The following is a 57671-nucleotide window of genomic DNA, read 5'->3' on the forward strand; positions in this document are numbered from 1 at the left end:
ACCCGGTCCCATTCCGAACCCGGTAGTTAAGCCTTCCAGCGCCGATGGTACTGCACTCGTGAGGGTGTGGGAGAGTAGGACGCCGCCGAACATTCCTTCCCTCAGGGGGCACACGGATCCGTGTGCCCCCTGAGGGCTTTTTGCGTTGGTGGTGCTGCCTCCGGCTCGTGCACGGACTATTTTCTTGCCATGCACCGCGAGCACGACGACCCCAGAACGCTCCGCAGGTCCGGCGGGGACAGCGCCACGCCCGTCCCGGCCGACCTGGCGGCCAGCCCGTTCCGCGTGGACCGGGATCGGGTGGCGAGTTCACCGTTCTTCGCCCGGCTCGGCGGTGTCACGCAGGTGGTGAGTTCCGCCGGCTCCGGGCTCCTGGTGCACAACCGGCTGACGCACAGCCTGAAAGTCGCGCAAGCCGCGCGGGCCATCGCCGAGCGCCTCGGGTCTCGGCCGGAACTCGTCGGGGTGCTCGACAAGCTCGGCGGGTGCGATCCCGACGTGGTCGAAGCGGCGTCCCTGGCGCACGACCTGGGCCACCCGCCGTTCGGGCACCTCGGCGAACAGGTGCTCGACCGCCTGGCCCGACACCGCTTCGGCCTGTCCGACGGGTTCGAGGGCAACGCCCAGTCGTTCCGCATCGTCACCACCACGGACGTGCGTGGCCCGGCGGCGCTGGGCCTCGACCTCACCGTGGCGGTCCGTGCGGCGATGCTCAAGTACCCGTGGACTCGGCTGTCCTACCCGCAGCCGCACCCGAGGGAGCTGGCCGCACCGCCGCGAGGAGCCGCCGAACCACCGGACGCGCCGGGCACGGGTTCGGCGAAGTTCTCCGCCTACGTGACCGAACTGGACGACCTGACTCAGGCCCGCGAGTTCTACGCCGGCCGGCTGGAGCCGTGGCAGCAGACGGTGGAGGCGTCGGTCATGGATACCGCCGACGACATCGCCTACGCCATCCACGACCTGGAGGACTTCCACCGCGTCGGTGTGTTGCAGCACGCGACGGTGTCGGCCGAGTTGAACACCTGGCTCGACCACGCGATCGAGCTGGCCTCGTTGAGCGCCGTCGACCTGGCCGCGCAGGCACGCCGACCCGGCCGTTCGCTGGAGGCGTTGCGTCGGAGGCTGCACGCGAAGGACTCGTGGGCGGTGGACGACGATGCGTTCGCCCAAGCCGTCGCGAAGGTGCGCGCGGAGCTGGTCGACGGGCTGCTGTCCGTGCCGTTCGACGGTTCGGTGGAAGCCGAGCAGGCGGTCGCGGCGTTCTCCGCCCGCTGGACGCGTCGGTTGGTGGACTCCGTCGGCGTGGTCGAGGAACCCACCACCCGGTCCGGGCACGTGGTGTTGGCCGTTCGGCAGTGGCACGAGGTGCAGGTGCTGAAGTTCGTGCATCGCAGGTTCGTGCTGCTGCGTCCCGACCTGGCGTTGCACCAGCGGGGCCAAGCCCGGCTGTTGACCGCGTTGGTGGAGGCGTTGGAGCAGTGGGTGACCGACCGGCACGAGGCTGATCGGCTGCCGCGTCGGCTGCACGACCTGGTTGAGCTCGCCGGCGCCGAGTACGCGTCGTTGGCCCGCACCGATCCGGCGGCACTGGTCGGAGCGACGGGGGAGACCCCGTCCGGACCGGACGCGGTGCAAGGTCTGGCGCGTGGCCGGGCGGTGGTGGACTTCATCGCTTCGCTGACCGACAACCAGGCCGCCGCGCTGCTCGACGCACTGTCCGGACGCACCGGTCAGCTGTGGACAGATGCTTTTGTACTGTGAATTGTGATGGTTCCTACCGTCTGGGAAGTAGGCCGAACGGTGGCAGACGGTATCCGTCCGTGCGCAATACGTTGACCCCCCGATCGGAGACATCCGATCGTTGACACGCGTGCGTCGGGGGCACGCTCAACGTTGGGGGACGCCTGTGCGCTCACCGATTCGCCGATCCCGAAGAAACTCCGTGCTCGCGGCCGGCGCCGCCGTTCTGCTCACCCTGCTCGGCTCCGTCACGCCCGCTTCCGCCGACCCCACGAAGACCTCGAAGGGTGTCCAGGACAGGACTGCCGCCCAGATCGCGGCGTTGCAGGACATCAAGAAGTCCGTCACCCCCGCCGAGTCCAAGCTGGACAGCGCGCTGGTCGTGGAAGAGCGCCGGCGCTCCAACGCGACCACGTTCAACAAGCTCCCGGCGCTCCAGACCGGGGTGAAGGTCCAAAACGGAAACACCGTCGTGGTGGACATCCGCGCTCACCACGTCACCGACGAACTCGTCACCGCGGTCCGCAACGCCGGTGGTGCGATCCGGTCGGTCTCCACCGAAGGCAAGACCGTGCGCGCGCAGGTGCCGCTCTGGACGTTGAGCAGGCTCGCCGCCCGGCGTGACGTCCGTCGCGTGGAGACGGCCGTCGAGTACAAGTCGTTCCACCAGCAGGACCGGGCGGGTCGGGATGCCAAGGCGCCGTCGAAGGAGGACAAGGCCAAGGAGGTCGAGGCCCGCACCCTCGCGGCGCTGACCGGTACCAAGGCCGCCGCCCCGAAGGTCGGCGAAGGCGACCGGGCGCACGCGGCCGACACCGCACGGCAGACGCATCGGGTCACCGGCACCGGAGTGAAGCTGTGCGCGCTGTCCAACGGCGTGGCCTCGCTGGGCGCGTCGCAGGCGGCGGGCGAGCTGCCGGCCGTGGAGATCCTGCCCAGTCAGGAGGGCTCGGGCGACGAGGGCACCGCGCTGCTGGAGATCCTCCACGACATCGCGCCCAACGCCGGCCTCGGCTTCGCGACCGCCGTCAACGGTGACGCCGGCTTCGCGGACAACATCCGGGGACTGCGCTTCCAGCTCGGCTGCGACGTGATCGTGGACGACATCCTCTACCTCAACGAGTCGCCGTTCCAGGACGGTGTCATCGCCCGCGCCGTGGACGCGGTCGTCGCCGACGGCGCGGTGTTCTTCTCGTCCGCCGGCAATGAGGGCAACGTCGCCGAAGGCACGTCCGGGCACTGGGAGGGTGACTTCGTCGACTCCGGCGTGGGCATCGGCAAGTTCGCCGGCACCGCGCACGACTTCGACCCCGACCCCGGCGCGAAGCAGGTGTTCAATCCGCTGTCGGACAGCTCGGGCAACGTGCCGGTGACGCTGTTCTGGTTTGACCCGCTGGCGTCGTCGTTCAACGACTACGACCTGTACGCGGCCAACGCGCAGGGCAACGTGGTGGCGTTCAGCCAGAACAACCAGGACGGCACCCAGGACCCGTACGAGCGGCTGAACACGCCCGCCGGCGGCCTCGGCCTGCGGTTGGCCGTGGTGAAGTTCCGCGGTGAGGACAAGTACATCTCGCTGTCGGCGCTCGGCGGCCGGTTCAAGGACTCGTCCGACGGGCTGAAGAAGTTCTCGACGCCCGGCGTGACCCGTGGTCACTCGGCGGCCAAGGGCGCGATCAGCGTGGCAGCGGCACCGGCGAACAACCCGCTGCCCTACGACCTTGAGCCCGGCGACCCGGCGAACCCGCGTGGGCCGTACCCCAATGCGTTCGACCGCACGCAGAAGCCCGAACGGTTCACCTCGGACGGTCCGCGCCGGGTGTTCTTCGCTCCCGACGGCACCCCGAGCCCCGAGGTGCGGCAGAAGCCGGACCTGACCGCCGCCGACGGCGTGCAGACCAGCGTGACCGGCTTCAACCCGTTCTTCGGGACCTCGGCGTCCGCGCCGAACGCGGCGGCCATCGCGGGCCTGATCCTGTCCGGCAACCCCACTCTCACCCCGGCAGAGGTGCGGGAGGCGCTCACCACGACCGCTCTGGACATCGCGGAGACGGGCGTGGACAACCGGACCGGCGCGGGCATCGTGCGCGCCGACCTGGTGCTGGCCCACACGGGTGCGTCACCGCAGCCACTCGCCCGCGCGCAGAAGCCTTCGGTGGTCAACGACAGCGACGGCAGCCAGTACCTCAAGCCGGGCACCACCGCGACCGTGACCGTGCCGGTGCTCAACACCGGTGACGGCCTGGCGGCGTCGACCAGCCTCGTGCTGACCTCGGCGACGGCGGGCGTGACCATCGCGCCCCGGTCGAAGTACTACGGCAACGTGGAGGTCGGCCAGACGGTGACCAATACGTTCAAGGTGACCGTGCCCGCGTCCGCGCCGGTCGGTCAGCCGGTGCGGTTGGACGCGCGGGTGACCTACGCGGGCACGCTGTCGCCGACGACCAGCACGTTCCAGATCCCCGTGGGTGAGCCGTCCCGTGAGGCCAAGCACTTCGCCTATGGCGGGCCGGTCGTGGCCATCCCGGACAACGACACGGTCGGTATCGCGGTGCCGATCGAGGTCAGCGGGGTCGGGCGCGGATCGAAGATCACGTTCTCGATCGACGGCGCGACGTGCAGCGCGGCCGACGGCGCCACGACGGTCGGCATCGACCACACCTTCGTCGGTGACCTGGTCGGCACGCTGACCTCGCCTTCGGGCGCGACGGCGACCCTGTTCCAGCGCGTCGGCGGTACCGGCGCCAACCTGTGCCAGGTCGTGTTCGACGACTCCGCCGACCGCCCGTTCTCGTCGGTGACGTCGGCCAAGGCGCCGTTCACCGGCGGCTGGCGACCCATCGGGTCGCTGAACGCACTGCTCACCGAACCGGTCGACGGCACGTGGACGTTCAAGGTCGTCGACTCCGTCGTCTCCGACCGCGGTTCGATCCGCGCCGTGTCGCTGCACATCAACGGCTACATCTGATCGAGGGGTTCCGGCCGGGTCACGACCCGGCCGGAACCGACCGTTCCCAAGCGGCAGGCCTGATCCGGTCGCGATCCGTCCGAAATGACAACGGCCCTCGAATGACAACGGCCCTCGGGGAGGAATCCCCAAGGGCCGTCACTTCGGTCTGCTACCCGGAATCGCGCTGGTCACCGGGCCGTCATGGGCTGACGGCTACTTCGGCCACTCCCAGCGGATGCCGAACACACCCGGTCCGAACCCCAGCGCCACCGCGTGCACGCCGCCGGCGTTGTCCAGCGCCAGGTTGCGCCGTCGCGACGGCGTGTCGTCCCCGGCGGGCACGCTGAACTGCTGGCAGCGCGACGGCAGGTAGGACGGGTCGAACCGCACCTCGATCACGTACTCCCGCACCGGAAGTCGGAACTTGCGGGCGAACGTGTTGTTGCCGGCCGGGTAGTGCCCCTCGGCGAACAGCAGTTCGTACTCCATGATGATGGTCTCGCCCCTGGCCAGGGGCCGGTCGAACATCAGTTCCGCGGCCATGATGTTCGCGTCGGTGTCCTCGACGACCCGGCCCAGGTGGCAGTTGCGCAGGTTGACGACCTCCGGGAGGACGTCGGACTCCTCGGTCTCGAACACCAGCGCCCAGCGGTCCGGGCCGTCCTGCTCGGCACGGAGGATCTGCCGCACCCACGCCGAGCGCTGGCCGCCATCGGCCGCGATCTCGATGCGGTCGTGCTGGCTGATCCGGCCGAGCTTGACGTCGGACGACGTGTCGACCTTCGTGAGCAGGTTCGCGACCCGCTCGCGGCGCGCCCACAGCGCGTCGATCGGCATCATCGTCGTGGGACGCGAACGCCTGCCGCGCGGCCTCGGTGGGCCGAGCAGCGCGGACAGACCCGCCTGCGGCACGCCGAGCACGGTTTCCAAATGGCGCAACGCCTCCAGCGACTCCGGTCGCTCCGGTCGGCGTCGGCCGGACTGCCAGTAGCTCAGCGTCGCGACGCTGATGGTGACCCCGCGCAGAGCGAGCCGGTGTTGGATGCGGTCGAGACTGAGCCTGCTGGCTTTGATCGCGGCTCTCAGCGCCTCGGGGAATGGTCCCGTGGTCAGGAGCTGCGCAAGACTGCCGTGTCCCGCCGAGTCGAGTTCGTCGACGGACAGGTTGGGTCGACCGGCAGCGTTGGTCATTGTGACTCCCCGCTGTCATTAGATCACGCCCCAGTGACCCTACCCGCCAACGCAGTGCGGTGGTGCCGTCCAGGTGGAGTCAATGGTTGGGCCGTATGGGTTACGAGTTCACTGGGATGGCGCTAGTTCTGTCAAGTGGTGATTGCCCTTGCTTCGGTTCCTGTAAACCCGCCGGTAACATTGTGCACGAGGTGTCGGAGGAGGGGTAGTAACCCCTTCGGTATCCGCGCGGGGTTATGGGGCTGCCCAACGGCCGTGCGATGACCGCCATCAAGGCCACTGCGGACCAATGGCGTCATGTGATCGATTGGCCCTACTGTGTGCCGGTGACCGCCGCCCAGGACCTCGTACCCATGCCGGAGGACCCGCTGACCGAGGTGGCCGCGGCGGTGCTGGGAGCCGGCAGGCACCAGGTGCTGGACCTCCTCGACGTGATCACGAATCCCACACCTCACCCGGTCGACGTAGTGCGGGCGGGTGACGACCTGCTGCCGAGACTGGCCCACGAGGACGCCCTGCCCCACGCCCTGCGCCTTGCCCGAGCGGCCTTGCGCCCCGGCGGGCTCCTCGTGGCGGCCGTCCCCGAGTTGGACAAGCTCAGCCTCCTACGCCCCACCGCACCGCCACCGAAGGTCTCCGGCCGGGGCAAAGACCGCCAGGTGACGGTCCAGTTGTGGGACTGGTCGCCAGACGGCGAGTCGTACGCCCTGGAGGTCGTCCAGCTGGTCCGAGGCGAGACGACCTGGGAGGTGGCGAACACCGTCGCCACCCGCCACCGGGTGCTCTCCCCGGAACGGATCTCCGACGAACTGGCGGTAGCCGGCTTCAGCGCGATCCAACGCCTCTCACCCGCCGAGTGCGGCCACCCCTTCCCGGTGTGGGTAGCCGTGGCCCCGGCATGACACCCCGGCCATGACCAAGATCCGCCCCGTAGCCGGCGGCGGCAGGGCGGTGGAGGTAGCGCCCGAACGCCTGTCCGGCTGGTTCACCCGCTTCGCCACCCGCCACAACGGCATAGCGACAACCCGAACCACCCCCTCCCAAGTCGTAGTCACAGCCAGTGACGGTGCCACCGCAGAGGTGACAGCAGCCTTCGGAGAATTCACCCCCACGGGTGAGGTCGTTGGCCTTGCCATCGAGCCGCTGCTGGCCAACGCCACAGCATCCCGCCGCCTCGGCCTGCTCCTGGTCCGCCTGGGCGGGCACAGCATCGGCATAGCCCAAGACGGCACAGTGCTGGTCTCCACCACGGACAGCCGCCAAGTCCACGGCCGCAACAAAGCCGGCGGCTGGTCCCAACAACGCTTCGCCCGCCGCCGTGAAGGCCAGGCGAGAGTCGCCCTGCAGGCTGCCGCCGACGACGCGGCCAGGGTCCTGCTCCCACACCTGTCAGAGCTGGACGCAATAGTGGTGGGCGGCGACAAACAGGCCCTGGACACCCTCAAAGTCGACCGCCGCCTGGCTCCGATCTTCGCCCAAGCCTCCCGCCGCGTCCTCGACGTCCCCGAACCCAGACGAGCAGTACTGGACGAAGCCGCCCAACGCGCCCGAGCCGTAGAGATAGTCGTGCGCGACTAGCGCACACACCCGACCACGGCTGTCGTCACTCCCCCCTGGCTACAACTCCCGCACCCCCGGAAGCCGACTCCTCCGGGCTGCTGTTCCACCGCCTACACCCACAGCACGGTCACGCCCGCCTCATCAACGCCCGTCCGTTGACCTCCGTCCGTCGACCGGCGTCAGCAAATCTCCTTTCTGTCACCCCCGTCCTTCTGTCAACCGCTCGTTCACCAATCGCCCGTTCGTTAGCCGCCGCCGCAGCCCAGCCGCCGTCGCCGATCCAGTTGGCTGCTTCACCCCCCCGGCTGGCTGCTCCACCCCTGGCGGGCCCCGCACCCGGCTGTTCAGAAGGTCTTCGCGGCCTCCCGGGCGGCAGCCAGCGCGGTCTGGCGCGAGTCTTCGACGTCTCCGGTCAGCGTCGGGTGGTGGCGAATCCGAGTCACGTCTGTGACGCCTGTCCAGCGCAGCCAGTCGTCGAAGTAGGTGGACTGGAAGTCCGTGCCGAACGCCGGCCCGACGTCCGGCCCCCACACCGAACTCGTGTACACCACCGCCGCCCGCTTCCCCTGCCCCGCCAGCAGTGGCTGGTACCCCGTCTCGGCGTCGAGCCCGAACACCAGGCCCGGCTGGGACACCACATCCACGAACTGCTTCAACACGTACGGGATGCCCGAGTTCCACATCGGCACGCTGAACAGCAACCGGTCCGCGCCCACGAACCGCTGGACCGCCGCCAGCACACCGCGCCAGGCCTCGGCCTCCTCGCCCACCGGCTCGAGACCCCGGATCACCGCCATCTTCGCCCCGGTCGCGGCCGGTCCGAAGGCGGGCAGCGAGCCGTCCCACAGGTCCCAGTGTTCGACCTCGTCCTCGGGATGGCTCTCCCGGTACGCCTCGACGAACGCCGACGCGATGGCCAGCGACTCGGACGCCTCGGCTCGGGGCGAGGCGGACACGTGCAAGAGCTTCGACACGGCGAGTTCCTTCCTGAGTCGAATCGGACTAGAGTCCGCTTCATGGATTCAGACAGTAGCGGACCGCAGTCCGGTTCGTCAAAGATCCCGATCGACATTTCTTTCCCGACCGTGCCGGTCGAGGTCTCGCTGCCCCTGCGGGCCGATGCCGTGCGGAACCGGGCGAAGGTGTTGGAGGCCGCCGGCCGGCTGTTCGCCGAGCGCGGGGTCGAGAGCGTGACGATGGACGACGTGGCCGCCGCCGCGGGCGTGGGCAAGGGGACGCTCTACCGCCACTTCGGGGACAAGTCCGGCCTGGCCACGGCTCTGCTGGACCAGCGCGAGACCGAGCTCCAGAAGGGGATCCTGAGCGGAAGGCCGCCACTGGGCCCGGGCATGGGACCGGCCGACCGGCTGGTCGCTTTCACCACCGCCTACCTGGGGTTCCTCCGCGAATCGCTGGACATCGTGCTGCTGTCCCAGACCTCCACCACGGGCGCGCGCTTCCGGCCGGGGGCGCACGCCTTCTGGCGCAGGCACTGCTCGTACCTGCTGGAGCAGTGCCGCGCGCCGGAGCCGGACATCGCGGCGGACGTGCTGCTGGCCGCGCTGTCCGCCGAGCAGGTGCAGCACTGGCTGGTCGACCAAGGCCTGCCGTTCGACCGGCTGTCCGCAGCGTTGGTGCAGGTCACAAGGTCCCTGACAGCCTGAGAAAACTCGTGACAACCCCCGAGCCCGCCAACCGCATGGATAAGGGCGAGGGGGTCACCGATCGGAGGTGGTCCACAAGGCACCTGAGGAGAAAGACATGCGCACACGACTCGTACTCGCGGCCGGAGTCATCGTGGTCGGCGGGATCGCCGCTGCGGTGCCCGCCCTGGCCGGCGGCGGTCAGACCGAACCCACATCGACCGTGCCGACCACGCCACCGCCATCGACGTCCCCGACGTACCCGGCCACCTCACCCGCGCCATCCGAGTACCCGACCACCACGCACCCGGCGCCGTCCTCCACCGCCACGCCCACGGCCGGTCATCCGACGACCGGCTATCCCACGACACCCCGGCCCTCCGGCGAACCGCAGCCGACGAGTGCCAGGCCCGAGCCGTCCCCGACCGCCTCGCCGACGTCTCCGCCGTACCCGACGCCCGCCTACCCGACCAACACCACGTGGCCGGGTCCAGAACCAACCGCGTACCCGACCACCGGCCACCCCGAGCCGACGGCGGTGCCCAGCACGACGAGGCGCTGACGGCGTGGGTTGGGACGCGGAATTCACCGAACACTTCGACCGGTGCGCCGACTCGATGCGCTTCACCGCGTACTTGCTGTGCGGCAACCACCACGAGGCCGAAGACGTCGTGCAGGCCGCGTTCCTCAAGCTGTACCTGGCCGGGCCGAAGATGGCCCGGCGCGAGGGCCTGGACGCGTACCTCCGGCAGATCGTGGTGCGCACGTTCCTCGCGGAGCGACGCCGGGCACGGTGGCGGCGGGAGAAGTTGGCGGAGACGCTGCCCGAGGTGCCGGCCACCGCCGGGTTGAGCGAGGACAAGTTGGTGGTGTGGCAGGCGCTGGGCAGGGTTCCGGCACGGCAGCGGGCGGTGCTGGTGCTCAGGTTCTGGCACGACCTGGGCGTGGAGGAGACGGCGGTGGCACTGCGCTGCTCGGTGGGCACGGTGAAGAGCAACACCAGCCGTGGCCTCAAGGCGTTGCGGCAGAGGTTGGGCCCGGAGTTCGGCGCGCTGTGGCAGGAGGTGTCGCGCAATGCTTGAGGACCGGCTGAAGGAGTTGTTCGAGGAACTCGACATCAAGCCCAGGCCGCGCACGTTCGGTGCGATGGACGTCATCCACCACGGCCACGCGGTCCGAAGCCGCCGCCGAGCCCTGAAGGTGGCCGGGAGCGCACTGGGCACGACAGCGCTCGTGGTGGCGGTGGGCTTTGCGCTGAGCGGGCGACCTGTCTCCACCGAGGACCCGGCGACCCCGCCCGCCCCGGCCGGCACCAGCCACCAGCCGCCGACCACCCAGCCATCGGGTGCACCCCGCTCGGACACGCCCTACCCGAACGCACCCCAAGCCACCACAGCGCCGACGAACGCGCCTCTTACAGACACCAGTCCGCCCTCGCCCCACCGCTCCGGTGATGGCGCCCCGACATCGACTGGCGAACCGCAGACAGACGGAGCTTTCCCGAGCGGATCTTCTCCGAGCGCCACTCCGAGCCCCACCTTGATCCAAGGTTCCGCCACAGCTCTGCACCCTACCGGCACCACCGTGCCCGCGGCCTGGCCGACCGCCACCGACCCGCCCACGGCCCATCCACGGCCACAGGCGCGCACCGCCACGAACACTTCACCTACTCACGAAGCGGAGGCACCGACAACGACCCGACAACGAACAGCCATCGCGGCCGGCTGACCCGCGCGCGGCAACGCCGATGCCCTGGAACCGGATGCGAGGTGTCAAGGTTCCGCACAGGTCCGCGCCCGGTCTCCGGGCTCCGCGACCACCCGCCTCGTCACTCGCCGGCTACGGGAGCGGGAACCGGTGCTCGGCACGTGCGCTGGACACGGCGGATCGGCGGGTCGGCTGCTAGGCCAGCGACCCGGTGGCGAGGATGCCGCCGTCGACGCGGACGGTCTCGCCGGTGATCCAGGGGGCTGCGTCGGAGGCCAGGAACGCCACCAGGCGGGCGACGTCCTCCGGAGTGCCCAAGCGCTTCATGGGGTAGCGGTCGGCGGCTTCGTCCTCGCGGTCCAGGTACAGGGCTTCGGCGAACTTGGTCTTCACCACCGCAGGGGCGACTGCGTTCACACGTACCTTCGGGCCGAGTTGCCAGGCCAGTTCCTCGGTCAGGCGGATGAGCGCGGCCTTGCTCGCCCCGTACGCGGCGATCACGCCGGTCGAGCGCAGGCCGCCGATCGAGGCGATGTTGACTACCGCTCCGCCGTGTTCGGCCTGCCATGCCTGCCACGCCAGTTGTACGAAACCCAGGGCGGCGACGACGTTGACGTCGAAGATCTTGCGCACGGCGTCCAGGTCCGCTTCGACCAAGGGGCCGAAGACGGGGTTGATACCGGCGTTGTTCACGAGCACGTCGAGGCTGCCGAAGCGCTCCATGGTCCGGGTGACGGCCTCCTCGCGGTCCTCGGCGCGGCCTGCGTTGCCGGGTACCGCCAGCACGCGGTCGGTCGGGACGCCTGCCGCGGCGGCCAGGTTCGACGCGGCTTCGGCGACCGCATCGGGCTTGCGGGCGGTGATGGTCACCGATGCTCCGCGCGTGAGGAATTCCAGGGCGATCCCGTGGCCGATGCCGCGGCTCGCGCCTGTGACCAGTGCCGTCTTGCCGATGAAGTCTTCGGTAGCCATCACCGGACGGTATTCCCGAAGGCGCGCCGGGTATGCCGGTGGACACAGGTGGCAAATTCGGTGGCGCACTACCCGTAGACTGGTGTCGTGGTCATCTTGATCGAGTAGGTCCGGCGCGAGTTGCGCCGTCGACCCCGCACGACCACACCACCCCGGAGTTGTCTTGATCACCGCGACCGACCTCGAGTTGCGCGCCGGTTCGCGCATCCTGCTGTCCGACGCCACCTTGCGCATCCAGCCCGGTGACCGCATCGGCCTCGTCGGCCGCAACGGCGCCGGCAAGACCACGTCACTGCGTGTCCTCGCGGGCGAAGGGCAGCCCTATGCGGGTGAGGTCCGGCGCACCGGCGAACTCGGCTACCTCCCGCAGGATCCCCGGGAGGGCGACCTGTCGGTCGTCGCGAAGGACCGGGTCCTGTCCGCGCGCGGGCTGGACCAGCTGCTGCGCGACATGGAGAAGGCCCAGTCCGCGATGGCCGAACTGGTGGACGACGTCGAGCTTCAGGACGCCGTGCGCAAGTACGGCCGGCTGGAGGAGCGGTTCTCCGCCCTGGGCGGTTACGCCGCCGAGAGCGAAGCCGCCCGCATCTGCGCCAACCTGGGTCTCGCCGACCGCGTGCTCGCCCAGCCGCTGCGCACGCTGTCCGGCGGTCAGCGTCGTCGGGTCGAGTTGGCGCGCATCCTGTTCGCCGCCTCCGAGGCCGGTGTCGGGGCGAAGTCGAGCACGATCCTGCTCATCGACGAGCCGACCAACCACCTGGACGCCGACTCGATCGCGTGGCTGCGCGGGTTCCTCAAGTCCCACGACGGCGGACTGGTCGTGATCAGCCACGACGTGGAGCTGCTCGACGAGGTGGTCAACAAGGTGTGGTTCCTCGACGCGACGCGCGGCGAGGTGGACATCTACAACATGGGCTGGAAGAAGTACCTCGAAGCCCGTGCCGCCGACGAGAAGCGCCGCCGCCGTGAGCGCGCCAACGCGGAGAAGAAGGCCGGCGCGCTGATGGCGCAGGCGGACAAGATGCGGGCCAAGGCGACCAAGGCGGTGGCCGCGCAGAACATGGCGCGCCGCGCCGAGAAGTTGCTGTCCAGCCTGGAGGACACCCGCCAGGCGGACAAGGTGGCGAAGATCCGCTTCCCGCAGCCCGCTCCGTGCGGAAAAACGCCGCTGACCGCCGAAGGGCTGAGCAAGTCCTACGGTTCGCTGGAGGTGTTCACCGGCGTCGACCTCGCCATCGACCGGGGTTCGCGGGTGGTGATCCTCGGGCTGAACGGTGCGGGCAAGACGACGTTGCTCCGGCTGATCGGGTCCATGGAACGTCCGGACAGCGGCGAGGTGATCGCGGGGCACGGGCTCAAGCTCGGCTACTTCGCGCAGGAGCACGAGACGCTCGACCACGAGGCCTCGGTGTGGCAGAACATCCGCCACGCCGCGCCGGACGTGCAGGAGCAGCAGTTGCGTTCGCTGCTCGGCACCTTCCTGTTCAGCGGCGAGCAGCTCGACCAGCCGGCCGGCACCCTGTCGGGTGGTGAAAAGACCCGGTTGGCGCTTGCGGGATTGGTGTCGAGCGCGGCGAACGTGCTGCTGCTGGACGAGCCGACCAACAACCTGGACCCGGCCAGCCGTGAGCAGGTGCTCGACGCGTTGCGCCGCTACGAGGGCGCGGTCGTGCTGGTCACGCACGACCCCGGTGCGGTGGAGGCGCTTGAGCCCGAGCGGGTGATCCTGCTGCCCGACGGCACCGAGGACCACTGGTCGGACGAGTACCTGGAACTCGTGCAGTTGGCCTGAGCCAAGGGTTTCCGTTCCGTCACCTCTGATCCACCCTCAGTGATCAACCGACCGCTCACCGATCTTTTCGCATGATCGGCTGGCCTTCTCGCTCGTCGTGTTCGATCATTGCGACGACAGGGGCTTTCACGGCCCGACCTGCTGTCTACGGAAGGCGGGACAAGGTGGCTGACCTGAAGAAGGGCGCCCGGATCACCGGCGCCACGCGGGACAAGCTGGCCGCTGACCTGAAGAAGAAGTACGAAAAGGGCGCGAGCATCCGGGCGTTGGCGGAGTCCACCGGACGTTCCTACGGCTTTGTACACCGGGTGCTGAGCGAATCCGGTGTCCAGCTGCGCGGTCGCGGTGGCGCCACCCGCACGAAGAAGAAGTAAGCTACCCTCCGGTAACACCGGGCGTCGAGGAGAGACGGCGCCCTCTCGGACCCGGAGGTTTCGCGCATGTCGGCACCGACCACCATCGACGCCGACCTGCTGGAGCGAGGTGGCGTGCGGCTCGTCGTCGACGGACCGCGCGCGACGATCACGCTCGACCGTCCCGATGTGCTCAACGCACAGACGCCGTCGACCTGGGTGGCGTTGCGGACGATCGGCGCGCAGTTGGACCCGGGCGTCCGCGTTGTGGTCGTCCGGGGCTCCGGTCGTGCCTTCTCCGCCGGCCTCGATCGGCGCATGTTCAGCGGTGCACCGGTCGAGGGCGAGCCTGGTCTGCCCGAGATCACGCGGCGTGGCCCCGAGGCCGGCGCGGCGCTGATCGCGGAGTTCCAGGAGGGCTTCCGCTGGCTGCGCGATCCGAACCGGGTGACGATCGCCGCGGTGCGCGGGCACGCCATCGGCGCGGGCTTCCAGCTCGCGTTGGCGTGCGACTTCCGCGTGGCCGCCGACGACGTGAGCTTCTGCATGGCCGAGACGTCCCTCGGCCTGGTGCCCGACCTGGGCGGCACGCTGCCGCTGGTACGGCTGGTCGGGTACTCTCGCGCGGCCGAAATCTGCCTGACCGGCCGCCGGGTGGGCGGCGAGGAAGCCCTGCGCATCGGCCTCGCGAACGCGGTCGTGCCCGGCGACGGACTCGACGCCGCCGTGGACGACCTGGTCGCCCGGGTGCTCCGGCCGATGCCCGGTGCGGTGCGCGAGACGTTGGCACTTCTGGCGCATGCCGCCGATGGTGCTTCCGCCGAGGAACAGCTGCACGCCGAGCGCACGGCTCAGCTGCGGCGGCTCGCCGAACTGTCGGCGCTGGCGGCGGGATCGACTTCGGCCTGAGCCGCGATCACTGCTTCGGCGTGGTCCCGGACCTCCGCGTACGAACCCCTGCGTGCGAACCCTGCTTACAGACTTGCGTGGCCTCCGGCCCCCGATTCCATTGTCCCACGGGGTACCGACAATCTCGGCGGCTCGGCGGCTCGGCGGCTCGGCGGCTTGGCGGCCGGCGTCAGGCGCGGGTGGGTGGGGCGTTATGCGGAAATAGGTGGGGTCTTCGGATGTCGGGTGGTGTCGAGGGCTGCGGGGCTGTAGGGGCTGCGGGACTCTAGGGCTTCGGGGGTTCGCTGAAGGCGTAGTCGGGAAGGTTGCACGTCTCGTGCGCGTTCCAGTCTGGCGTGGACGGTTCTCGGGGCTTGATGCGTAGTGCCATGGCGGCGTCCGGCGCGCCCAAAGGGGTGCGGAGGGGGACGTTCCGGCGGGTTGTGGCGTTCGCTCGGCCCCATCGGGCGAAGTTGGTCGTCTTCCTGCTGTTGACCGTGGTCTCCTCGGTCCTCGCGGTGAGCACCCCGGTGCTCGCCGGGCGGGTGGTCGACGCCATCGTCGGTGGGCAGGGCGTGTCCGTCGTGGTGTGGCTGGCCGTGGTGATCGCCGGGATCGCCGTCGTCGACGCCGGGTTGGGGCTGGTGGAGCGGTGGCAGTCCTCTCAGATCGGTGAGGGGCTCATCTACGACCTCCGGCGTGCCGTCTTCGAGCACGTGCAGCGGATGCCGATCGCGTTCTTCACCCGTACGCGGACCGGGGCCCTGGTCAGTCGGCTGAACAACGACGTCATCGGGGCGCAGCGGGCGTTCACCTCCACGTTGTCCGGGGTGGTCACCAACGTGATCCAGCTCGGGCTCTCGCTCGCCGTCATGTTCACGCTGTCGTGGCAGGTCACGGCCCTGGCGCTGGTCCTGCTGCCGGTGTTCGTGCTGCCCGCCCGCCGCATGGGCACCCGGATGGCCGACCTCCAGCGGGAGGCGGCCACGCTCAACGCGGGCATGACCACGCAGATGACCGAACGGTTCTCGGCGCCCGGCGCGACCCTGGTGAAGCTGTTCGGACGGCCGCGCGCCGAGGTCGCCGAGTTCGGCGAACGGGCCGCGCGGGTCCGTGACATCGGCATCCGCACCGCGATGGCCACCCGGTGGTTCATGACCGGGCTGACGCTGGTGTCCGCGTTGGCGCAGGCCCTCGTCTACGGGTTGGGCGGCTACCTCGCCCTCACCGGGCACCTGGCCGCCGGCACCGTCGTGTCGCTGGCATTGCTGCTGAGCAGGCTCTACACACCGTTGACCGCGCTGGCCAACGCGCGGGTCGACATCATGACGGCGCTGGTGTCGTTCGAGCGGGTCTTCGAGGTGCTCGACGTCAAGCCGATGATCGACGAGTCGCCGCGTGCGGTGAAGGTGCCCGACGGGCCGGTGTCGGTGGAGTTCGACGGCGTGCGGTTCGCGTACCCGTCGGCCGACAAGGTCTCGGTGGCCTCGCTCGAATCAGTGACCACACTGGACACCCGGGGTGGCGAGGAAGTGCTGCACGGCGTCAGTTTCCGGGTCGAACCGGGTCAGCTCGTGGCGTTGGTCGGGTCCTCGGGGGCGGGGAAGTCCACCATCGCCTCGCTCGTGCCACGGCTCTACGACACCGACGAGGGCTCGATCAGGCTGTCCGATGTGGATGTCCGCGATCTGGAGTTCGACTCGCTGCGCGGCGCGGTCGGTGTCGTCACGCAGGACGGGCACCTGTTCCACGACTCGATCCGGGCGAACCTGAGCTACCCACGCCCGGAAGCGACCGAGGACGAACTGTGGGACGCGTTGGACCGCGCGCGGCTCAAGCCGTTGATCCAGTCGCTGCCCGATGGGCTGGACACGGTGGTGGGGGAGCGGGGGTACCGGCTGTCCGGCGGTGAACGGCAGCGGTTGACCATCGCCCGGCTGCTGCTGGCCAAGCCGCGCGTGGTCATCCTGGACGAGGCGACCGCCCACCTGGACTCCGAGTCCGAAGCCGCGGTGCAGGCCGCGTTGGCCGAGGCCTTGAACGGGCGCACGGCGCTGGTGATCGCGCACCGGCTGTCCACGGTGCGGGCGGCCGACCAGATCCTGGTGGTGGAAGCCGGTCGGATCGTCGAACGAGGCACGCACGCCGAACTCCTGGCCGCGGAAGGGCGCTACGCCGGGCTGTACCACACCCAGTTCGACGAAGCGCCCACCGCGGCCTAGAAACGCTTACAGGGCGCCGAGGAAGGCCGCTGTCGCGCCCACCGCGACCTTCGACGTGCCCGCGTTCACCACCATCACCGCGAACGCGAGATCGCCCCGGTAGCCGATGAACCAGCCGTGCGACTGGGTGCCGTCGCCGTGCTGCGCGGTCCCGGTCTTGCCCCGCACGCCACCGAGTCCGGCGAGTTCCCGTGCCGTGCCACCGGTCACCACCTCGCTCATCATCGAACGCAGCGCGGACGCCACCCCGCCCGGCAGCGGCGTGCTCCCGCCGCCGGTGGTGGGGATCTCGCGGATCAGCTGCGGCGTCGGGGTGCTGCCCTTCGCGACGGTGGCCGCCGCCAGAGCCATGCCGAACGGCGTCGCCTGCATGGTGCCCTGGCCGATGCCCGCCTCGACGCGCTGCGTGATCGTCTCCGAGGGCGGGACCTTGCCGGTGTTCGTGGTGAGGCCCGCGACCGTGTAGTCCGCGCCCAGGCCGAACATCGCGGCGGCCTTCGGCAGCGCGTTGGCGGGCAGGTCGGCCGCGAGCTGGCTGAAGCTGGTGTTGCACGACGCGGCGAACGCGGTGTGCAGCGGCACGGTGCCGAGGTCGAACCGGCCGTCGTTGGTGATCTGCCGAGGCCCGATGGTCTTCCTGCCGGGGCACTCGACCGGCGTGTCCGAGGTGGCGATGCCGCCGGTCAGCGCGGCCGCCGCGGTGACGATCTTGAACGTGGAGCCGGGCTCGTAGAGGTTCTGCAACGCGATCGGCCCGCTCTGGTCGGCCGCCGGGTTCTGCGCCACGGCCAGGATCTCGCCGTTCGACGGAGCCAGCGCCACGATCACGGCGGGCAGCCCCACCTGGTCGACGGCGGCCTGCGCGGCGCTCTGCGTGGCCGGGTCCAGGGTGAGGGTCAGCTTCTGCTTCGCCGCGGACTTCTTCTCCTCCAGCACGGTCACCGGCGTGCCCGCCGCGTCGACCGCGGCCACCTGCCAGCCGGGCGTCCCGGCGAGGCTGCCGACCTCCTTGTTCACCGACTGCACCACGACCGGCGCGAAACCCGGAGTCACCGGGGCGCCGTTGCGGTCCAGCAGTGCGCCGTCACCGGACGTGGTGCTGTAGGCCAACGTCTGGCCTTCTGCCAGCTTCGGGTGCAGCAGCGCGGGCGTCCAGTGCACCTGCCACTTGTCGCCGGCGCGGTGCACTTCGACGCTGGTGGCGTACTTGAACGGCGTACCGCCGGGCAGCGTCCAGGTGACGTCGGCGTTGAGCGTCACCGCGTTCATGCCGTCGTCGACCGGCGGTGCGGCGCCCAGCCGGGCGGTGAAGTACACACCCTTCATGCCCTGCAACGTCTTGGTGAGGGCGGGTCCGGCGGCGGCCGCCGCGTCGGTGGCAGCGGCGGCCCTGGCCGGGTCGCCGGCTGTCAACGCGCTGACGAACTCCTGTGCGACCGGGCCCGGAGCGGGTCTGGTGGTGGGCTTGGGCGACGCCGACGTGCCGCCTGCCGACGTGCCGCCCGCCGGCATCAACACGACCACGCCCGCGACGATGGCCGCGACCGCCCCCAAGCCCCCACCTGCGAGTACCCAGCGTCTGGTTGTCTTGTTCACGATGTTTCCCCCTCTTCGGTCGGAGACTAACCAGACCTTGTGGAGGAATCGTGAGCGGAGCCGCTCAGCCGAGCTGTGGGATGCGCGACTGGTACTTGCGCAGCAGGTCGGAGTTCGCGGCGTCGCCGCCTTCCACGTTGGCGCTGCGCCACAGCGGGAGGCTCACGCCCGCCTCGGCCGCCTTGTCCAGCAGGCGCACCAGCAGCAGGTTCCACAGGAACGCCGTCGCCACCGTCGACACGGCGGCGGTGATCGGGTTGTCCACGGGGTAGGTGGCGTCGCCGGGCGGCACCAGGTTGTCCAGCACCACGGTCGCGTTCTCGGCGAGCGTGGTGCCCGCGCGGCGCGGTGCGGCGGCGCTGGCGGCCAACGAGGTCACCGCGACCACCGGGCAGCCGGCGTCGGCGGCGAGCACGGCCAGCTCCACCGGGTACGGGTTGACCCCCGAGGTGGAGAAAACGAACAGCACGTCGTGCGGGGCGAGGCCCGACTCGCGCAGCACCTCGGCGGCCAGGCCGGAGCGGCGCTCGGCGGAGGTGCTGCTCACCGCGCCGTGCATGGGCAGCAGCTCGGGGTGGTAGACCGGGCGCACGCAGGCCAGGCCGCCCGCCCGGTAGAACGTCTCGGCGACGGCGGCCAGCGAGTGGCCCGCGCCGGCCGCCAGCACCGTGCCGTCGGCCCGGACGCTCGCCAGGACGAGTTCCGCGACGTCGTCCAGCGCGCCCGCGTTCTGCTGCTCCACCCTGGTCAGGTGGTTGCGCACGACGTCGCCGTAATCGGATCCGGGCACGGTCTCGGTCATCCGGTCACCCTCCAGTGGTCTACACCAAGTAGTGATCGCAAGTCCTACCCGATCCGGGCACCGGCCGCCAGGATGGTTTGACGATCGAACACGACTCGTGTTCAGATGAACATCATGGATGTTGCGAAACGGCACGAGCTGATCCTGCTGAGCCTGCGCCGGGGGCAACGGGTCGGCGTCGGCGCCCTGGCCGAACTCGTGGGCGCGTCGGAGATGACCGTGCGGCGCGATCTCGACGTGCTGGAGCGCGACGGCCTGCTGCGCCGGGTGCGCGGCGCGGCGGTCAGCATGCTGACCGGTGAGGAGACGCCCTTCGCGGCCCGCTCGCGGCAGCGGCTGGAGGCCAAGCGGCGCATCGGCGTCGCGGTCGCCGAACTGCTCGACGACGGCGAGACCGTGGTGCTCGACGGCGGCAGCACCACGTTGGAGGTCGCGCGGCGGCTGACCGACCGGCGGCTGACCGTGCTGCCGCTGTCCCTGCACTCCGCCGACGCCCTGCGCACCGCGGACCAGGTGCGGCTGGTGCTGCCCGGCGGCGACATCCGACCCGGCGAGCTGGCGTTCTTCGGACCGCTCACCGAGTACGCGTTCCAGGTGATGCGGTTCGACACCATGGTGCTCGGCAGCTGCGGGCTCAGCGCGCGCAACGGCGTCTCCGCCCACGACCTGGCCGAGGGCGCGGTGAAGAAGGCCGCCGTGGACGCGTCCGCGCGGGTCATCGCCGCCGTCGACAGCTCCAAGTTCGGGCGCACGGCGTTCGGCAGGGTGTGCGGGGCGCAGGACATCGACGTGCTCGTGACCGACGAGGACGCACCCGAGGACGAGGTGTCCCGCCTGCGCGACGCGGGCGTCGAGGTGCGCCTTGTCTGACGCGACGCTGGGAGCGCCGCCGCGCAAGGCCCGCGTCGCCACGGCGATCGTGTTCGCCGTGCACGCCTCCGTGTTCGGTGCCTGGACGCCGCACATCCCGGCCGTCAAGGAACACCTCGGCCTCAACGACGGCACGCTCGGCCTGACCCTGCTCGGCGCACCGGTCGGATCGGTGGTCGCGATGCTGCTGGCCGGCAACGCGGTCGCGCGCTGGGGAAGCCGACGGGTCGTGCTGCTGATGCTGCTCGGCTACGGCCTGGTGTCGCCCGCCCTGGGCTTGGCCTGGTCGGCGGGCGCGCTGTTCGCCGCGCTGGCGTTGTGGGGCGCGTTCCAGGGCGCGTTGGACGTGGCGATGAACTCGCAGGGCATCGCGGTCGAGCAGGGCTACCGGAGGCCGATCCTGTCGGGTTTCCACGCGTGGTGGAGCTTCGGCGGGTTCGTCGGCGTCGGTCTGGGCGCGCTGCTGATCGGGTCCGGGGTGGACCTCACGACGCAGATGCTCGTGTCGACCGGGGTCGTGTTCCTCGCGGCGTGGCCGTTGACCAGGGCGATGCTCGGCGACGACCACGCCGTGGACGACCACAGGCTCGGCCTGCCGTGGCGTGACAAGCACGTGCTGGTGCTCGGCGCGATCATGTTCGCGGGCCTGCTGTGCGAGGGTGCGGTCGGCGACTGGGCCGCGCTGTACCTGAAGGAAACCGTGGGCGTGACGGCGGAATCGGCGGGCTGGGGTTACGCCGTGTTCGCCGTGCTGATGTTCGTCGGCCGGGTCATGGGCGACCGGTGGGTGCTGCGGTTCGGCGCGTCACGGGTGGTGGCGACGTTGGCGGCGGCGGGCGCGCTCGGACTGGGCGTGGCGCTGGTGGTCGGCGGGTTCTGGTCGGCGCTGGTGGGTTTCGGGCTGTTCGGCCTCGGGCTGGCGTGCATCGTGCCGGTGGCGTTCAGTTCCGCCGCCGCGCAGTCCGACGCCCACGCCGGGCAGGCCATCGCGGGCGTCGCCACGGCCGGCTGGGCGGGCTTCCTGCTCGGCCCACCGCTGATCGGGCTGCTCGCGCACGGCACGTCGCAGACCCTGGCACTGGGCATTCTGCCCCTGCTGTGCCTCGCCGTGGTGTTCGGCGCGCGTGCCCTGAACACCAGGTGATCAGTGCGAGTCGGGCTCGACGCACGACCCCTCGCCGGTGGTGCCGTCGACACCGATGTCCACTTGGGGAGGCACCCCTTCCCGTGAAGGGTAGAGCGCGCCCAGCACGCACCCGGTGCCCTGTGGGCCGGCCATGGTGAGGTTGAAGACGACACCGGCCGGCGGGGTCTGGCCGTACGGCGCCCTCAACCCGGTGATCCACACGGTGGGCTGACCTGCGTCGGCGAACACCGCGCGGGTCGCCTCGGGCGCGAAGTCCCCGGCGTCGCACAGCGCCCGCAGGCCCGGACCGACCTTCTCCAACACCGCGACGGCCGCTCCGTGGACGTCCGGCCGCAGCGCCTTGCGGACCCGCCACGAGCGGTTGTCCACGTGGTTGGGCGGCATGTCGCCGGGCAGCGCCCGGGACGTCGTCGTGGCCGGTGGCGACACGGGAACCCCGGCGGGCTCCGGGATGTGCGGCCGGTACTCGCACGCGCCGGTCGGCCGGACGTCGGTCGGCGCGGCCCAGGTCGTCGTGACCGGTGTCGAAAGCGGTGTGGTCGGGACCGACGTCAGGTCCCCGCCGCCGTCCGATCCCGCCTCGACCTTCTGCGCACATCCCGCCGCCAGCACCGCCACCGCGACCAGCAGCCCACCCCTGAGACGTGACATGTCCTCGACTCTGGCACAACCGATCCATGCGCGTGCACGGATCACGGAAGATCCTCCGGCCGGTCCACGTCCGCGCCGACCGCCACGTCCTCGCAGGGCACGGCCACCGCCCCGTGCGTGCGCAGGTAGTCCCGCGCGCCCGCGTCCCCGGTCGCCGAAGCCGTCACCCCGGCCCAGTGGTCCCGTCCGATCAGCACCGGGTGACCCGGCGCGCCGTCGTACGAGGCCCGCGCCAAAGCGGCGGGTGACGCGAGGTCCACGAACCGCCGAACGGCCTCGGCCCGCACGCCCGGTGTGTCCACGGGCAGCACGACGACGGCCTCCGCCGAGGCCTCCAGCGCCGCCAACCCCGTTCGCAGGGACGAACCCATGCCGGTTGCCCAAGCCGGGTTCTCCACGACCACGGCGTCGTTCAGCACCGCACGCGCACGGACCTCGTCCGCACCCGCGCCCAGCACCACGACCACCGGCACGCACCCGGCGTCCCGCAGCACCGCACAGGCCGATTCCACCCACAGCGCGCCACCGTGCGACACCAGCGCCTTGGGACGGCCGAACCGCCGCCCGCCGCCCGCGGCGAGCAGCAACCCCGCGACCCGCATGGGGTCACACTAAGGCCTGGTGTCCCTTCAACTCGGTCCGGTTGGCCACCGCCAGCTTGCGGTACACCCTGGTCAGGTGCTGCTCCACGGTGCTCACGGTGATGTGCAACCGCATCGCGATCGCCCGGTTGCTGTGGCCACACGCGGCGAGGGTCGCGACCCTGCGCTCCGAGTAGGTCAACTCCGTCATACGCCTGAACACGTGCAACGCCGTGGGCACGGTTCAATTGTCACGAAAAAATCACAACCCGAGATGCTCCAGCAGCAACGACGTCAGCACCTCGGGCACCTGCTCCGGCACCCAGTGCGACACGTCCTCCAGCATCTCGAACCGGTACGGCCCGCTGACCCACTTCGCGGTGTCGAACGCCGCCGTGGACCCGAACGCCACGTCCTCGGTGCTCCACACGTACATCGTCGGCACGGTCACGTGCTCGATCCGCCCACCCGGACGTCCCGCCCGGTACCAGTTCAAGGCAGCGGTCAACGCACCCGGCTCGGACAGCCGCTGCACGTACTCGTCGACCTTCGACGGCGGCACCCGCCACTCGAACATCTGCCGCAGCGCCGTCGCGTTGTCCGCGAGCATCCGCTTCTCCGTCGAACTGGCCCGCCACTCGGTCATGTACCCGGACCGCAGGTGCTGGTCCTCGTCGGTCTGCAAGGCGTCGGACAGCGCACGCGGGTGCGGCGTCGACACGGCAGTCAGCGTCCGCACGCGCTCGGGGTGCTCGTAGGCCGTCCACCACGCCACCGCACCGCCCCAGTCGTGCCCGACCAGATCGAACCGCGTCCACTCCAACGCGTCCGCGACCGCCAGCACGTCGCCCACCAGCGAGGTGATCCCGTACTCCTGGACGCGCTCGGGCCGCACGCCGGGGGAGTAGCCGCGCTGGTCGAACGCCAACGCCCGGTACCCCTCGCGCCCCAGCACCGCGACCTGGTGCTCCCACTCCACGGCGGCCTCCGGGAAGCCGTGCAGCAACAGCACCGGCCTGCCGTCCACCGGCCCCGCCGCGATCGCGTCGAAAACGCCGTCGGCCGTCTCCACCCCGAGCTGTTCGATCACTGTGATCCGAGTCCCATCCCTGAACCGGTAGTGCCGCGCGAGCGACCATTGTCCCGTGGAACCCGCCATCGACGTCCTCGCGCCCACCGGACCGGTCCGCGCGGTGGTCCTGGTCCTGCACGGCGGAAGCGCCGACGGCTACCGACCGGTGCACCGCTTCCGGCTGCCGTACCTGCGGATGGTGCCGTTCGCGCGAGCGGTCCGACGTCGTGGCGACGGCGTCGCGGTCTGGCTGCTGAGGCACCGCTACGGGGGCTGGAACGCGCCGCACCTGCACCCCGTGGAGGACGCGCGCTGGGCGTTGGACCGGATCCGCCGCACGCACCCGGACGTGCCCGTGGTGCTCGTCGGCCACTCGATGGGCGGCCGGACGGCGCTGCGCGTCGCCGACGACCCCCAGGTGGTCGCCGTGTGCGCGTTGGCCCCGTGGATCGAGGACGGCGAGCCGTACGAGCAGCTCGCGGGCCGGGCCGTGCTGATCGCCCACGGCGACCGTGAACGCACCACCGACCCCGCGCAGTCCTATCGGTACGCCGAGCAGGCCAAGCGGGTCACCGACCGCGTCGCGCGGTTCTCGGTGCACGGCGACGGGCACGCGATGCTGCTCCGAGCCCGTGACTGGACCCGCTTGGTCGCCGACTTCGTGCTCGGCGAGCTCGAGGTCGAACCGCTCGCGCCCTACCTCGCGAACGCCATGCGCGAGCCCTCACCGAGGGGCTTGGACGTCCCCCTGCGAGGAACGCGTGGTGGAAAGCGTTGAACCGCAACGCCTAGCGGTGATCGGCAGCGGCGTTCCGACGTGGTGCTGTTCGAACAGGCCGATCGGCTCGGCGGCAACACCCACGGACAAGGGGCCGCGCTCGGGTTCGACGGGACGTTCTGCCGATGTGGGAGTTCTGACGGGCCTAGTCGGAAGTGGGATTCCGACTAAGCCATCCGGGGGTGTGCCGGTGCGTCATGATGAAGTAGCGGGCGTTGTGACTGGGCCGATCGGCTCATGTGCCGCCTCGGTCGGGTGCAGTTCCCACCGCGTGGACTCCGTTCGTGGTCAGCTTTGGCGAATCCGGTATCAGAGGCCGTCGTGCCGCCTCCCTATCAATGAGCCGGGATGTGCCGGAAGGGTTGACGAGCGTGAGGAGGTCGCCGGATGGTGCAGCACGCATCCGTGCGAGCCGGCGTCGAGATCGGGATCGGCGTGGTCGGCGACGCAGGCACGCCCCGCCCCGAGGTCAGGCTGGTCGCCGGGGGCGTGTCCCGGAGGGTGACGACCCGCTGGCTGGCCGAGGCCGAGCTGTCCGACCTGGTGGACGAGTCCCTGGCGGGCGAGCCCCGCGCGATCGAGCAGCTGCTGGCCCGCATCCAGCCGTTGGTCCTGCGCTACTGCCGGGCCCGGGTGGGCTCGCGGGAGCGCACCCTCGTCTCGGCGGAGGACATCGCGCAGGAGGTCTGCCTGGCCGTGGTGTCGGCGCTGGGCAAGTACAAGTACGAGCCCGGCTCCTTCCTGGCGTTCGTGTACGGCATCGCCGCGCACAAGGTGGCCGACGCGCGCAGGCGAGCCGTGCGCAGTCGTTCCGAGGTCGTCCCGGAACTGCCCGACACCCCGGCGCTGGAGGACGGGCCGGAACAGCGCGCCATGAACGGCGAGATGATCGAGGCCGTCACGCAGCTGCTGCGGCGCCTGCCCGAACGGCAGCGGGAGATCCTCGTGCTTCGGGTCGCCGTAGGACTGTCCGCCGAGGAGACCGCCGCGGCCGTGGGTTCCACGCCCGGTGCGGTGCGGGTCGCGCAGCACCGCGCCCTCGCCAGGATGCGGGAGATGTTCGCCGCCGTGGAAGGCTGATCCTGGCATCGTAGGGGGATGACGACCGCCGACGAGCCCGCGTTCGACGTGTTGTTGTCCGGCACCGTGTTCCTGGACATCATCTTCACCGGCCTGCCCAGGCCGCCCGCGCCGGGCACCGAGGTGTGGGCCGAGGGCCTGGGCTCGTGTCCGGGTGGGATCGCGAACCTCGCCGTCGCGTTGAGCAGGCTCCAGCTCCGCACCGCGCTGTCCGCCGCGTTCGGAGAGGACGCCTACGGGGACTTCTGCTGGGAGGTCCTGGCGGAACAGGAAGGCGTCGACCTCTCCTACTGCCGCCGGTTCTACGGCTGGCACTCGCCGGTCACCGTGTCCATGGCGATGGACCGCGACCGCTCCATGGTCACCCACGGGCACCGGCCGCCCGTCTCGGCCGACGAGATGCTCGACCCGCCTCCCCGCACACGGGCGTGCTTCGTGCACATCCAGCCGGAGCAGGAGCGGTGGGTGCGGACCGCGAAGTCCGACGGGGCGTTGCTGTTCGCCGACATCGGGTGGGACCGGACCGAGCTGTGGGCCCCCGAGTTGCTGCGTCAGCTCGACGGGTACGACGTGTTCCTGCCCAACGACGTGGAGGCGATGCGTTACACGCGGTCCGACTCGCCCGAGCGCGCTGCGGTCGCGCTGGCGGAACACGTACCCGTGGTGGTCGTCACGCGCGGTGGTGGGGGAGCGGTCGCCGTGGACTCGTCCACCGGGGAGACGGTGGACGTGCGCGGGCCCAACGTGGCGCCGTTGGACTCGACCGGTGCCGGGGACGTGTTCGGTGCCGGGTTCGTGCTCGGGACGTTGGCCGGGTGGCCGCTGGCGGACCGCGTGCGGTTCGCGAACCTCTGCGCGGCGCTGTCGGTGCAGCACTTCGGCGGGTCGCTGTCCGCGCCGGGGTGGGTGGACATCGCCACCTGGTGGCGGACCGTGAGCCGCCGGTCGAGCGACTCCGAGCTGAGCGGGTACGGGTTCCTGGAGGACGTCCTGCCGCACCGCGCGGGCGTGGAGGTCCGGCGGGCGAGCGCGACGATCCGCCTGCGCACCCCCGGATGATCACCCGATGGTGATCTTGTGTTACGTCGAACTCCTGTTCGACAATCTACCCGTACGGCCGCGCCCGCTCGGAGCAGGGGGTTTGACGGCCGGCCGGATCGGGCAGGAGTAATTTCGGGTGCGCAAGCAACCTGGAGTGGTCGCCGCGCGACTTAGGAACCAGGGGGCTTTTCCCCGGAGGGGCCATCCCCCGACCAGGGGATCCAAGCAGGGGAATCGGAAGGGGTTGTTCAGTGTTCGCCGCGCGCGCGACGGGTCTGGTCAAGTTGGTGGGGCTGTGCCTCATGGCGGGTGTGCTGCTGGCCGCCCTGCTGTTCCCGGTCGTGGGCGGGCTGGGCCTGGCGTCCAACCGCGCCGCCGACACCGTCGACCAGACCTCGGGTGAGTTGACCAAGGCCGAGCTGCCGCTGGTCACCACCGTGCAGGACATGAACGGCGAGCCGATCGCGTACCTGTACGACCAGTACCGCATCCCGGTGCCGTCCGAGGGCATCGCGGACACCATGAAGGCCGCGATCATCGCGATCGAGGACAAGCGGTTCTACCTGCACAAGGGCGTGGACTGGCAGGGCATCGCGCGGGCCGCGGCCAAGGCGGGCGTGGACGGCGGGGCGTCGCAGGGCGCGTCGACGCTCACCCAGCAGTACGTGAAGAACTACCTGGCGTTCGTGGTGGGCAAGGGTTCCGAGGACGCCTACAAGAAGGCCACCGAGGCGACCCTGGGCCGCAAGATCAGCGAGGCGCGGATCGCGACCCAGCTCGAGCAGAAGATGAGCAAGGACGAGATCCTCACCGGCTACCTGAACATCGTCCCGTTCGGCAACGGCACCTACGGCGTGGGCGCGGCGGCCAAGACGTACTTCGGCACCACGGCGGACAAGCTGACCGTGCCGCAGGCGGCGATGCTCGCGGGTCTGGTCAACGAGCCGAGCCGGCTCAACCCCGGCGCGGCGGTGGAGCCCGCGATCAAGCGGCGCAACACGGTGATCGACAAGATGCGGGAGAACGGTGCGTTCGGGCCGGACGCGAAGGTCGCCGAGGAGAAGGCCGCCGAGTACAAGGCGGCGGACATCGGCGTGGTGCCGAACCTCCGGCTGCTGCCCAACGGCTGCGTCGGCGCGGGCGACGGCCCGGTGTACGGCTTCTTCTGCCGGTACCTGATCGACTACCTGGACAAGGCCGGCCTGTCGCCCGACGACCTGAAGCGGGGCGGCTACACCATCACCACGACCATGGACCCGGTCGCGACCCGTGCCGCGAAGGAATCCGCCGAGGAGCAGGTGCCCAAGGACCAGGAGGGCGTGGCCAACGCGATCGCCATCGTGCAGCCGGGCGACGACCGGCACCGGGTGCGGGCGCTGGCCGCGAACCGCGACTTCGGCAACAACGCCGACGCCGGGCAGAGCGCCTACTCGATCCCGGCCGAGGTGACCAAGTTCGGTGCGGGCTCGATCTACAAGGTCTTCACCGCGGCGGCGGCGCTGGAGCGCGGCGTGACGGGCATCGACCGGCAGATCGACGTGCCCTCGGTGTACACGTCCAAGGTCTACAAGGACGGCGGCACCAAGGGCTACACGGTGCGCAACGCGGGCACCTACCCGGACAAGATGACGCTGACCGACGCGCTCGCGCAGTCGCCGAACACGGCGTTCATCATCCTGGAGGAGCAGGCGGGGCTGAACAACGTGGTCGACATGGCCTACCGGCTCGGTCTGCGCGAGTCGATGCAGGGCGTGAACACCAAGGGCGAACCGCTGAAGGCGGACGGCTCGAACGGCCCGTCGCAGGGCGACCAGTACAAGCAGGACAACAGCGGCTCGTTCACCCTCGGTGCCGGGCCGACCAGCATCCTGGAACTGTCCAACGTGGCCGCCACCATCATGAGCGGCGGCAAGTGGTGCCCGCCGACCCCGATCGAGAAGATCACCGACCGCAACGGCCGACCGGTCCAGCTCAAGGAAGCCCCCTGCGACCAGGCGGTGGCCCCGGAAGTGGCCAACGCCCTGGCCACCGGCATGAGCGCCGACGTCAAGCCCAAGGGCACCGCCCACGGCGCGGCCGGCGGCTTCGACCGCCCCATGCTGGGCAAGACCGGCACCACCGAGAGCCACCACTCGGTCGCCTTCATCGGCGCCACCCCGCAGTACGCCGGCGCGGTGATGACCTTCACCGACGGCGTGGCGCCCCAGGTCATCTGCAACACCAGCCCGCCGCGCCTCTGCGGCAACAACGACAAGTCGGGTGTCTTCGGTGGTCAGGTGGCGGCCCCCACCTGGTTCAACGCGATGCGGGTGCTCCACGCCAACCTCGAACCCAAACCGCTGCCACCCGTGGAGCCCCGCTTCCGCTAGCCCCGGGCTCCACCACGCCACTCCGGCCCCGCCTCACCCGCCACGGGTGAGGCGGGGCCGTCCAGTTTCCGGACGCCCCCGCGCCGCTCTGCCCTGAGTGCCGCTCCACCTCGACGCACCTCACGTGAAGGTCCCGGTTCGTCGACCAAGAACGTCCGCCGGGTGGGGGACACACCGGACGATGTCCGCGGCCTTCGAGGCGTCGGCCTGAGCGGTGTGGTCGATTCCGGTGCAGTCGGCTTCGGACTGGTTACCGAAACGCCTCCTGTTGAAGTGCCCGAGCACAGAGCGACGGTCAGTGATCGGACCGACACGGAACGCATCATGATCACGGCGAGTGCTGCTCGGTAGACCATCCGCATCCACCCGCTGACCTGCGTTTTATAACGGCCCGATCCGAAACCGGCAGGTATTTGAACACGTACGGTGACGCTGGGTGGGCTATCTCACCAAATTGCCGTAGTTCGACAGGTGTGGGTTGCCTTCGTTCGTCACATCGGGTTACGTTCCCCGCCGCATGTCACGGTTCGGTCACCAAAGGGACACGGCAACGCTCCCCGAAAGCGTCGCCACCCGGATCCCCCGCCGGGTGTCCCGACCGGGCTCCCCGATGCAGGAAGGCACAACCTTGGCACGGCACACCAAGGCCCGTGGTCGCAGCGTGTTCCACACGCCCCCGAGGACCACCGGCCGGCGCGGTTCGCACCGCGCGGAGGAAGAGAAACCACCGGTCACCGGCAAGCTCGCGGCGGTTGTCGCGTTCGGGACCTTGACCGCGGGCGTCGGAGTCGCCGCCGGCACCGGCACCCAGATCACGCCGATCGCCGCCGGCACGGACCTCGCCGCGGCCCTCGCGGTCTCCTCGGCCCCCCAGCCGGGGCCCATCGAGACCCGGCACGCCATCGAGCCCGGTCTGGAGACCGCGAAGCTCATGAGGTCCGAGGGGCTCTACGCCCGCCAGGTCGTCGGCCAGGCCATCAAGCACGCGTCCGACGGCTACACCGCGCGCCAGGCCGAGCTCAAGCGCCAGAAGGACGCCGAGGAAGCCGAGAAGGCCCGGGTCGCCGCCGAGCAGGCCGCCGCCCAGCCGCCACCCCCGCCCGCCCCCGTCGCCCAGCCCCGGGCCGCGGCTCCCCGGGTCGGCGCCGCCAAGCCGGCCGAAGGCTCGTTCACCTCGGGCTTCGGCTCGCGGTGGGGGAGCACCCACTTCGGCGTGGACATCGCGAACTCGATCGGCACGCCCATCCTGTCCGCCATGGACGGCGTGGTGGTGGAGGCCGGTCCCGCCAGCGGGTTCGGGCTGTGGGTCCGGGTCCAGCACGGGGACGGCACGATCACCGTCTACGGGCACGTCAACGAGATCCTGGTGTCCCAAGGGCAGCGCGTGGCCGCCGGCGAGCAGATCGCGACCATGGGCAACCGCGGCCAGTCGACCGGACCGCACCTGCACTTCGAGGTGTGGATCGGCGGGTCGCAGAAGATCGACCCGATCGGTTGGCTGGGCGAGCGCGGTATCTCGCTCTGACCGAGAGCCTCTACTGATCGAGAGCGCCACCCTGCGACCGGCAACCGGTCGGCTGTTCGACGCCGTGGGCCCACCGACACCGGTCGGTGGGCCCACGGTTTTGTGCCGGTGGGCCCACGGCTCCATGTAGGTCGGCCCCGAATGGCGTCGCGATGCGCGCGCGGGTTGCAGGTGCGCGAGTGGCGTTGCGGGTGCTCGGGTGATCGCATACCGACTGGTCGGTACCTGCAGTACGGTGCGCCGATGACCGTTCTGGACGGAGGCGATCGTGGGCCGTTGGGGAATCACACTGCCGTTGACCGGCGTGCCGGTGCTCGACCACCGCGCCCTGGTCGCGGAACTCGCGGACCTCGGCTACACCGACGTCTGGTCGGCCGAGACGTCCGGCACCGACGCGTTCACGCCCCTGGCGCTGGCCGCCCAGTGGTCCGACCGGCTCCGCCTGGGTACCGCGATCGCGCCGGTCTACACCCGCGGACCGGCGACGCTGGCCATGACCGCCGCCACACTGGCCGAGGTGTCCGGCAACCGGTTCGTGCTCGGCATCGGGTCCTCGTCGCCCGCCATCGTGCAGCGGTGGAACGCGGTCGACTTCGCCGAGCCGTTCAAACGGACCCGCGATACCCTCCGCTTCCTCAAGGCCGCGCTGACGGGTGAGAAGGTCAACGAGGAGTACGAGACGTTCGCCGTGCGCGGGTTCCGACTGGAACGGGCCCCCGGGCAGCGGGTTCCGATCATGCTGGCCGCACTGCGCCCGAACATGCTCCGGCTCGCCGGGCGCGAGGCCGACGGCGCCATCACCAACTGGCTGAGCGCGGACGACGTCGTCAAGGTCCGCGCCGAACTGGGCCGCGGCGAGCTGGCCGCACGGATCTTCGTCTGCCCGACCGAGGACGCCGACGCCGCCCGCGCCCTCGGCCGGATGCTGATCAGCACCTACTTGACCGTGCCCGCCTATGCCGCGTTCCACGACTGGCTGGGACGCGGCGACGCGCTGCGACCGATGCACGAGGCGTGGGCCGCCGGCGACCGGCGCGGCGCGGGCGCCCTCGTCCCCGACGAAGTCGTGGACGACCTGGTCGTGCACGGCAGCGTCGGCCGATGCCGCGCTCAGGTCGCCGCGTACGCCGCCAACGGCGTGGACACGCCCGTCATCGCGGTCCTGCCCACCGGCGCGGACCAGCTCGACCTGGTGCGCGCCCTCGCGCCGGGGGCCTGAGGTGGCGCCCGAAGGCCTCACCACGCCGGAACGGATCGTCGCGGCGGCGGTCCGGCTGTTCGCCGCCAAGGGGTTCGACGCGACCACCGTGCAGGAGGTGGTGGAGGCCGCCTCGGTCACCAAGGGCGCGCTCTACCACTACTTCGGCTCCAAGGACGACCTGCTGTTCGAGATCTACCGGTCGCTGATCGGGCGGCAGACGGCGGACCTGGACCGGATCATCGCGCAGGGCGCCGACCCGGCAACCACCGTGCGGCGGATCATGGTCAGCCTGGTCGCGACGACGGCGGACAGCGTCGACGAGACGGCGGTGTTCGTCCGCGAGATGCACCGGCTCGACGCCGAGCGGATGGCGGCGTTCCGCGCGGAACGCCGCCGCTACCACGAGGCGTTCCGCGCGGTGGTGGAGAAGGCGCAGGCCGAAGGGCAGTTCAGCGCGCGGGTGCCGGCCGACACGGCGGTCCTGATCGCGCTCGGCGTGGTCAACCAACTGCCCACCTGGTACCGGCCGGACGGCGCCAAGCCGCCCGAACAGCCGGCCGACGAGATCGCCGACTTCGTCCTGGCGGGCCTGCGCCCCTGACTGCTGCCAGGCCGCTGATCGCGCCTGCGCCCCGGAGCGGACCGGTGGGCCTACGAGCGGGCCGCGCGGGTCCGGAGGACGGCCAGGGCCTTGTCCGCGTGGGCGTTCATCGCGAACTCGGACTTGATCACCTCGATCACCGTGCGGTCGGTGTCGATGACGAACGTGTGGCGCTTCACCGGCAGCGGGCCGAAGCGCCGCTTCACGCCGAACCAGGCCGCGACCTCGCCGTCGCGGTCCGACAGCAGCGGGTAGTCGAAGCCGTTCAGCTCCGCGAACTGCTTCTGCTTGTCCACCCCGTCCGTGGAGATGCCGACCCGCTGCGCGCCCAGGTCGGCGAACTCCACGGCCAGGTCGCGGAAGTGGCAGCTCTCCGCGGTGCACCCGCTGGTCATCGCGGCGGGGTAGAAGAAGAGCACCACGGGGCCGCCGGCCAGCAGTTCGGACAGCGTCCGCGGGCTGCCGTCCTGGTCGGCCAAGGTGAAGTCGGGGGCGGTGTCGCCTGCCTTCATGGGTGCGGCTTCCTCTCGCAGGGTGCTGATCACGTCTCGCGGGGTGTTCGCATCGGGCCCACCGTACGGTTCTGGCTAATCTCGTGTCAGGGAGGTGTGCGTTGACCAGCATGTCCGATGTCGCGCGGGCTGCCGGGGTGTCCGCCGCCACGGTGTCGCGGGCGCTGCGGGGCGAGCCGGGGGTGTCCGAGGCGACCCGCCGGTACGTCACCGAGGTGGCCAAGCGGATGCGGTACGCCATCGCCCGGGACGCATCCAGCCTGGCGGGCGGGCGCAAGTACGCGGTGGCGGTGCTGACCGCCGACGTCGGACGGGGTGATCTGCTCGCGGGCGCGGAGGGCGCCCTCCGGACCGCCGGCTACGACGTGCTGCTGTACGTGCTGCGGGACGGCGGGACGCGCGCGGAGTTCTTCGAGGAGCTGCCCGCGCTGGGTCGCCGGGTGGACGGGGTGCTGGCGCTGTCGGTGGACCTGACCGACGCCGAGCGCGACGCGCTCGACGCGCTGGACGTGCCGGTGGTCGCGGTGCGGGACGACGATCTGCGCGAGGCGCTGCGGCTGGCCGCCGGGCACGTGCTGGAACTCGGGCACCGGGACGTGGCGCTGGTGCTGGCGGAGGACGTGGACGAGTCCTACGACGAGCTGCTGGTCGCCGAAGGCCTCAGCGTCCGTCCCGAGTGGACGCTGTGGTCGTCCTCGACCGTCGCCGGCGGCGAGCAGGTGGTAGATGTGCTGCTGGACGGCGACCGGCTGCCCACCGCCGTGATCTGCTCCAGCGGCGAGGTCGCGCTCGGGGTGTTCCTGAGGCTGCGCCGGGACGGCCGGGGGGTGCCCGAAGACGTGTCGATCGTCAGCCTGGACGGCCCGGAGCTGGCGCGGGCGGTCGGCATCACGGCGGTGGAGGGCGCGTGGCGCGAACGCGGCGAGCACGCCGTGCACCGGCTGCTGGCCGGACTGCGCGACGAGCCGCACGACGTGCAACCGCCGTCGGTGCACCTGGTGGTCCGGGAGTCGACGGGCCGGCGGTGACACCGATCCAAGCCTGGTACCCACGATCAGCCTCCTGCAACCATCGGGTGACCTGCGCTACCCCCGCCTGGCATCCGGGCACGGGGTGCGACGAAGCTGTCCCACGTGGACGACGAGTTGGCCGCACTGGCCGAAGCACACGGCGTGGCCACTTACTACGAGGACGCCGGACAACGCCGTGCGGATGTCGATCCTGACGTAGTGGTGGCCGTGCTCGCGCAGTTGGACGTGGACGCCTCGACCCCGGAGGCGGTGCGCCGTGCGCTCGCCGCTCCCCGGCCCGAACCGAAAACCCTGGTCCTGCGCGAGGGCGAGGTGCTGGAGGGCACCGGCACGGTCGTGCTCGAAGACGGCGGCGAGGTCACCCTGCCCGCCGAACTGCCCCTCGGGTACCACCGGCTCGGCGACCGCACGGTGGTCGTCGCCCCCCGCGGGCTCCGGCCGGTGCCGAAGACCTGGGGCTGGATGCTCCAGCTCTACGCGATGCGCTCGGCCGAGTCGTGGGGCATGGGCGACTTCGCGGACCTGGCCACCATCGCCCGGCGCAGCGCCGAGGAGCTCGACGCGGGCGTGCTGCTGGTCAACCCGGTGCAGGCGATCAGCCCGACCGCCCCGGTGGAGCGCTCGCCGTACTCGCCCTCCAGCCGCCGCTTCGCCAACCCGCTGTACCTGCGGATCACCGACCTCCCCGCGTACCGGGACGCCGATGCGGCGACCAGGGCGGCGGTCGACGCGCTGCGGTCGGACAACGACACGGAGCTGATCGACTACGACGCCGTGTGGACGGCGAAGAAGGCCGCGCTCGAACTGCTCTGGGCGGACGTGGACCACGTCGCACCGGAAGGCGACCTGAAGGACTTCGCCCGGTTCTGCGCGCTGGCCGAGACCCACGGCCCGGACTGGCGCAGCTGGCCCGAACCCCAACGCGACCCGGCCACCGCGACCGCCGACCCGGACCGCGTCGCCTTCCACGCCTGGCTCCAGGACCTGTGCGAACAGCAGTTGGCCGACGCGCGCCGAGCCGCCGGGGCGATGCCGGTCGGCATCGTCCACGACCTGCCGGTCGGCGTGCACCCCGGCGGCGCGGACACCTGGGCGGTGCGCGACGCGTTCGCGCCCGACGTCCGGGTCGGCGCACCCCCGGACGCGTTCAGCCAGCTCGGCCAGGACTGGAACCTGCCGCCGTGGCGGCCGGACAAGCTGGCCGAACAGGGTTACGAGCCGTTCCGCGCGGTGATCCGCAACGTGCTCAAGCACGCCGACGGCATCCGCATCGACCACGTCGCGGGCCTGTGGCGGCTGTGGTGGATCCCGCCGGGCGAGCCGCCCAAGCGCGGCACCTACGTGCACTACGACGACAACGCGATGCTGGCCGTGCTGACCCTGGAGGCGCACCGGGCGGACGCGGTCGTCGTGGGGGAGGACCTGGGCACGGTCGAGCCGAAGGTCACCGAAGCCCTGCACGCGCACGGGATGCTCAGCTCGGCCGTGCTGTGGTTCCAGCGCGACTACGACCAGCCCGGTCACCCGCTGGTCCCGCCGGAGAAGTGGACCACGTCCGCGATGGCCAGCATCTCCACCCACGACCTGCCGACCGTGGCCGGTTTCCTGTCGGCCGAACACGTTCGGGTGCGGGCCGATCTGGGGCAGTTTGAAGGAGCCCCGGACGGGGAATACCGGTCTGCCGCGCGAGAACGCGCAGAATTGGTCGAGCTGCTCGAGCAGGAGGGGGTGGCCGCCGATGACCTGATCACCGCGTTCCACGCGCTGCTGGCGAGGGCACCTTCGCTGCTGCTGCTGACATCGCCCCAGGACGCGCTCGGGGAAACCCGCCAGCCGAACCTGCCCGGCACCGTCGACCAGTACCCGAACTGGCGGATCCCGCTGCCGGTCGGGCTGGCCGAGCTGTTCGCCGACGCCCGCGTGCGCCGGGTGGCCGCCGCCCTGGCTTCAGGTCGTGGCCGATGACCCGGGACACGCTCGTCACGCGGTCCGCACTGTTGCGGAGTATCGTCAACCAACCCACCCGCGCCATGGTTGGAGGTGGCATTCACCCGTGAACACCGAGCTGGTGTCCCGCACCGGGCTGGTGCCCGAGCAGGCCAATCCCATCCCGACGAGTCCCGCCGACGCGCTCGAAGTCGCCGTCGAACGCGTCCTCGCCGCCGTCCGCCCGTCGAACCTCGCCGACCCGCTGTCGGACCCGCTGTCCGGGGCGCTGACCGCCGAGCAATCCCTGCGGGACGCCCTGCGCCGCACCGAGGTCGGCTCCGACGACGCGCTGGGGCAGGCCGTGGCCTGCGCCGAGGCCGCCGCCGAGCACCTGAGGTACCTGGAGCTCCAGGAAGCCAGGCTGCTGTTGGTTGCAGCACGTGGACAGCTCGTCAGGTCGCATTCCCGGAGGCCATGATCTAGAACGGTAGGGTCGAATTGTTCCAGCTCGTCTTCGAGGAGCACCTGTGCGGCCCTGGCCAGGAACGCCCTACCCGCTCGGCGCCGGCTATGACGGTGTGGGCACCAACTTCACCCTGTTCTCCGAAGTCGCGGAGTACGTCGAGCTGTGCCTGTTCGACGACGACGGGACCGAGACGCGCGTGCGGCTGCCGGAGGTGGACGGCTTCGTCCACCACGGCTACCTGCTCGGCGTCGGTCCCGGGCAGAAGTACGGTTTTCGCGTGCACGGCCCGTACGACCCGGAACACGGTCTGCGGTGCAACCCGAACAAACTGCTGATCGATCCGTACGCGAAGGCGATCACCGGCGGTGTCGACTGGCACGAGTCGCTGTTCGGCTACCCGTTCGGCGCCCCCGACGAGCGCAACGACCAGGACTCGGTGGGCCACGTGCCGCTGTCCGTGGTGGTCAACCCGTTCTTCGACTGGGCCAACGACCGGCCGCCGAACATCCCGTACAACGAGTCGGTCATCTACGAGACGCACGTGCGCGGCCTGACCATGCAGCACCCCGAGGTGCCCAAGAGCCTGCGCGGCACCTACGCGGGCCTGGCGCACCCGGCGGTGGTCGACCACCTCAAGTCGCTGGGCGTGACGGCGGTCGAGCTGATGCCGGTGCACCAGTTCATCACCGACCACGGCCTGGCCGAGAAGGACCTGCGCAACTACTGGGGCTACAACACCATCGGCTTCTTCGCGCCGCACGACGGCTACGCGGCGCTGCCCGAGCAGGCCAACCAGGTGCAGGAGTTCAAGGGCATGGTCCGGGCCCTGCACGAGGCGGGCATCGAGGTCATCCTGGACGTGGTCTACAACCACACCGCCGAGGGCAACCACCTCGGGCCGACCATGTCCATGCGCGGCATCGACAACCAGGCCTACTACCGGCTGGTGGACGACGAGCCGAAGTACTACATGGACTACACCGGCACCGGCAACTCGCTGAACGTGCGCAGCCCGCACACGTTGCAGCTGATCATGGACTCGCTGCGGTACTGGGTGACCGAGATGCGGGTGGACGGCTTCCGGTTCGACCTGGCCGCCACGCTGGCCCGCGAGTTCTACGACGTGGACCGGCTGTCCACCTTCTTCGACCTGGTGCAGCAGGACCCGGTGGTGAGCCAGGTGAAGCTGATCGCCGAGCCGTGGGACGTCGGGCCCGGCGGCTACCAGGTGGGCAACTTCCCGCCGCTGTGGACCGAGTGGAACGGCAAGTACCGGGACACCGTGCGCGACTTCTGGCGCGGCGAGCCCGCGACGCTGGGCGAGTTCGCGTCCCGCATCACCGGGTCGTCCGACCTCTACCAGGACGACGGCCGGCGACCGTACGCGTCGGTCAACTTCGTCACCGCGCACGACGGCTTCACGCTCAACGACCTGGTGTCGTACAACGACAAGCACAACGACGCCAACGGCGAGGACGGCCGGGACGGCGCGGACGACAACCGGTCGTGGAACTGCGGCGTCGAAGGCCCGACCGACGACCCCGAGGTCAACGAGCTGCGCGCCCGCCAGCGGCGCAACCTGCTGGCCACCCTGCTGCTGTCGCAGGGCGTGCCGATGATCCTGCACGGCGACGAGATCGGCCGCACCCAGCAGGGCAACAACAACGCCTACTGCCAGGACAACGAGCTGTCCTGGGTGGACTGGACGCTGATCGAGAAGAACAAGGACCTGCTGGACTTCACCGGCGCGCTGACCGAGTTCCGGCGCAAGCACCCGGTGCTCCGCCGCCGCCGGTTCTTCCAGGGCAAACCCATCCGCAAGGGCGACGAGCTGCGCGACATCGCCTGGTTCACCCCGTCCGGCGAGGAGATGACCGAGCAGAACTGGGGGGACGACTTCGGCCGCTGCGTCGTGGTGTTCCTCAACGGCGAGGGCATCCCGGACCTGGACCAGCGCGGGATGCGGGTGCTCGACGACTCGTTCCTGCTCGCCTTCAACGCCCACCACGAGGACATCGAGGTCACGTTGCCCGACGCCGGCTACGGTCCGCAGTGGACCACGGTGATCGACACGACGACCGGTGTGGTGCGGGACGCCGACCGGGGCGAGCCGGTGCCGGCGGGCGGCACGGTCACGCTGACCGCGCGGTCGTTGGTCGTGCTCCAGCGGACGGGTGTCGAATGACCCCGCCGCGCACGCCGGACGGCGCCGCCCCCGCGTCCACGTACCGGATCCAGTTCACCCCCGACTTCACCTTCGCCGACGCCGAGGCGGTGGTCGACTACCTCGACGCGCTGGGCGCGGGCGCGCTGTACGCGTCGCCGCTGCTGGAGGCGACGCCGGGGTCCACGCACGGCTACGACGTGGTGAACCCGACGCGGGCCCGCGAGGAGTTCGGCGGTGAGGCCGGGCGGCAGGCGTTGGGCAAGGCGCTGCGGCAGGCCGGGCTGGGCCTGGTGGTGGACATCGTGCCGAACCACATGGCGGTGGAGGACGGTCCCGCCAACCCGTGGTGGTGGGACGTGCTCCAGCGCGGTCCCGCCTCGCCGTACGCGAAGTACTTCGACATCGACTGGTCCTCCGGGAAGGTGCTGCTGCCGTTCGCCGGTTCGCCCGAGGACGAGCAGCAGCACGAGCACTACGAGTCGGCGTTCTGGCGGCGCGGCAACACCGAGCTGAACTACCGGCGGTTCTTCGACATCACCACGCTGGCCGCGGTGCGGGTGGAGGACCCGGAGGTGTTCGACGCGACCCACCGCGAGGTGCTGCGGTGGGTCGAGGCGGGTGACGTGACCGGGCTGCGGGTGGACCACCCGGACGGTCTGGCCGACCCCGGCGGGTACGTGCGGCGGCTCAAGGAGCGCGCCGGGTGCTGGCTGGTGGTGGAGAAGATCCTCGGGGCGGACGAGTCGCTGCCGGCGAGCTGGCCGGTGGAGGGCACGACGGGGTACGACGCGCTGCGCGAGGTGTGCGGGGTGTTCGTGGACCCCGCCGGGGAGTCCCCGTTCACCGCGCTGGCCGAGGAGTTCGGGGTGGCCACGGACTTCGCGGCGGTCGAGCACGAGTGCCGGGAACTGGTCGCGCGCGGCATCCTGCGCGCCGAGGTGCGGCGGATCGCCGCCCTGGTGGACCACCCGGACCGGGCGGCGGCCGAGGAGGCGGTGGCGCAGGTGATGGCCGCGTTCCCGGTGTACCGGTCGTACCTGCCGGAGGGCTGGGAGGCGTGGCGCGCGGCGGTGGCGGCGGTGGCGTCACCGGCGGCACGGGTGTTGGACGAGCAGGTGCGCGCCGATCCGCGCGGGGAGCTCGCGACCAGGATCCAGCAGACGTCCGGCATGGTCGTGGCCAAGGGGACCGAGGACACCGCGTTCTACCGCTACACCCGGTTCGTGGCGCTGAACGAGGTCGGCGGTGCGCCGGACCGGTTCGGGATGCCGGTGGCCGAGTTCCACGCCCGGGCCGCGGCCCGGGAGGCGGGGTCGCCGGCGGCGATGACCGCGCTGTCGACGCACGACACCAAGCGGTCGGAGGACGTGCGGGCGCGGCTCGCGGTGCTGGCCGAGCTGCCCGAGCAGTTCGGCGACGCGGTGCGGCGCTGGACGGCGGCGCACCCGATCGACGAGCCCGCGCTGAACATGCTGGCGTGGCAGTCGCTGGTGGGCGCCTGGCCGATCACGGCCGACCGGATGGCCGCGTACCTGGACAAGGCCGCCAAGGAGTCGAAGGTCCGCACCACCTGGGTCGACCACGACGAGGAGTTCGAGGCGGCGGTCGCGGCGTGGCCGGGCGAGGTGCTGGACGGCCCGGTGGCCGGCGAGGTCGCCGAGTTCGTGTCCGGGATCGTGCTGCACGGGTGGTCGAACGCGCTGGGGCAGAAGCTGGTGCAGCTCACCGCGCCCGGCGTGCCGGACGTGTACCAGGGCACCGAGCTGTGGGACCTGTCGTTGGTGGACCCGGACAACCGGCGGCCGGTGGACTACACCGTGCGACGGCGGTTGCTGGACCGGATCCGCGGCGGGTGGCAGCCCGGGGTGGACGATTCGGGGGCGGCGAAGCTCCTGGTGGTGCACAAGGCGTTGCGGCTGCGGCGGGAACGCCCGGAGCTGTTCCGCGGGTACCGGCCGGTGCGGGCGGCCGGGCCGGCGGCGGAGCACGTGGTCGCGTTCGAACGGACCGGGTTGGTCGCGGTCGCGACCCGGTTGCCGGTCGGCTTGGCGGCGCGTGGCGGCTGGGGCGACACCGAGCTGCCGTTGCCGCCGGGGGAGTGGACCGACGTGCTCACCTCCCGGCCCGCGTCGACGCGGTTGGCCGACCTGTTGGACCGCTACCCGGTGGCACTGCTGGTGCGAGGAGATCAGTGAGCTTTTCGGTGTGGGCGCCTCACCACGAGCGCGTCCTGGTTCGGGTGGACGGGCACGACCACGAGATGACGCCCGGCGACGGGGGGTGGTGGCACTCGCCGGTGGACGGCACGGACTACGCGTTCGTGCTCGACGGCGACGCGCTGCCGGATCCCCGGTCGTCGTGGCAGCCGGACGGGGTGCACGCGGCGTCGCGGGTCTACGACCACTCGCGGTTCGAGTGGACCGACCAGGGGTGGACGGGGCGCGGGCTGCCGGGGGCGGTGATCTACGAGCTGCACATCGGCACGTTCACGCCGGCGGGCACGTTCGACGGGGCGATCGAGCGGCTGGACCACCTGGTGGAGCTGGGCGTCACGCACGTCGAGGTGCTGCCGGTGAACTCGTTCGACGGGGTTGCCGGGTGGGGCTACGACGGCGTGCTGTGGGGCGCGGTGCACGAGCCGTACGGCGGGCCGGACGGGTTCAAGCGGTTCGTGGACGCCTGCCACGCGCGCGGGCTCGGTGTCGTGCTGGACGTGGTCTACAACCACCTCGGGCCGTCCGGCGCGTACCTCGACCGGTTCGGGCCGTACTTCGCCGGCAGCAACGACTGGGGTCCGGGGTTGAACCTGGACGGCGCGGACTCGGACGAGGTGCGCCGGTACGTCGTCGACAACGCGCTGGGCTGGCTGCGGGACTTCCACGTGGACGGGCTGCGGCTGGACGCGGTGCACGCGCTGGTGGACCGGAGCGCGCTGCACGTGCTGGAGCAGTTGGCGGTGGAGGTGGACGCGCTGTCGGCGGCGGTCGGCAGGCCGTTGACGCTGATCGCCGAGTCGGACCTGAACGACGCCAGGCTGGTGACGGCGCGCGAGGGCGGCGGGTACGGGTTGGACGCGCAGTGGGCCGACGACCTGCACCACGCGCTGCACGTGGCGCTGAGCGGCGAGACGTCCGGGTACTACCCGGACTTCGTGGGGGCGTTGCCGAAGACGTTGCGGGAGGTGTTCTTCCACGCCGGCACGTGGTCGTCGTTCCGGCACCGGCACCACGGGCGCCCGGTGGACAAGCGGCTGCCCGGCTACCGGTTCCTGGCCTACCTCCAGAACCACGACCAGATCGGCAACCGGGCGGTGGGCGACCGGTTGTCCGCGTCGGTGTCGTTCGGCCGGCTCGCGGTGGGCGCGGCGATCGTGTTCTGCTCGCCGTACACGCCGATGCTGTTCATGGGGGAGGAGTGGGCGGCGAGCACGCCGTGGCAGTTCTTCGCCTCGTTCCCCGACCCGGAGCTGGCGGAGGCGGTGCGCACCGGCAGGCGGCGGGAGTTCGCCCGGCACGGGTGGGGCGAGTCGGAGGTGCCCGACCCGATCGACCCGGAGACCGTGCGGCGGTCGACGCTGAAGTGGGACGAGGTGTCCGAGGACCGGCACCGCCGGGTGCTGGAGCTGTACCGGTCGCTGATCGCGCTGCGCCGGTCCCGCCCGGAACTGGCCGACCCCCGGCTGGACCGCTTCCGGGTCGACGACGGGGGCGACGTGCTGGTGCTGCACCGGGGCGGGCTGCGCGTGGTGTGCAACCTGGGCCCCGAGGCGGACGTGCCGCTCGGGGCCCCCGGCGAGGTGCTCCTCGCGTCGGCCGACGCGCGGGTGGTGGAACAGGCGGTGCGCCTGCCCGCCGAGTCGTTCGCGGTGGTTCAGTTGTCCGACAGCCAGCCGACCTCGGTCAACTTCTCCGCCAGCAGCTGACCGGCCAGGTTCACCTGGTCGTGCAGCTGTCTTCGCACCTCGGGCAACTCGTCGCCCGAGGTGTTGGCGGCGTCGTAGGCGGCGACCAGCCGCCGTGCCGCGTGCACCACCTCCACACCGGGCCAGTCGGAGCGGTCGACCTTGCCGTTCGGCTCGGCCGACAGGTGGACCGCCCGCACGGCCTGGCGCGGCCCGAGCTCGGCCGCCAGGTCCAGCAGCTTCACGGCGATGGTGTGCAGCTTCACGTTGTGGTGCTGCGACATGGCGACCAGCAGCTGGAACCCCTGTTGGGGGGTGCAGCCCTGAACGGCCGCGATCAGGCCGGTGGCCTGTCCGATGACGGTGCGGGTCTGCACCGCCTTGCGCAGTCCCATCACCTCGGCCTCAAGGCTGGCGATCCGCGCGGCAAGCGTTTCGTCCAGTCCGTCGTCCCCGACCACGGTCGGGCTCCTCTCGCACGTCGAAACCGGGTCAGCGGCGCGTGCGAGGGCAGGCGGTGCCAGCTCCGACAAGCCCTCAGCTGACGCTGACCCTGGTGCCCAAACGCTGGGCGCCGGGTGGCTTGCGGCTGGCTTTTCAACCGCGTAGACGATCACCGTAGTAGAGGCCCGTGCAGAGAAGAAACCGGAGGGTCCTCAGCGGCACGGCAGACCACCGACCAACCCGTGGCCCACCGCCCGCGAACCGTACTCCACCCCCCGACCCCCGTCCCACACCCCGACCCGTCCCACAGCCACCTGCGAGGCCGCTCCACACCGCCACCCGCACCGCGCCACGACCTGCACCGGCCACCGCCGCACCCCACACCGGCCGCAATGCGAGCCCGCACACACCTGTGTCTTCGTGTTCTCCCCGTATGGCCTGCCCGGAGGGCTACCGCGCTTGTCCTGGGGGTGCAAGCACGCTCTTCGCTTGCGCCCCCAGGACAAGGGTGGTCGTCTTTGACAGGCCATGCGGGGAGAACACGACGCCCTTTGTTTTTCCTCCCCGGAGGTCTGCCCAGCGGCGAGCGTCGCTTTTCAAGCTCTTGCTACGAAGATCCTCTTGCTACGAAGATCCGCACGGCACCAAGTCTGAAAAGAGTCCTCGCCGGACGGGCAGGCCGCCAAGGATCCCATAAAATCAAAGCTTAAAAGATAAAAGCGGTGCTGCGTGTCATCCCCGCATGGCCCGGTCAAAGACAACCACCCTTGTCCGGGGAATGCAAGCGAAAAGCGTGCTTGCATTCCCCGGACAAGCGCGGTTCGCTGCGCGCAGGCCATACGGGGATGACACGCAGCACGGGAAGGGTGTGCGCCGGCGCGCTGCCGGGTGGTGGTGCGCCGGGTGGTGGTGCGCCGGGTGGTGCGCGGGGCGGTGGTGCGCGGGGCGGATGTGGGCAGTGCCGGGCGGGGTGGGCTGTTCAGCGTGGTGGGAGCACGCAGAATTCGTTTCCGGCGGGGTCGGTCAGGACGATCCAGTGGAAGTCCGGGTCGTTTTCGATCACGGTTGCGCCGAGCGCAACGAGTCGGGCGACTTCGGCGTCCTGGTCCTTGTCCGCGGCCAAGTCCAAGTGCAGGCGGTTCTTCACCGTCTTTTCTTCCGGGACCGGTTGTAGCAGCAGCAACGGGCCGTCGCCGGTGAGTTCGGTGTACTCGACGCCTTTGGGGTCGGTCCAGGTCCGGGAGACCCGGTAGTCGAGTGCGGCGCACCAGGAGTCGCACAGGTCGGTGGGGTCGGGAGGGGCGTCCAGGGCGAGGGCGATGATACGACTGGTCATGCCGGGGAGGTTTCCCGGCCGCCTCCCGGGGTATTCGAGGTGCGACCTGAAGTCGACGAAAGGACCGCCACCATGGGAGCCGACGACAAGGTCAGCAACAAGGCCGAGGAGATGAAGGGCCGCGCCAAGGAAGCCCTGGGCGACGCCACTGACAACGAGCAGTGGCAGGCGGAGGGCAAGGCCGAGAAGGCCAAGGGCGCGCTCAAGCAGGCCGGCGAGAAGGTCAAGGACGCCTTCCGCTCCGACGACCGCTGACATGGTCGCGCGCAGCGCCGCCCCGTTCGTGCCGGAAGGCGCCGACTTGGCGGCGCTTCGCCGTGCGGTGGACAAGTGCGAGGGGTGCGACCTCTACAAGCCCGCCACCCAGGCCGTGTTCGGGGCCGGCCCGCCGGATGCCCGGCTGGTGCTGGTCGGGGAGCAGCCCGGCGACGTGGAGGACCGGGCCGGCGAGCCGTTCGTAGGACCGGCGGGCAAGCTGCTGGACAAGGCGTTGGCGGAGGCGGACCTGCTGCGTGAGGGCGTCTACGTGACCAACGCGGTGAAGCACTTCAAGTTCGTGCCCGCCGAGCGCGGCAAGCGACGCATCCACAAGTCGCCGTCGCGCGGCGAGGTCGTGGCCTGCCTGCCCTGGCTGCACGCCGAACTGTCCGAAGTGCGGCCGGACCTGGTCGTGTGCCTCGGGGCGACCGCCGCCAAGGCGATCATGGGCACCGCCTACAAGGTCACCGAGCGCCGAGGACGACTGGAGCAGACCGACGACTTCCGGGTGATCTCCACCGTGCACCCGTCGGCGGTGCTCCGGGCCCCGGACCGGGACGAGGCGTACGCCGGCTTCCTGGCCGACCTGCGCACGGTGCGTGAGCACCTCGGAACGTGAAACGGCCCCCTGACCGCTTCCCGCACCAGGTGCGGGCCGAGCTGGACTGGGCTCGGGGTCACGGGGGCCGGGTGGCTGCCTGGGATTCGCCCAGACCACCTGGGAAAGGCCGGTCCTAGCGGACAGCCACCTCACGTCGAGTCCTGCAGCTATACAACTTCGGACCACCTCCTTCCTCGTGTACCGCGAACGCTATGCGGTCCCCGCACACCCTCGCAACGAATTTCTCGATCGTCCCCGGCCGCCGGCGCGAGGTCCGATTACCGCCGGACTTCCGACCCGCGGTCGCCCAGGATCATTTCCATGAACATCGAAGGCAAGGTCGCGCTGGTCACAGGTGGTAGCCGGGGTATCGGTGCGGCGGTGGCGGTGCGGCTCGCGGGCAATGGCGCGGACGTCGCGCTGACCTACCGGAACAACGCGGACGACGTGGTGGAGCGGATCAAGGCGCTCGGGCGCCGGGTGGTGGCGATCCGGGCCGAGAGCGAGGACCCGGCGGCCGTCGCGGCGGCGGTGGACGAGGCCGTCGGCACGTTGGGGCGGTTGGACGTCCTGGTGAACAACGCCGCCGCGTTCATCACCGGTCCGGTGGAGGAGCTGGGCGTCGAGGAGTTCGACCGGACGTTCGCGGTGAACGTGCGGGCCCCGTTCGTGGCGGTCAAGGCCGCGCTGCCGCACCTCGGCGACGGCGGGCGGATCATCAACGTCGGCAGCAACGTCGCCGACCGGGCGGTGTTCCCCGGTCTGTCGCTGTACTCGGCGAGCAAGGCTGCGCTGGTCGGCCTGACCAAGGCGCTGGCGCGCGAGCTCGGGCCGCGCGGCATCACGGTCAACCTGGTGGTCCCCGGTCCGACGAACACCGACCTCGCCCCCGAGGAGGGCCCGTACGCCGAGGTGATCCGGGGCTTCACCGCCCTCGGCCGGTTCGCCGAGGCGGACGAGGTCGCCGCGGCGGTGGCCTACCTGGCCTCCGACGAGGCGCGGTACAGCACCGGTGCGCAGCTGCACGTGGACGGCGGTTTCACCAGTTGAGGTGGAGGTGGGGGCGTGCCTACAGGCTGGCACGCCCCCACCGGTGTTCGGTGACGCTACTGGTCAGGCGCCGTCAGTCGGCACCCACTGGTCGGGCCCACCGGCCCGCACCACCGTCAGCTGATGTTGACGTCGATGCAGGCGTAGAACGCGTTGGACGTGTCGCCGATGTTCCAGATGGCCAGGACCTTCTGGCGGCCGGACGCACTACCGAGGTTGATGGTGTGCGACACCGACGCGGGCGGCTGCTGCATGTTGCCGTCCACGAACCCGACCCGCTGGCCGCCGACGTAGTACTCGTAGTTGGCGGTGCGGTGCCGGGCGGTGAACACCCAGTTGAAGGTGACCGTCCGGCCGACGTTGGTGACCTTCCAGCCCTTGCTGTCGTTGTTCAGCTCGGCGAACCCGGCGTTGCCGCCGTGGCAGGTGCGCAGGCCCTTCGGGCCCTCGACGCTCTGCGGCTCGTACTTGATGCTGCCGCAGGCCACGGTGCCCTTGGCGCACTGCGCCTGCCTGCTCGGCGGTGAGGACACGTAGCCATGGGCGAACGCCGGTGCCGTTGGCAGGGCGACGACCACGAGGGGCGCGGCGAGCACGCCGGCCGCAATCGCGGCGATCCTTCGGCGGAGTGCCATGTCAGCTCCTTTACGGGTGGGGCGGGGTCTTCGCTGGGCGCTCCCGGTCCCGAAGCAGCATGAACCGCTTTGGGCAGGACATTTCACCCAACGCGGCGGCAGGTCTAGACCATACTCTGTGTGATTGCCGGGTGACAACTTTTAACCGGAAGGCCCTGGTCCTGGACGTGTCCTGTCCGGGCGAAGACGGCAGAGCCCGACATCGGGGCGGGTGGTGCCGGCCGGGCACCTGATGGGGCCGCAGACGGGTTGGCGGGGCTCGCACCTGCTCTACGGGGATGGTTGCGTGGTTCGGGGCTAGGTCGCGGAACCCCGGATGATCGCCTTGACAAGGGTGAGGCATCCGCTGATCGGCGACGTGTCCGGCCCATCGGGGTACCAGAGGCCCGTCACCAGCCCGACGATCTTCGGCCCAGAGTCGGGAGTCCCGGTCGAGGTCACCCGAACAACTCCGGTGCCCACCGTGCTCTGCCGGACGATGGTGGCCGTGTCGCGGGCTACCCGGATACTTTGCGATGGTGATCATCTGGCTCAACGGCGGGTTCGGGGCGGGGAAGACGACGCTGGCGCAGGAGCTTCACCGGCGGCTTCCGGACGCGCTCGTGTACGACCCCGAGGACGTCGGCCTCATGCTGTGGAAGTGGATGCGGCCCAACGCCGACTTCCAGGACCTGCCGAGCTGGCGGGAGCTCGTCGTCGCGACGGCGCTGTCGCTGCGCAGGCACCACGCGCACACGCTCATCGTGCCGATGTCGCTCGTCCGCGACGCCTACCGGGCCGAGATCCTCGGCGGCCTGGCCGACGCGGGCGAGGAGGTCCTGCACGTCTTCCTGGAAGCGGACGCCGACGTGCTGAGGGAGCGGCTCAGCGCTCGTGCGCCGGTCCCGGGCAACCCGGAGACGGGCCAGTCGGCCCTCGAATGGGCCCTGAGCCGCATCGATCCGGCTGCCGCCGCCCGCCAGCCGGACGGGACGGTCGTGCTGCGCTCGGACCGGCTCACCCCGGCCCGACTGGCCGACGAGGTGCTGGCCGCAGGCCACCGGCGCATCGACTCCGCCGGGTAGACCCGGACAGCCCGCCGACATCCGACCACGATGATCGAGGACGCGGCGGCGTTCAGCGTGGACCGACCCAGTGCGGCACCCAGGTCCCGGCGTCGTCGTGGCCGGCCGCTGTGGCGGCGAGGTGGGCGTGGAGGGTGGCCAGCGCCGGGTGGGGGTTGTCGCGGCGCCAGAGGAGCGAGTGCGGGTAGACAGGCGTCGGATCGGTCACCGGGATGCGGCGCAGGTCGTGGCCGGCGGGCCAGACGAGGCGGGTCTGCGCGCCCATGAAGGTGGCCAGGGCCGGGGTGTCGGCGACGGTGTCGAGGAGCGCGTCGGAGCCGAAGTTGGGTCCGGTCGCCTCGATGGTGAGGCCGAACTCGGCGACGAGGTCGTCGTAGTAGGCGGCCCACTCGGTGCCGGGGACGATGCCGGGCATCCAGATCCGGTGCCCGGCGAGCTGGGCGAGGGTCACCGACCGGGCGCCCGCCAGTGCGTGGGCGGGACCGGTGAGGAGTTGGAGCGGCTCGTCGATCGCCCGGACCGACTCGATGTCCCCGGGAAGGGGGCGACCGGGCGCGGCGACGGCGCGGAAGGATGCGTCGATCGCACCGGACCGGATGGCGGCGACGGCCGTCTCGATGTCGAACAGCCACACCACGTCCAGTTCGATCTCGGGGTGCGCGCGGTGGAAGCCGCGCATCAGGCCCGACGCCGCGCCGCGCGAAGCGATCACGTCGACGCGCAGCGGGCGGTGACCTGCGCGTACGGACGCGACCGCGCGCTCGGCGACGCGCAGCAGTTCGCGCGCATGGGGCAGGAACGCCTGCCCGTCGATGGTGAGCGCCGCGCCGCGCGCCGTGCGGGTGAACAGCCGCACACCAAGATCCTTCTCCAGCACGGCGATGCGCTTGGAGACGGCCTGCTGGGTGATCGACAGGTCGGCGGCGGCTTCCTGGAACTGGCCCGCGTCGGCGGCGACGACGAAGGTGCGCACGGCTTCGAGATCCACGCCGGACCACGCTAGCCCACAACGTTCGGTTGTGGCTTGCCGGCGACTTGGTTGTTTGACCTGCGGCTCGCTACGGCCTTTGCTTCCAGTGGTCAACTTCGGTTTGTTCGGACAGGACCTCGAGGAGCGCACTGGGCATGGCGGACAGGAGACCGTTGGGCCGGCGGTTCGGGTGGCTGTGGGCGGCGTATGGGGTCAGTACGTTCGGCACGTGGCTCGCGTTCGACGCGTTCTCCCTGATCGCGATCCTGGTGCTGCACGCCGGGCCGACCGAGGTGTCGGTGCTGGCAGCCGCGGGGCCGGCGGTGGGGGCGGTGGTCGCGCTGCCGCTCGGGCCGTGGGTGGAGTTCCGCCGCAAGCGGCCGGTGATGGTCGCGATGGACCTGATCCGGTTCGTGGCACTGATGAGCGTCCCTGCCGCGTACGCACTCGGTCTGCTCAGTCTCGTCCAGCTCCTGGTGGTGTCCGTCGTCGTCGGTGCGGCCGACATCGCCTTCAACGCGGCCGGTGGCGCGTGTCTGAAGACGCTCGTGCGGCCGGAGGACCTGCTCGTCGCGAACGGGCGGTTCGAGTCCACGACCTGGACCGCCACCGTGCTCGGACCACCGGTCGGCACGGCCGCGATCGGGCTGTTCGGGCCGACGATGACGGTGGTGGCCAACGCGGTCAGCTACCTGCTGTCAGCCGCCGGGATCCGTGCGATCGGCGGCCGTGAGCCGCGTCCCGTGCGCACCGGTGCGCACGGGACGCGACTCCGGCCCCGCGACCTGTTCGAAGGGTGGCGGTACATCCTGACGCACCCTGCTCTGCGCCTATTGTTCCTCAACACGGTCCTGGTCAGCGGCCTGATCATGGCGACCATGCCGCTGCTCGCCGTCCTCATGCTCGGCGACCTCGGGTTCGCCCCCTGGCAGTACGGCCTCGCGTTCGGCCTGCCCTGCGTCGGCGGCATCATCGGCGCACGGCTTGCCCCTCGACTCGTCGCACGGTTCGGACGGCACAAGGTCATGCGCACCGCGGGGGCACTGCGCGCGTGCTGGTCGATCGGGCCGGCCTTCGTCCAGCCCGGCGTGGCCGGGCTGGTGCTCGTCATCGCGGTCGAGTTCGGACTGATCACCTGCATGGGCGTGTTCAACCCGGTCTTCGCCACCTACCGGCTGGAGCAGGTCCCGACAAACCGGGTCGCCCGCACCCTGTCGGCGTGGTCGGTCACCAGCAAGGCGACTGTCGCGGCCATGACCGGGCTGTGGGGCCTGCTGGCCGGCATCACCGACCCGCGCACCGCGATCGCCGTCGCCGGCCTGCTCATGCTGATCACCCCCTTCCTGCTTCCCCGGCACGACCGCACGCCGCACCACCAGCGGGATCCGGCCCGCAGCCCGACGTGACACACCGCGACCTGCCCCCCGAAGGCGGGCGATGGCCGGTCCGCCGCCGGACCAGCCGCGGACACCGCTAACCGGAAGGCCGGGTCCGGGAGGCCCGCCACATGGTGTGCTCCCGGCTCACCGCGTCCTCGGCGTCGGCCACCTCGGCGGACCACGCCTCCTCCTCGTCCACCAGCTCCAACCGGCCGCGCACGATGCCCAGTTCGTTCGCCGCGAACGTGTAGGCGCGGGCGAGCGTCGACAGTTGGCGCAGGCTCATCCACGCGGTGCCCGCGGCGATCACCGCCGCCACCACGCCCGCCAGGTCGATCCGGACCGCGCCGACCGCCCGCGCCAGCGCCGCGCAGATCCCGGCCACCTCGATGGTCAGCAGCGACGTCCGCCACCAGCCGGCCTGCCGCTCGTTGCGCCGCGCCTTGCCGGCGTACCAGTCCTGCTGGTCGACGATGCGCTCGCGCAGGTAGACCTCCTTGCGGGTGGCCAGGTCCGCCGCCCGCAGGGCACGCATCGCGTCGGTCACCACCGGCCGCTTCGACGGCGTGATGGCCGTGGTCGGGGCCTCCTCCAGCAGCGAGCCCAACTGCTCGATGAACCCGCGTTCGGCCGCGTCCTCGGGGCCGGCCTTCCCGAACGGCGCGCCGCCCACGCTGAACTTCCACGCCAGGCTCTTCGCCGACTCGGCCAGCGCCCGCCCGTCGTACCAGCGGTCCTCGGGCCGGGTCGACTTCAGGTTCACCTCGGTCACGGTGACCGCGGCCAACGCGATCGCGGTGCCGATCGCGGCCAGGTCGATCCGCCCCACCGTCCAGCTGAACACCCCGAACACGGCCGCCAGCACCGCGAGCACCAACCGCAGCCGCACCGTCCGCACGTAGCGCCGCTGCCCGTCCAGCGACGCGGCGTCGGCCGCCTCGAACAACCCCGGGAGATCCCCGTCGGGTAAGCCGCTCATCCCGCGCCCTCCTCCAACACCCGCGCCAGGTGGGTCACCAGCCCGGCCAGCGGCACCACCGCGGTCAGCGGCGAGGCGGAGATCCGTGCCGCGCGCGGTTCCACGGCGTCGGCGATCGCGTCGGCCGTGCGCCCGGTGCCGCGCACCACGACCAGCGGGCGCTCCCGCGCGAGGCTCAGCGCGGCCTCCTCGAACGCGATCTGCCCGCCGTTGGCCAGCACGGTGACCGACGGCCGCGTCCCGGCGACCGTCGCGGCGACCTCGGCCAACCACGGCGCCTCGGCGCCCCACCGGTCACCCGGCACCAGCACGGTCTCCGTGTGGTTCGGCTCGAACGTGGCGGACACCCCGCCGGGCACCACGCCGATCAGCGGGAACCGCCCGCCGCACGCGGCCCGCGCCCGCCCGATGGCCCGCATGACACCGGAATCGGTCCCGCCGTCCACCACCACGGCGTCCAGCGCGTCCAACACCGGCACGAGTTCGCGCAACACCAGGGCGAACCGCTCGAAGTGCCCGTCGGCCATCCCGTCCGCGCCACCGACCAGCACCAGCACCGGCCGCTCACGCGGTAACTCCGCGCCGGACGTGACCCGCATGATCGAAGACGCTACCGGTAGCCACCGACTGCGAACCCCGCTGTGCGATCCGGCTGAGCCCCGGCTGTGCGCCCCGGCTGTGCGCCCCGGCTGGGGGATGCGGCTGGGGGATGCGGCTGGGGGATGCGGCTGGGGCTGCGGTCGCGGGCTCGGGTGGCTGCGGCTGTGGGCTCTGGCTGGGGGTTCCGGCTGGAAGTTACGGCTGGGGGTTCCGGCTCGCGTTGGCCGAGCGGAGGCCGAACCACCGCCCCGGCCCTACGCTCGGACGATGGAGCTACCCAGGGGACTGGTGGTGCTGCTGGGCACGGCCGCGGCCGTCGTCGCCGGCGCCGGCGTCATGGCGATGTCGTGGCTCATCGGCCCGGTGTTCCTCGCCCTGACGCTGGTGATCGCGGTGAGCCCGGTGCGGTCCTGGCTGCGCCGCAAGGGACTGCCGTCCTGGGTGGCCACCACCGCGCTCGTGCTCGGCGTCTACGCGATCCTGCTGTCCCTGGTCGCCGTCCTGGTCGTCTCGGTGGCGCAACTGGCCACCGAACTGCCCCGGTACGCCGACCGGGGCCGAGCCCTGGCCGACGCCGTCGCCGGCGGACTGGCCGGGTTCGGGGTGGGCGCGGCCGAGTTCGCCAAGGTCGCGGACAGCCTGGACGTGGGGAGGGTGGCCGGCATCCTGGGCACGGTCCTGAGCGGTGTGGGCGGGCTGGCGTCCAACATCGTCTTCCTGCTGTGCCTGCTGCTGTTCCTCTGCGTCGACGCGTCCGGCGCGGGCGCGCGCATGGCGGTGATCGCCGCCGACCGCCCCGAAGTCGCGGCGGCACTGGGCCGGTTCGCCGCCGGCACCCGCAAGTACCTCGTGGTGTCCACCGTCTTCGGCCTGATCGTGGCCGTCCTGGACGGCGTGGCCCTGGCGATCATGGGCATCCCGCTGCCGATCCTGTGGGCACTGCTGGCGTTCATCACCAACTACATCCCCAACATCGGCTTCGTCCTCGGCCTGGCCCCGCCGACCCTGCTCGCCCTGCTGGAAGGCGGCTGGCAACCGGCGGTGTGGGTGGTCGTCGTCTACAGCGTGCTCAACTTCGTGGTGCAGACCCTGATCCAGCCCCGGTTCGTCGGCGACTCGGTGGGCCTGTCCACCACCGTCACCTTCCTCGCGCTGCTGTTCTGGGCCTGGCTGCTGGGCGGCCTGGGCGCCGTTCTCGCCATCCCGCTCACCCTGCTGGTCAAGCTCCTGCTGGTCGACATCGACCCGAAAGCCCGCTGGGCCGACGCCTTCCTCACCGCCCGCGTCGCGCCCCCGGACCGGGCGGCGGAATAGACCTGTTGGCCGTTGAGCGCTATCCGCTCGGCCGGTGACGGGCTGTTCCGGTTCGGGCATGATGAAAGCACCGGGCGGGCGTGGGGAGGCGGTCGACGTGACAGCGGAATCACCGGCTGAGCTGTCCTGCAAGGTGCCCGATCTGGTGTCGGTGCCCTTGTCCGACATCAGACCACCGCGCACTCCGGTACTGGCGGAGGCGGTTCACCGGCTGATCACCGAGCTGCGCCGCGGTCGGTTCGGCGATTCCGTCCAGGAGCAGCGGGAATAGTGTCCACGGCGGAGCCCGCCGCGTTTCGCCTGCCGCGTTCGGTCTTCGACGAGCTCTGCTCGGGAGCCGTCTCCGGCACCGGAATCGCACTTCTGCGGAGAGGCCAGTACAGCCTCCGCAGATTGCGCCTGATGGCTTTCGTCGAAGCCGCCTCGGTGCTGGCCGACCGACTCGGCCCGTTCGCGGATGTCGAAACCGGGTGGGAATTGCTCGCCACCGCCGAGCGAATCGCACCGGCCGAGGTCGAGCGAGTCCTCATGTACCCCACGGTCGGCGTGTGGCTGAGCCGCGCGCTGCGGCACGTGGTCGGTCTGGCCCCCGACGGCACGCCGTTCCGGTCCGAAGTCGGCGGGTTCCACACCGTGGTCGCGGCGGTGGCCGTCCGCGGCGGTCTGCCGTGCGAGCTGAGCGTCCCCGTCATGTACGGCGCGGTGACGTTGCCGTCCGTCGGCCTCATCCGGCTCGCGACCGACTTCCCGCTCGGCCACGTGCGGCTGCGCAACACGGTGGACGGCGTCTCGCTGTCGGTGCCCGGCGAGCCCCTGGAACCCGTGAGGCGGCACCGCAGTGCGGCACGCGGCCGGTCGATCACCGTCGCGTTCGACGACCTGGACGTCTACCGGGCGTTCGGACCGCCGACCCGGGCCGAGCCGTTGGCGAGTGCGGACCACGACGAGTGGTGCAAGTTGCTGGACGAGGCGTGGGACATGCTGACCGCCTCGCAGGCGGCGTCGGCCGAGGAGCTGGCCGCCGCACTGGTCACGATCACCCCGCTGGACGCCGGACCGGACGTGTTCGCCGCGTCGTCGTCGGCCGCGTTCGGCGGCATCGCCATGTCGCCGAAGCGTTCCGCCGTCGAGTTCGGCGAAGCCCTCGTGCACGAGCTCCAGCACTCCAAGGTCAACGGGCTGCTCGACCTGGTGGACCTGTGCCACGGCGAGGCCGTCGCCCGGCACTACGCACCGTGGCGCGACGACCCGCGTCCGGTCCAGGGACTGCTGCACGGCGCGTACGCGTTCGTCAGCGTGGTCGAGTTCTGGCGCGCCCAACGGGATCGCGTGCCGCCCGAACTGGCCGCCCGCGCCCGGTTCGGCTTCGCCCTGCGGGCGCGCCAGGTCGGGGAGGTGGTCGACACCCTGCGCAGGTCGACGGAGCTGACCGGACTGGGCCGCGAGTTCGTCGCCGGGGTGTCGGTGCGGCTGGCGGCCTGCGACCCGGCCGACGTGCCGCCGGACCTGGCCGCCGCCGTCGCGCTGTGCACCGCCGACCACCGCGCCGTCTGGCGGCTGCGGCACGTCCGCCCCGCCGGCCGGGTGGTGGCCGGGCTGGCGGAGGCGTGGCTGTCCGGCGGCACGGCCGACGTCACCGGTCCGTCCGAGGTCGTGGCCGCCGCTACGGTCGGCGCGACCAGGCTCGGTGCACTGGTCAGGCTGAGCGTGCTGGACCCGGACCGGCTGCGCCGCCTGGCCGACGGGCCGGACCTCGCGCTGCTGCGCGGTGACCGCGACGCGGCGGCACGCGGCTACGCGGCGAGGCTGCGCCGTGCCCCGCAGGACGTCCAGGCGTGGTCCGGGTTCGGCCTGGCCTCCGGGTCGACCTCGTTGACCCGCACACCGGAGACCGTCCGCGCCGTGCACCACGAGATCGCGGTCCGCACCGGCGCCGCCCCGGACCCGGCCGAACTGGCGGCCTGGTTCGACCGGCTCGCCCGCTGACCTCCGCGGTCACAGCTGCATGGTGTCGGTGTCGCAGTCGGCCCGGACGTGCTGGGTCGCCGCGTTCGTGGCCGGGTGCTCGTCGCCGAGGACCTTCCGGAACGCCTGCACGGTCTTGCTGTGCAGCAGCGCGGCTTCGTCCTGCTCGCCCAGGCACGCCAGGTCCAGGGACAGGTTGAGCGCCACCGCCAGGGTCGACGGGTGCTCGACGCCCAGCACGCGTTCGGACCGGGTCAGCGTGTCCTCGTCCAGCCGCTTGGCCGCCAGGTGGTCGCCCACCGCGGCCAGGTCGCTGGCCAGGTTGGTGACCGCGACCAGGGTGGACGGGTGGTCGGCGTCGAACACGTCGAGCAGGTTCGCGTGCGTCCGCCGATCGAGTTCCAGCGCCTCGGCCACCTCGCCGCGCAGGCGGTGGGTGACCGCCAGGTTCAGCGCGGCGATCAGCGTGTACGGGTGGTGGGCGCCGCGGGTCTGCGCCAACCCCCGGTGGCTGCGGCGGGCCAGGTCCAGCGAGTCGTCGAGGTCGCCCAGGTGGCGCAGGTCGGTGGAGACGTTCATCTGCGCGGTCACCGTGTCGACGTGGTTGTCGCCGTGCCGGTGCCGGTAGCGGGCGAGGCAGTCCTGGGAGTACTCCACGGCCCGCTGGTGGTAGCCCGCCTTGCGCAGCGCCACCGAGAGGTTCCGGGTCGCGCCGATGGTCAGCGGGTGGTCCGCGCCGAGCACCTCCATGATGTAGACCAGCGCCTCCTCCTGCTCCCGCGCGGCCTCCAGGTAGAGCCCGCACTCCCGCAGGTCCATGCACAGGCCGGTGCGCGAGCCCAGGGTGAACCGGTGGTTGGCACCGAGCACGGCGGTGGCCCGGAGCAGGTTCTCCCGGTCCAGGTCGCGGGCCCGGCCGAACTCGCCCATCAGGCGGTAGCAGCTGGCCAGGGTGTGCGCATAGGCCAGGGTGCCGGGGTCGTCCTCGCCCAGGGCCACCCGCGCCCGGTCGTACACCTCCCGCTGGAGCTGGAGCTCCTCGGCGAACCGGCCCTGGGAGCGGCGGTCGGCGGCGACCGTGTCGAGCATCGCCAGCGCGTTCTCGTCGTTCTCGCCGACGACCTGCCGGAGCAGTTCGTAGGTCCGCTGGTTGAGCTCGATGGCCTCGTCGATGTTGCCCAGCCGGCGGGTGGCGATCGCGTACCGCCGGGAGACCTCCAGGGTGTCCAGGTCCTGCGGGCCCAGCAGCTCCGTCCACGCGGTCACCGCCTGGCCCGCCAGGTCGCGCGCGCCGCCCCAGTCGCCGATCCGGATCAGGTAGCGGACCAGGTTGATCACCAGCACCCGCACCCACTTGTCGCTGCTGTCCACCGCCCGGGACATCAGCGCGTGCGGCAGCAGGTCGGCGTAGCGGGGCCAGTTGTCCGCGGTGTCCGGGTCGCCGGGGTCGCCGTTGACCAGCAGCACGTGCACGGCGTGGCGCATGCTGTCCTGCTCGGCCTTGGTGAGCTTGTTCTTGAGCACCGTCTGCACCAGCCGGTGCAGCTGCAGGGCGTTGTTGCGGTGGTCGATCTTGGCGAGGCTGTACCTGGTGATCTCCTTGACCGCCCGGCTGATCTTGATCGGGTCGCGGAACGCCTCGGCCAGCGCGTCCGGCACCGGCACGTCGCGCACGCCCCGGAACAGCTTCTGCGAGATCGGCTCCGGCCCGAAGAACGCGCACACCTGGAGCAGTTGCAGCGCGGCGGGCTGGTCGGCCGCCAGCCGCTTGAGCGGCACGTTCCACGCCGCCGCGACCGGCAGCTGGTCCTCGGTGGGGGTGTTGGTCTCCAGCAGTTCGGTCCGGTTCTGCTCCAGCAGCTCCAGGTACTCCGACACCTGCATGCCGGTCTGCGCCCGCCAGGCCGCGGCCTGCTCGACGGCCAGCGGCAGGTCGCCCAGCGCCTCGGCCAGCGCGTCGGCGTCCGCGTCCTCGATGCCGCCGCCGCGCCGGCGCAGCAGCTCGATGCTCTCGCCCCGGGTGAACAGGTCGACCTCGACCGGTCGGGCGAACCCGCCCCACTCGGAGTTGCGGGAGGTGACCACGATGTGGCCGGTGCCGGCGGGGAAGAACTGGCGCACGTCCTGCGGCCGGTCGGCGTTGTCGAACACCAGGATCCACCGCTGGTAGGGCTCGCCCCGGCGCAGCGCCTCCAGCACGGCGGGCACGGCGGTCTCCGCCGAACCCGACGCGGCCACCCCGAGCTTCTTGGCCAGCTCCACGAAGCTGTTGCGGATCTGCGCCGGGTGTTCGGCGGGTATCCACCACACCACCTCGTACTCCGCGGCGTGCCGGTAGATGAACTCGATGACGGTCTGCGACTTCCCGACGCCGCCCATGCCGTGCAGCGCCTCCGGCAGCACGGCGGTCGTCCCGGACTCGTTCAGCCTGGCCCGCAGTTGTTCCAGCAGCTGTTCCCGCCCGACGAAGATGGGGTTGCGCAACGGGACCGGCCCCCACACCTGCGGCTGGAAGGTCGTCGACCGGCGCTCGGCGGCAAGCGGGGTTCCGGGAGCGGTCACGTGGTCTCCTTGGGGCGGCGCCCCGGCCTCGGGGCTCGGCTGGGGGTCGGTAACGGTCACTGGCTTCTCCTGGTCGTGCTCCGCCTGCTGGTCGTCGTCGCGCGGGAGGACCAGGGGGCCTAAGCCCAGGGCCGCCCGCAAGCGTTTCGACCGGGGCAGGTAGGGCCCGGAGA

Annotated in this window: 51 protein-coding genes and 1 rRNA gene (1 of these 52 running past the window's edge); 34 read left to right on the forward strand and 18 right to left on the reverse strand. The window is 71.1% G+C overall.

Annotation, left to right across the window (positions count from 1 at the left end):
• The 3 genes from rrf to FHS29_RS16450 all read left to right on the forward strand — a co-directional run.
• A 5S ribosomal RNA gene (gene rrf / locus FHS29_RS16440) occupies window positions 1-91 on the forward strand; the annotation flags it as partial.
• A 98-nt stretch (window positions 92-189) separates the two neighbouring features.
• Window positions 190-1764, forward strand: coding sequence for a deoxyguanosinetriphosphate triphosphohydrolase family protein (locus FHS29_RS16445; protein WP_184691552.1), 1575 nt, complete (start codon window positions 190-192; stop codon window positions 1762-1764).
• A gap of 181 nt (window positions 1765-1945) precedes the next feature.
• A complete protein-coding gene (locus FHS29_RS16450) occupies window positions 1946-4711 on the forward strand; it encodes a S8 family serine peptidase (protein ID WP_312864946.1) in 2766 nt (921 codons plus the stop codon).
• Window positions 4712-4906: 195 nt separating this feature from the next.
• Here the strand turns inward: FHS29_RS16450 and FHS29_RS16455 are convergent, their stop codons facing one another.
• Window positions 4907-5884: a helix-turn-helix transcriptional regulator gene (locus FHS29_RS16455; RefSeq protein WP_184691554.1), complete on the reverse strand. Its 978-nt coding sequence runs from the start codon at window positions 5882-5884 to the stop codon at window positions 4907-4909.
• Window positions 5885-6210: 326 nt separating this feature from the next.
• Between FHS29_RS16455 and FHS29_RS16460 the strand changes: the two genes are divergently transcribed.
• Window positions 6211-6786 (forward strand): hypothetical protein, encoded by a 576-nt coding sequence (locus FHS29_RS16460; protein WP_312864947.1) that lies wholly within the window; start codon window positions 6211-6213, stop codon window positions 6784-6786.
• Window positions 6787-6796: 10 nt separating this feature from the next.
• On the forward strand, window positions 6797-7462 hold the full coding sequence (locus FHS29_RS16465) for an acVLRF1 family peptidyl-tRNA hydrolase (RefSeq protein WP_184691555.1): 666 nt from the start codon (window positions 6797-6799) through the stop codon (window positions 7460-7462).
• Window positions 7463-7788: 326 nt separating this feature from the next.
• Here the strand turns inward: FHS29_RS16465 and FHS29_RS16470 are convergent, their stop codons facing one another.
• Window positions 7789-8418: an FMN-dependent NADH-azoreductase gene (locus tag FHS29_RS16470; RefSeq protein ID WP_184691556.1), complete on the reverse strand. Its 630-nt coding sequence runs from the start codon at window positions 8416-8418 to the stop codon at window positions 7789-7791.
• 42 nt (window positions 8419-8460) lie between these two features.
• On the opposite strand from FHS29_RS16470, the gene FHS29_RS16475 reads away from it, so the two are divergent.
• A complete protein-coding gene (locus tag FHS29_RS16475) occupies window positions 8461-9108 on the forward strand; it encodes a TetR/AcrR family transcriptional regulator (protein WP_184691557.1) in 648 nt (215 codons plus the stop codon).
• A 180-nt stretch (window positions 9109-9288) separates the two neighbouring features.
• Here FHS29_RS16475 and FHS29_RS37685 read toward each other — a convergent pair whose 3' ends face one another.
• A complete protein-coding gene (locus tag FHS29_RS37685) occupies window positions 9289-9423 on the reverse strand; it encodes a hypothetical protein (protein WP_281391609.1) in 135 nt (44 codons plus the stop codon).
• Window positions 9424-9653: 230 nt separating this feature from the next.
• On the opposite strand from FHS29_RS37685, the gene FHS29_RS16480 reads away from it, so the two are divergent.
• Complete coding sequence (locus tag FHS29_RS16480) at window positions 9654-10169, forward strand: SigE family RNA polymerase sigma factor (RefSeq protein ID WP_184691558.1); 516 nt, start codon at window positions 9654-9656, stop codon at window positions 10167-10169.
• Between the two features lie 820 nt (window positions 10170-10989).
• On the opposite strand, the gene FHS29_RS16485 is transcribed toward FHS29_RS16480, so the two are convergent.
• A complete protein-coding gene (locus FHS29_RS16485; protein ID WP_184692278.1) occupies window positions 10990-11766 on the reverse strand; it encodes an SDR family oxidoreductase in 777 nt (258 codons plus the stop codon).
• A gap of 163 nt (window positions 11767-11929) precedes the next feature.
• Here FHS29_RS16485 and FHS29_RS16490 point away from each other — a divergent pair, with 163 nt between their 5' ends.
• From FHS29_RS16490 to FHS29_RS16505, 4 genes are all read left to right on the forward strand, one after another.
• The gene (locus FHS29_RS16490; protein ID WP_184691559.1) at window positions 11930-13558 is read left to right on the forward strand and encodes an ABC-F family ATP-binding cassette domain-containing protein; all 1629 of its coding nucleotides are present in this window, start codon (window positions 11930-11932) and stop codon (window positions 13556-13558) included.
• A gap of 164 nt (window positions 13559-13722) precedes the next feature.
• Window positions 13723-13932 (forward strand): helix-turn-helix domain-containing protein, encoded by a 210-nt coding sequence (locus FHS29_RS16495; RefSeq protein WP_015103570.1) that lies wholly within the window; start codon window positions 13723-13725, stop codon window positions 13930-13932.
• A 66-nt stretch (window positions 13933-13998) separates the two neighbouring features.
• The gene (locus FHS29_RS16500) at window positions 13999-14820 is read left to right on the forward strand and encodes an enoyl-CoA hydratase/isomerase family protein (protein WP_184691560.1); all 822 of its coding nucleotides are present in this window, start codon (window positions 13999-14001) and stop codon (window positions 14818-14820) included.
• Window positions 14821-15176: 356 nt separating this feature from the next.
• Window positions 15177-17021, forward strand: a complete 1845-nt coding sequence (locus FHS29_RS16505) for an ABC transporter ATP-binding protein (RefSeq protein WP_221456183.1) — start codon at window positions 15177-15179, stop codon at window positions 17019-17021.
• Between the two features lie 6 nt (window positions 17022-17027).
• Here the strand turns inward: FHS29_RS16505 and FHS29_RS16510 are convergent, their stop codons facing one another.
• Window positions 17028-18575, reverse strand: a complete 1548-nt coding sequence (locus FHS29_RS16510; RefSeq protein ID WP_184691562.1) for a penicillin-binding transpeptidase domain-containing protein — start codon at window positions 18573-18575, stop codon at window positions 17028-17030.
• Between the two features lie 106 nt (window positions 18576-18681).
• On the reverse strand, window positions 18682-19419 hold the full coding sequence (locus tag FHS29_RS16515) for an SIS domain-containing protein (RefSeq protein WP_184691563.1): 738 nt from the start codon (window positions 19417-19419) through the stop codon (window positions 18682-18684).
• A 105-nt stretch (window positions 19420-19524) separates the two neighbouring features.
• Here FHS29_RS16515 and FHS29_RS16520 point away from each other — a divergent pair, with 105 nt between their 5' ends.
• Both FHS29_RS16520 and FHS29_RS16525 read left to right on the forward strand, forming a co-directional pair.
• Complete coding sequence (locus tag FHS29_RS16520) at window positions 19525-20289, forward strand: DeoR/GlpR family DNA-binding transcription regulator (RefSeq protein WP_184691564.1); 765 nt, start codon at window positions 19525-19527, stop codon at window positions 20287-20289.
• Entirely contained in the window at window positions 20282-21433 is a 1152-nt protein-coding gene (locus FHS29_RS16525; RefSeq protein WP_184691565.1) for an MFS transporter, read from the forward strand. Before FHS29_RS16520 ends, FHS29_RS16525 begins: the two co-directional genes overlap by 8 nt.
• On the opposite strand, the gene FHS29_RS16530 is transcribed toward FHS29_RS16525, so the two are convergent.
• The 4 genes from FHS29_RS16530 to FHS29_RS16545 are packed head-to-tail and all read right to left on the reverse strand — an operon-like array spanning window position 21434 to window position 23758.
• Complete coding sequence (locus tag FHS29_RS16530; protein ID WP_184691566.1) at window positions 21434-22087, reverse strand: hypothetical protein; 654 nt, start codon at window positions 22085-22087, stop codon at window positions 21434-21436.
• Between the two features lie 41 nt (window positions 22088-22128).
• Complete coding sequence (locus tag FHS29_RS16535) at window positions 22129-22689, reverse strand: nucleotidyltransferase family protein (protein WP_184691567.1); 561 nt, start codon at window positions 22687-22689, stop codon at window positions 22129-22131.
• Between the two features lie 4 nt (window positions 22690-22693).
• A complete protein-coding gene (locus FHS29_RS16540; RefSeq protein ID WP_446689065.1) occupies window positions 22694-22909 on the reverse strand; it encodes a helix-turn-helix domain-containing protein in 216 nt (71 codons plus the stop codon).
• 21 nt (window positions 22910-22930) lie between these two features.
• Window positions 22931-23758 carry an alpha/beta fold hydrolase gene (locus FHS29_RS16545; protein ID WP_184691568.1) on the reverse strand — a complete coding sequence of 276 codons (828 nt, stop codon included), beginning with the start codon at window positions 23756-23758 and terminating at the stop codon, window positions 22931-22933.
• 55 nt (window positions 23759-23813) lie between these two features.
• On the opposite strand from FHS29_RS16545, the gene FHS29_RS16550 reads away from it, so the two are divergent.
• The 7 genes from FHS29_RS16550 (at window position 23814) to FHS29_RS38130 (ending at window position 32335) form a co-directional block, all read left to right on the forward strand.
• Window positions 23814-24518, forward strand: a complete 705-nt coding sequence (locus FHS29_RS16550) for an alpha/beta hydrolase (protein WP_184691569.1) — start codon at window positions 23814-23816, stop codon at window positions 24516-24518.
• A gap of 387 nt (window positions 24519-24905) precedes the next feature.
• Window positions 24906-25598: an RNA polymerase sigma factor ShbA gene (gene shbA / locus FHS29_RS16555; RefSeq protein ID WP_184691570.1), complete on the forward strand. Its 693-nt coding sequence runs from the start codon at window positions 24906-24908 to the stop codon at window positions 25596-25598.
• Window positions 25599-25616: 18 nt separating this feature from the next.
• Window positions 25617-26657, forward strand: coding sequence for a PfkB family carbohydrate kinase (locus tag FHS29_RS16560; RefSeq protein ID WP_184691571.1), 1041 nt, complete (start codon window positions 25617-25619; stop codon window positions 26655-26657).
• A gap of 233 nt (window positions 26658-26890) precedes the next feature.
• A complete protein-coding gene (locus tag FHS29_RS16565; protein ID WP_312864948.1) occupies window positions 26891-29008 on the forward strand; it encodes a transglycosylase domain-containing protein in 2118 nt (705 codons plus the stop codon).
• Window positions 29009-29618: 610 nt separating this feature from the next.
• Complete coding sequence (locus tag FHS29_RS16570) at window positions 29619-30533, forward strand: M23 family metallopeptidase (RefSeq protein ID WP_184691572.1); 915 nt, start codon at window positions 29619-29621, stop codon at window positions 30531-30533.
• Window positions 30534-30801: 268 nt separating this feature from the next.
• The gene (locus FHS29_RS16575; RefSeq protein ID WP_184691573.1) at window positions 30802-31752 is read left to right on the forward strand and encodes an LLM class F420-dependent oxidoreductase; all 951 of its coding nucleotides are present in this window, start codon (window positions 30802-30804) and stop codon (window positions 31750-31752) included.
• 1 nt (window position 31753) lies between these two features.
• Window positions 31754-32335 carry a TetR/AcrR family transcriptional regulator gene (locus tag FHS29_RS38130; protein WP_184691574.1) on the forward strand — a complete coding sequence of 194 codons (582 nt, stop codon included), beginning with the start codon at window positions 31754-31756 and terminating at the stop codon, window positions 32333-32335.
• A 50-nt stretch (window positions 32336-32385) separates the two neighbouring features.
• Here FHS29_RS38130 and FHS29_RS16585 read toward each other — a convergent pair whose 3' ends face one another.
• Window positions 32386-32847 carry a peroxiredoxin gene (locus tag FHS29_RS16585; protein ID WP_184691575.1) on the reverse strand — a complete coding sequence of 154 codons (462 nt, stop codon included), beginning with the start codon at window positions 32845-32847 and terminating at the stop codon, window positions 32386-32388.
• A gap of 110 nt (window positions 32848-32957) precedes the next feature.
• Here FHS29_RS16585 and FHS29_RS16590 point away from each other — a divergent pair, with 110 nt between their 5' ends.
• The 6 genes from FHS29_RS16590 (at window position 32958) to treZ (ending at window position 42362) form a co-directional block, all read left to right on the forward strand.
• Complete coding sequence (locus FHS29_RS16590; protein ID WP_184692283.1) at window positions 32958-33875, forward strand: LacI family DNA-binding transcriptional regulator; 918 nt, start codon at window positions 32958-32960, stop codon at window positions 33873-33875.
• A 105-nt stretch (window positions 33876-33980) separates the two neighbouring features.
• Window positions 33981-35843, forward strand: coding sequence for a 4-alpha-glucanotransferase (locus FHS29_RS16595; protein WP_184691576.1), 1863 nt, complete (start codon window positions 33981-33983; stop codon window positions 35841-35843).
• 88 nt (window positions 35844-35931) lie between these two features.
• The gene (locus FHS29_RS16600; RefSeq protein WP_184691577.1) at window positions 35932-36285 is read left to right on the forward strand and encodes a hypothetical protein; all 354 of its coding nucleotides are present in this window, start codon (window positions 35932-35934) and stop codon (window positions 36283-36285) included.
• Between the two features lie 49 nt (window positions 36286-36334).
• Window positions 36335-38458: a glycogen debranching protein GlgX gene (gene glgX / locus FHS29_RS16605; RefSeq protein ID WP_184691578.1), complete on the forward strand. Its 2124-nt coding sequence runs from the start codon at window positions 36335-36337 to the stop codon at window positions 38456-38458.
• Window positions 38455-40635 (forward strand): malto-oligosyltrehalose synthase, encoded by a 2181-nt coding sequence (gene treY / locus FHS29_RS16610; RefSeq protein ID WP_184691579.1) that lies wholly within the window; start codon window positions 38455-38457, stop codon window positions 40633-40635. Before glgX ends, treY begins: the two co-directional genes overlap by 4 nt.
• Entirely contained in the window at window positions 40632-42362 is a 1731-nt protein-coding gene (treZ, locus tag FHS29_RS16615; RefSeq protein WP_184691580.1) for a malto-oligosyltrehalose trehalohydrolase, read from the forward strand. The genes treY and treZ overlap by 4 nt, the downstream gene beginning before the upstream one ends.
• Here the strand turns inward: treZ and FHS29_RS16620 are convergent.
• Together FHS29_RS16620 and FHS29_RS16625 are read right to left on the reverse strand one after the other, a co-directional pair.
• On the reverse strand, window positions 42311-42802 hold the full coding sequence (locus FHS29_RS16620; RefSeq protein WP_184691581.1) for an ANTAR domain-containing protein: 492 nt from the start codon (window positions 42800-42802) through the stop codon (window positions 42311-42313). The two genes, treZ and FHS29_RS16620, sit on opposite strands and share 52 nt — an antisense overlap.
• Before the next feature lie 962 nt (window positions 42803-43764).
• Window positions 43765-44121 (reverse strand): VOC family protein, encoded by a 357-nt coding sequence (locus tag FHS29_RS16625; protein WP_184691582.1) that lies wholly within the window; start codon window positions 44119-44121, stop codon window positions 43765-43767.
• Window positions 44122-44193: 72 nt separating this feature from the next.
• On the opposite strand from FHS29_RS16625, the gene FHS29_RS16630 reads away from it, so the two are divergent.
• From FHS29_RS16630 to FHS29_RS16640, 3 genes are all read left to right on the forward strand, one after another.
• Window positions 44194-44376 (forward strand): CsbD family protein, encoded by a 183-nt coding sequence (locus FHS29_RS16630; protein ID WP_184691583.1) that lies wholly within the window; start codon window positions 44194-44196, stop codon window positions 44374-44376.
• A 1-nt stretch (window position 44377) separates the two neighbouring features.
• On the forward strand, window positions 44378-44998 hold the full coding sequence (locus tag FHS29_RS16635; RefSeq protein ID WP_184691584.1) for a UdgX family uracil-DNA binding protein: 621 nt from the start codon (window positions 44378-44380) through the stop codon (window positions 44996-44998).
• Window positions 44999-45301: 303 nt separating this feature from the next.
• Window positions 45302-46030, forward strand: a complete 729-nt coding sequence (locus tag FHS29_RS16640; protein ID WP_184691585.1) for an SDR family NAD(P)-dependent oxidoreductase — start codon at window positions 45302-45304, stop codon at window positions 46028-46030.
• A gap of 116 nt (window positions 46031-46146) precedes the next feature.
• Here FHS29_RS16640 and FHS29_RS16645 read toward each other — a convergent pair whose 3' ends face one another.
• A complete protein-coding gene (locus tag FHS29_RS16645) occupies window positions 46147-46665 on the reverse strand; it encodes a lytic polysaccharide monooxygenase auxiliary activity family 9 protein (protein WP_184691586.1) in 519 nt (172 codons plus the stop codon).
• 518 nt (window positions 46666-47183) lie between these two features.
• Here FHS29_RS16645 and FHS29_RS16650 point away from each other — a divergent pair.
• Window positions 47184-47729, forward strand: coding sequence for a P-loop nucleotide/nucleoside kinase family protein (locus FHS29_RS16650; protein WP_312864949.1), 546 nt, complete (start codon window positions 47184-47186; stop codon window positions 47727-47729).
• Window positions 47730-47781: 52 nt separating this feature from the next.
• Here the strand turns inward: FHS29_RS16650 and FHS29_RS16655 are convergent, their stop codons facing one another.
• Entirely contained in the window at window positions 47782-48717 is a 936-nt protein-coding gene (locus FHS29_RS16655; RefSeq protein ID WP_184691588.1) for a LysR family transcriptional regulator, read from the reverse strand.
• A 137-nt stretch (window positions 48718-48854) separates the two neighbouring features.
• Here FHS29_RS16655 and FHS29_RS16660 point away from each other — a divergent pair, with 137 nt between their 5' ends.
• Window positions 48855-50105 (forward strand): MFS transporter, encoded by a 1251-nt coding sequence (locus FHS29_RS16660; protein ID WP_184691589.1) that lies wholly within the window; start codon window positions 48855-48857, stop codon window positions 50103-50105.
• Between the two features lie 67 nt (window positions 50106-50172).
• Here FHS29_RS16660 and FHS29_RS16665 read toward each other — a convergent pair whose 3' ends face one another.
• Together FHS29_RS16665 and FHS29_RS16670 are read right to left on the reverse strand one after the other, a co-directional pair.
• Window positions 50173-51057, reverse strand: coding sequence for a DUF4231 domain-containing protein (locus FHS29_RS16665; RefSeq protein ID WP_184691590.1), 885 nt, complete (start codon window positions 51055-51057; stop codon window positions 50173-50175).
• Complete coding sequence (locus FHS29_RS16670; protein WP_184691591.1) at window positions 51054-51656, reverse strand: hypothetical protein; 603 nt, start codon at window positions 51654-51656, stop codon at window positions 51054-51056. Before FHS29_RS16670 ends, FHS29_RS16665 begins: the two co-directional genes overlap by 4 nt.
• Window positions 51657-51924: 268 nt before the next feature.
• On the opposite strand from FHS29_RS16670, the gene FHS29_RS16675 reads away from it, so the two are divergent.
• From FHS29_RS16675 to FHS29_RS16685, 3 genes are all read left to right on the forward strand, one after another.
• Window positions 51925-52971 (forward strand): AI-2E family transporter, encoded by a 1047-nt coding sequence (locus tag FHS29_RS16675; protein ID WP_184691592.1) that lies wholly within the window; start codon window positions 51925-51927, stop codon window positions 52969-52971.
• 58 nt (window positions 52972-53029) lie between these two features.
• Window positions 53030-53242, forward strand: a complete 213-nt coding sequence (locus FHS29_RS16680; protein WP_184691593.1) for a hypothetical protein — start codon at window positions 53030-53032, stop codon at window positions 53240-53242.
• A 131-nt stretch (window positions 53243-53373) separates the two neighbouring features.
• On the forward strand, window positions 53374-54957 hold the full coding sequence (locus tag FHS29_RS16685; RefSeq protein WP_246440422.1) for an HEXXH motif domain-containing protein: 1584 nt from the start codon (window positions 53374-53376) through the stop codon (window positions 54955-54957).
• 9 nt (window positions 54958-54966) lie between these two features.
• Here FHS29_RS16685 and fxsT read toward each other — a convergent pair whose 3' ends face one another.
• Window positions 54967-57671, reverse strand: partial view of an FxSxx-COOH system tetratricopeptide repeat protein gene (fxsT, locus tag FHS29_RS16690; protein WP_184691595.1) — the 3' portion only. It continues 1621 nt past the right edge of the window; the window shows 2705 of its 4326 coding nt (coding positions 1622-4326); its start codon lies beyond the right edge, outside the window; it ends in the stop codon at window positions 54967-54969.

The sequence above is a fragment of the Saccharothrix tamanrassetensis genome, assembly GCF_014203665.1.
Taxonomy (GTDB): Bacteria; Actinomycetota; Actinomycetes; order Mycobacteriales; family Pseudonocardiaceae; genus Actinosynnema; species Actinosynnema tamanrassetense.

Coding starts and splice junctions, on each gene's coding strand:
- FHS29_RS16625 (WP_184691582.1), bottom strand. CDS start 44,121: ATGACCAGTCGTATCATCGCCCTCGCCCTGGACGCCCCTCCCGACCCC.
- FHS29_RS16640 (WP_184691585.1), top strand. CDS start 45,302: ATGAACATCGAAGGCAAGGTCGCGCTGGTCACAGGTGGTAGCCGGGGT.
- FHS29_RS16520 (WP_184691564.1), top strand. CDS start 19,525: ATGAACATCATGGATGTTGCGAAACGGCACGAGCTGATCCTGCTGAGC.
- FHS29_RS16530 (WP_184691566.1), bottom strand. CDS start 22,087: ATGTCACGTCTCAGGGGTGGGCTGCTGGTCGCGGTGGCGGTGCTGGCG.
- FHS29_RS16660 (WP_184691589.1), top strand. CDS start 48,855: ATGGCGGACAGGAGACCGTTGGGCCGGCGGTTCGGGTGGCTGTGGGCG.
- FHS29_RS16515 (WP_184691563.1), bottom strand. CDS start 19,419: ATGACCGAGACCGTGCCCGGATCCGATTACGGCGACGTCGTGCGCAAC.
- FHS29_RS16685 (WP_246440422.1), top strand. CDS start 53,374: ATGGCTTTCGTCGAAGCCGCCTCGGTGCTGGCCGACCGACTCGGCCCG.
- treY (WP_184691579.1), top strand. CDS start 38,455: ATGACCCCGCCGCGCACGCCGGACGGCGCCGCCCCCGCGTCCACGTAC.
- FHS29_RS16670 (WP_184691591.1), bottom strand. CDS start 51,656: ATGCGGGTCACGTCCGGCGCGGAGTTACCGCGTGAGCGGCCGGTGCTG.
- FHS29_RS16665 (WP_184691590.1), bottom strand. CDS start 51,057: ATGAGCGGCTTACCCGACGGGGATCTCCCGGGGTTGTTCGAGGCGGCC.
- FHS29_RS16475 (WP_184691557.1), top strand. CDS start 8,461: ATGGATTCAGACAGTAGCGGACCGCAGTCCGGTTCGTCAAAGATCCCG.
- FHS29_RS16560 (WP_184691571.1), top strand. CDS start 25,617: ATGACGACCGCCGACGAGCCCGCGTTCGACGTGTTGTTGTCCGGCACC.
- FHS29_RS16465 (WP_184691555.1), top strand. CDS start 6,797: ATGACCAAGATCCGCCCCGTAGCCGGCGGCGGCAGGGCGGTGGAGGTA.
- FHS29_RS16445 (WP_184691552.1), top strand. CDS start 190: ATGCACCGCGAGCACGACGACCCCAGAACGCTCCGCAGGTCCGGCGGG.
- FHS29_RS16455 (WP_184691554.1), bottom strand. CDS start 5,884: ATGACCAACGCTGCCGGTCGACCCAACCTGTCCGTCGACGAACTCGAC.
- FHS29_RS16675 (WP_184691592.1), top strand. CDS start 51,925: ATGGAGCTACCCAGGGGACTGGTGGTGCTGCTGGGCACGGCCGCGGCC.
- FHS29_RS16680 (WP_184691593.1), top strand. CDS start 53,030: ATGATGAAAGCACCGGGCGGGCGTGGGGAGGCGGTCGACGTGACAGCG.
- shbA (WP_184691570.1), top strand. CDS start 24,906: ATGGTGCAGCACGCATCCGTGCGAGCCGGCGTCGAGATCGGGATCGGC.
- FHS29_RS16630 (WP_184691583.1), top strand. CDS start 44,194: ATGGGAGCCGACGACAAGGTCAGCAACAAGGCCGAGGAGATGAAGGGC.
- FHS29_RS16535 (WP_184691567.1), bottom strand. CDS start 22,689: ATGCGGGTCGCGGGGTTGCTGCTCGCCGCGGGCGGCGGGCGGCGGTTC.
- FHS29_RS16500 (WP_184691560.1), top strand. CDS start 13,999: ATGTCGGCACCGACCACCATCGACGCCGACCTGCTGGAGCGAGGTGGC.
- FHS29_RS16485 (WP_184692278.1), bottom strand. CDS start 11,766: ATGGCTACCGAAGACTTCATCGGCAAGACGGCACTGGTCACAGGCGCG.
- FHS29_RS16635 (WP_184691584.1), top strand. CDS start 44,378: ATGGTCGCGCGCAGCGCCGCCCCGTTCGTGCCGGAAGGCGCCGACTTG.
- FHS29_RS16585 (WP_184691575.1), bottom strand. CDS start 32,847: ATGAAGGCAGGCGACACCGCCCCCGACTTCACCTTGGCCGACCAGGAC.
- FHS29_RS16505 (WP_221456183.1), top strand. CDS start 15,177: ATGCGTAGTGCCATGGCGGCGTCCGGCGCGCCCAAAGGGGTGCGGAGG.
- FHS29_RS16645 (WP_184691586.1), bottom strand. CDS start 46,665: ATGGCACTCCGCCGAAGGATCGCCGCGATTGCGGCCGGCGTGCTCGCC.
- FHS29_RS16570 (WP_184691572.1), top strand. CDS start 29,619: ATGCAGGAAGGCACAACCTTGGCACGGCACACCAAGGCCCGTGGTCGC.
- FHS29_RS16590 (WP_184692283.1), top strand. CDS start 32,958: ATGTCCGATGTCGCGCGGGCTGCCGGGGTGTCCGCCGCCACGGTGTCG.